This is a genomic window from Kitasatospora sp. NPDC101155, assembly GCF_044768305.1.
In the GTDB taxonomy this organism is placed as follows: Bacteria; Actinomycetota; Actinomycetes; order Streptomycetales; family Streptomycetaceae; genus Kitasatospora.
Genome location: NZ_JBIWPN010000050.1, coordinates 1 through 49,641 on the forward strand (window position 1 = coordinate 1; position 49,641 = coordinate 49,641).

Genomic DNA, 49,641 nt, shown 5'->3' on the forward strand with positions numbered 1-49,641 from the left:
CCTGCGGCCGGCCTGACGCTGACGATGCGGTCCAGCGTCAGACCAGGGCGGGGTGCTATCTCAGGCCAGCAGGACAGCGGCCAGCACCACGGCCAGGCCGGCGAGCCCGATCAAGAAGAAGATGAGGATCTCGTCGCGCATGGTCGACTCCTGTCGGTGGGTGCCGCCCACCTTGGGCGGCACAGATGGCTATGGCTGGCAATCAGCGCGCGGCGATCGCGGCGGCGACGGTCTCGAACAGGTGGTGGTGGCTCTGGCCAGTTGTCTGCACCAAGGGCACTGTCTGCGGCGCTTTCGTGTGCGGCGTCGTGCGGGTTACTGCTGGGCGAGGTGGGCGAGGGCCCGGGCGATCAGGGGCCGGTGGGCGGCGTACAGGGTGCGCCCGGCGGCGGCGATGGCGGTCTCCAGGTCGGCCATCGAGCCCGCCGGATACCAGGTGGCGTCGAGGGCGTCGTCGGCGGCCGTCGCGGTGACGGTGGCGGGCAGGACGTACAGGGCGGAGGTGCTCGCCACCCAGGCGTGGTCGCTCTGGCGCCAGTCGTCCACCAGGTCCCGGCCCAGGATGACGGGCCGGTGGCCGGCCAGGTCGACCCCGGTTTCCTCGCGCAGCTCGCGCACGAGCGCGGCCGGGGCGGTCTCGCCCGAGTCGACCATGCCGCCGGGGATCGCCTCCTGGTGAATGTCGTCCCGGGTGATCAGCAGGATTCGCCAGTCCGAGCCGGTGCCCGCGATCACGATCGGGTCGGCGGCCTGGTTCTCGCCCCACCGGCCCAGGTTCCGGCCCGCGCGGCCGGTCCGGCCGGCCGGGTGCAGCGGCCAGCCATGGTGGTCCAGCCCGAACGGAACCAGCGCGTCCCGCTGGCGCCGGGCCCAGTCGGTCACCTGGGCCGGGGTGGCTGCGCCTTCCGCCCAGGCGGGCACCTCGCGGGCCAGGGCCTGCGGCTCCAGCTCCGGCGGGGTGGCGTCCAGCGGCGCGTACTCCGGCCAGCTCACGGCCCAGTCGCGCAGGTCGGCGGGGACGTTGGTGATCTCGCGCATGGTGGATTTCTCCTGGTCTCGCGATGGGTTCAGAGAGCCGATTTGGTGCAGGGGAGGCTGGATCAGCGGGCGGCGACGGCCGCGGCGACGGTCTCGAAGAGGTGGTGGTAGCTCTGGTCCAGGGCGTACGCGCCGTTCATGCCGCCCGAGTTCACGTTGTAGAACGGGGCCTTCCCGACGAGCTCGGCGAGCTTCTTGAGCGGCCGGCGGCGGTCCGCAACGTAGTGCGTGAGGCCGGAGACGACGAGCGCGGCGGCGACCGCGCCGGGCCGCAGCCGCAGGCCGAGGACCTTGGAGCCGACCGCGAGGGCCAGGCCCTGGGTGGCGGTGTAGGTGGCGACGTGCGCCGCGCAGGCCCAGCGCCCCTCGGCGGAGGTGACGTCGCGCGCCTCCTTCACGGTGGTGCCGTCGGCCAGCGCGCGCGTCTCGGTGACGGTCTCGCCGTCGTGGAAGCCCTTGCAGGCGGCCTGGTGCGTGCTCTGCACCCAGTGGTCCGCGACGGCGGCCGAGGCGCGCAGTAGAGCGTAGGAGGCGGCGAAGCGGGCGGCGGTGGTGTTCGACATGATGGAGCTCTCTCTGCTCGTGGTTGCGGGTTGGGAGCTCCGGGGCGGCCGGTCAGCTTGCCGGCAGGACGGCCGCCCCGGATGTGCTGGTTCGAGAGTGCCGATGGATCGTCAGGCCCGATTGGCCCGACACCTCAAGCATGCCAACTTTTAGTTGCCATGTCTAGAAGTTGGCCAACATTCAGTTGGCGCATTGGGTGGTCTCTTCGCATCCGGTCCGGCTGGTTGCCCCTGTTGGACCCAACGCCCCCAATCAGCCCACGTCCGCCCCACTCCCACCCCACCGCCCCGGTGGTGTCCAGGCAGATGAGACGCCACCGGGCTGAAAGCCCGGCGTCGTCCGGCGCGTACGGCGAGCGGCCGGGAACGTCCTGTCCGCGCCGGATGATGCCGGGCCGGGCCTGGGTCCAGGGCGCGGCAAGCGGCCCTGGTACCACGGGGATTCACCACCCGTTTTCCCTTGACCACGCAGGTGGTCAAGGGAAAACGCCGCACCCTGAGCTGCCCTGGGCAGGCGGCCGCCGGTCAGCGGCCGCGGCTCGGCCCACGGTGGCCCGGCGGTTCCGGGCCCCGGTAGTGCTGCTGCTGCCGGTACTGCTCCTGCAGGCGCTGCTGTTCCTGGCGGTGCCGTTCCTGGACACGGGTGTGGTGCTCGCGGCGGCGGGTGTCCTCGGCGGCCGCCCGCTGCGGTGACATGGCCTTGCGGGTGCGGGCCTCCTCGGCCAGTTCCTGGGCGCGCTGGCGGTGGCCGGAGGCGGTCGCCGTGTGCCGTTCGACGTTGGCGACGGCGCGCTGGTACTCCGAGATGTCCATCCGGTTGGCGTTGCGGGTGATCCGGGCGCGGTGCTGCTCAGGGGTCTCCTCGCGCCCGATCTGGGACTTGCCGCGCAGCTTCCAGCCTTCCCGTTCGGCTTCCCGGGCGGCGTTCTCCAGCGTGGTGCGCTGCTTGTCGAGCTGGTCGATCAGCGCGCGGCGTTGGGTGAGCCGGTCGTCGATGGCGTTGGCGACCTCGCGCAGGCCCGGTGCGCGGAGGGTGAGTTTGGTGAACCGCTTGCTGGCCTTCTCCTCGACCAGTTCCTTGATCCGGTACTCGCGCCGCTGCTCGTTCCACAGCTCGGTGGCCTGGTCGCCGAGTTGCTTGGCCTGCTGCTGGTGGAGCTCGGCGAGCTGCAGCTGGTCCTGGGACTGGCGCAGGTAGCCGGTCAGTTCGGCGACCAGTGCGGCCGCTGGTGCCTGGTCGGTGCCGAGCACCGGGGCGAGCCGGTCGACGGTGCGCTGGGCCTGGGCCGCGAGCTGCTCGGCCTCGCTCGCCTTGGCCAGGGCTCCGTCGTGGGCGCGCTTGAGCCCGATGACGTGGCCGTGGGGGCGCTCGCGCCAGGAGGGGATCTTGGCGTCGGCGGCCAGGCGGGCCGCGCGTTCCTCGGCGACCCGCTGTGCGGCCTCGGCTTCGGCGCGGGCCTTCTCGGCGATGGCGGCCAGGAACGCCGGGTCGATCGTGGGCGCAGTCGGCTGCAGGCGGGCTTCGGTGCGCTCGGCGCCCGGGGCCAGGGCGCCGGCCTCGAGCTGGTCGGCCTGCCGCGTCCGGTCCTGGGCGGCGTGGTCCTGGGCGTGTTGGTGGCGGGTGAGGCGGCGCTCGGCGGCGCGGGCCAGCTGCCCGGCGCGGCCGGAGCGGTGCGGGGTGTCCGGGTCGTCGGGCTCGGCCGTGGCGGCGCGGGCGCGGGCGGTGCCGTGGTGGGTGCCGGTGGTCGCGGTGACCCGCCGGGCGCCGGCCTCGCGGCGCCGCTCGACGGCAGCGTCCTCGGGACGGATGAAACCGGCGGTCTGCTCGGCGCGCTGACGCTCGACCAGGTCGTCGACCGGCGGCAGCGGCCTGCCCAGACCGTCACCGTCGACCGGGGCCTGGCGGTGGCGCCACGGGGCGAGGACGGCGGCCGCGTCCGGGCGGGCGAAGGCCTGCGCCTGGCGGTCGGCCTGCCGGTCGCGGACGGGCTCGGCCTGGTCGTGCTCGACCTCGGCGCTCGTCGCGACCAGCGGTTCGACGAGCGCGACCGCCGCACCGGACGGGCGCCGGCCGAGGCCTCCGGCGGGGCCGTCCGGCTCGGGGCCGCGCGGGTCTCGGCGGCCTGCGCCGAGGCCTGCGGCAGGGTCATCAGGCCCGTTGGGGCTGTTGGGTCCAACAGGCCTTGCCGGGGCGATGTGGCTGGAGATCAGGCCTTCGGCGCGGTCGGCGTCCAGGCTGCGGCCGTACGCGGCGACCGCGCGCAGCAGCAGCTGGCCAGGACTCGCGGGATCGCCGAGGCGGGCGCGGGTGGCCTCGTCCTCGACGGTGTGCAGGGGCAGCCACAGGTCCGAGCGTTCCTTGGCGCGGGTGATCGCCGGGTACAGGGTGAAGGCGTCGGCACCGGTCCCGTTGACCAGGGCGCGGGTGGCGGTCAGGCCCTGGGCGGCGGTGACGGTCATCGCGTAGGCGTGGGTGAGCGCGCCGTCGGCGACCTGCTCGGCGGTCAGCCAGGCCTGCTCGGTGACGAGCTGGTCGGGGCCGGCGGTGCGCCGCCACTCGACCAGCACACCGCTCCGCTCGACGGCCAGGACGACGCCGCGGTAGCCGTTGAGGACGTCCGGCTGCGCGCCGTTCGTGCGGCGGGAGCGGCGGTCGTTGACCTTCGTGCGGACCAGGTCGCCGACGGCGAAGTCGAGCACCCGCCCGTCGACGGTGGCGAAGGCGGTGTCGTCGCCGAGCTCGCCGGCCTGGCGGCGGATCACCCGCGCCCCGGTGTTCAGGGCGTCGACGTCCGCGTTGCGTCCGGCGAGCAGCAGCAGGTGCTTGAGGTTGTCGTGCGGATCCGCCCACCGGTGCCGCTCAGCTTCCCAGGCGGTGAGCATCTCGGCGGTGGTCTGCTCGCCGGTCTCGGTGGCGTGGACGTGCCCGGCGTCGGCGAGCTGGGCCAGCGCGGTGGAGCGGCCGCCGGTGCGCCAGACGGCCAGGGCGTCGCGCTCGACCTGGGTCTGCTGGCGGCGGTTCTCGGTGAGCGCCAGGCCCTGGACGACGCTGTGGATCGCGGCGAAGCCGCCGCCGATGCCGATCGGCTGCAGCTGCTGCTCGTCGCCGACCAGCACGACCTTGGTGCCGGTGGTGGCGGCGTGTGCGAGCAGGCGGGCGAGCGTGCGGTCGTCCGCCATGGCGGCTTCGTCGACGACCAGGACGTCGATGCCGGCGAGGCCTTCGCCGCCGGCGATCCGCAGCAGCCAGGACGCCACGGTGGTGGAGGCGATGCCGGATTCGGCCTGGAGGTTCTGCGCCGCGACAGCCATCATCGCCGCGCCCGCGACCGTCAGTCCGGCCTGCTCCCAGGTGTGCCGGGCGGTGGCGAGCATGGTGGTCTTGCCCGCACCCGCGAGGCCCTGGACGGTGTCGATGCCGTGTCCGGCGGTCAGCAGCCGCAGCACCACGGCGCGCTGCTCGGCGCCGAGCAGCAGGTTCTCCTCGGCCTCGAACGCGGCCACCTGGCGGCCGGCCGCGGCGGGGGCGACGATGGCCGAGTGGTCGGCAATCCGCTCCCGGGGCTGGGTGGTGATGACCTGCTCGGCGGCCAGCACGTCCAGCGTGGTGTACCGGTCGGCGTTGACGTGGTGGGAGGCGTGCAGGTCCACCAGCGCGACCGCGTACCCGGCCTCGGTGAGGACTTGGTCAGTCAGGTTCTCGAGCTCCAGCCGGCCGAGCAGACCGGGCGGCAGCGCCCGCGCGACCTCGGCCAAAGCCTGGGCGCGGCTGAAGTCCTTGCGCTTGGACGTGAGGCCGGTCTCGGGGTCGAAGACTCGCGCGGCGAGCTGCTCGACGCCCGGCAGATCGAGGCCTTCGCCGGGCGCGGCCGGCCCCGGGAACGCGGCCGCCATGACCTCGGCGAGACGCTGCTCACCGCCCCGGCCTTCCCGGTCGGCGAGGACGTCGGCGGCGTTGGTCCGCCACGCGGCGAGGACATCGACCTCGGGCACGTCGCGCTTCGCCTGGCGCTGCTGGGCGGCCAGGACGCGGCGCTGGGCGGTGGTCAGCTCGGCCCCGCCGGCCTGAAGAATCTGCCGGTTACGGCGGGAGAACGTGCCCTTCAGCTCGGTCGGGATCGCCGCGATCTCCCACTCGCGGTTTGCCTCGCTGAAGGACCACTCGACGCCAAGCTTCTCGGTCAGCGCGGTGCGCAGCAGCGCCTTCTGGAGCTCGTTGGCGGCGTGGGAATGGCGGCGAAGGTCGCGCCCGCCGGAGGCCGGGGAGCGCCATGCGCCGTCCTCGCACTTGACCATGCGGGCGAGCACGACGTGGGCGTGCAGGTGCGGATCGCCGACCGAGTCCTTCACCGGGCGGGCGGACTTGTGCGTCATGATCCAGCCGAGGAAGCCGGAGGCGGACACGCGCTCGGCAATCTGTCCGTCGCCCTGGTGGCCGCTGACGCCGTACGCGCACCACGATTCCAGCGCCGTCACGGTCTGGCGGACGGAGGTGAGAAACTCCTCCTCGATGACCTCGCGCACGGCGGGGTCGGCCAGCCCCCACGCGACGGAGAGCGTCTTCGGCAGGGTGAAGGTGATGTCGTCTCCGGCGACGTCGACGCGCTCGCGGTCGCCCGAGTGGCGCCACGCGGAGGCGAGCGCGTCGGGCCGGTAGACGCTCTCCAGGTCGATGCCGGCGGCGGTCGCCAGCTGCGCGAGCGCGGTCACCGGGGCGCGGTGCTCGCCGCCGTCGCGCAGGTTCATCCGCTCCAGCCGGGCGAGCCGCTCGCGCAGTTCCTTCGTCGGCATCAGCGCCGCCGCCGAGGTCGCGCCGGCCTGTTCGGCGGCCGCCGCGAGTGCGGCCAGCAGCGGGGCTGCGCCGAGTTTCGCGCTGTCCGCGACGCGCCATACCGGGTTGGTCAGCTGCTCGCCGGTGGCCGGGTGCTGGCCCGCCATGAGCAGGCGGGCGGCCCTTGGGTCGACCCGCTCGCCAGCCGCCAGGCCGACCTCGGCCAGGCCCTGACCGACCCACTCCAGCGGCCGGGACTTGCCGTCCAGCCAGTACCCGAATTCGGCCTTCGGCGTGTGGTCGTGGCCGTCCTCACCGGGGCCGGGGGCTTTCTGGTGGTCGCGGTCGCAGCCGTCTCCCTCGAGCAGCCGGTATTCGATCTGGGCAGGGGTGCGGATCGCCGTGACGGCCACGCTGCTGTCCCCTCCCCTGCCCCGCTCGCGAACCCGCTGACATGCCGCCAGGTGAAACCGGCTCATCGACCGGCGGTGACGCCGGTCACTTTCCCCGGCCGCAGGCCGTGTATCGACAGATACCCAGGCACATGTTTGAGATTTCGGCTTGATCGTTTGAGTTGTCAGTATGGGTTGCTGATTGATGTCGTTCAAGTTGCTTGTGGTGTGTGTTGATGTGATGTGATGTCGGTTTGGTTGGTATGTCTGAGTTTGTTGTGATGTTGGCTGTGGGGCTTTGTCGGTGCGGCGGAAGTGGCAGTGGGATTTTCGGCGAGGGTGGCAGCGGGGGAGCCGGGGCAATGGGCGGGAATTCGTTCAGGGGGAATGCGGCGAGTGGGCTTGTGATCTAGCTCCCCGTTTCGTCACAGTGCCCTTGTGACGGAACTTGAGGGGACCACGGGAACCTGCGCCCGGCCGACGTGCGGTAAGCCGCTGCCGCCCAGGGCGAAGACCGGACGGGCGAAGCTCTACTGCGGCCAGGCCTGCCGGCAGGCGATGCTGCGCCAGCGCCAGCGCGAGATCGAAGGCCCGGCGCTGCGCGACCAGGCCGCCGTCCTGCTGAAGGAGATCGACCCGCTCGCCACCGCCGAGCAGCTGCACCTGCTCGCCCTCGACGAGCAGCAGCTCGCCACCTTCCTGCGGCACGCTCGCGCGGTGCGCAGCGGTCTGGTCGGGATGTACGCGGTGCTCGGCGTCGAGCTGCGCCAGCCCGACCTGACGACAACCCGCGAGCAGCTGCGCGAGCCCGCCCGGCCGACGCCCGCCGCCACGTCGTCGCGCAAGGCGGCACCGGCACCGGGCCCGGGGCAGCAGGCGGTGCCCGCCGAGATCCTGGAGGCGTTCGAGAAGCCGGCCGCCGCGCAGCGCGCCGCGGCCTCGGTGTGCAAGGTCGGCGGGCTCACCCCGACCGCCGAGCAGGCCGCCATCATCGACGCGTGCGTCGACGGCGGGGACCTGGTCGTCGAGGCCGGTGCCGGCACCGGCAAGACGTCGACGCTGCGGATGGTCGCCTCCGCGATGCCGACCCGGCGCGGCCTGTACGTGGCGTTCAACAAGGTGACCGCCGACGAGGCGAAGCGGAGCTTCCCGGCGTCGATCGACTGCCGCACCGCGCACTCGCTCGCGTACCGGGCGACCAGCGACGGGCTCAAGGCGCGGCTGAACGGCCCGCGCGTGCCGGCCGACCGGTCCGCCGAGGTGCTGCGCATCCTGGAGCCGCTGCGCGTCCACTCCGAGCTGCTGCTCACCCCCGGCACCCAGGCCCGGCTCGCGATCGAGGCGGTCGGCCAGTTCTGCTACTCCGCCGACCAGGAGGTGGGAGCGCACCACGTGAAGGTGCCCAAGGGCCTGAGCGAGCGCGAGGAGCGGCTGCTGCGCGAGGCGGTGCTCCCGTACGCGCGGGCCGCATGGGAGGACGTCTGCTCGCCGCGCGGCCAGCTGCACTTCGCCCACGACCACTACCTCAAGCAGTGGGCGCTGACGAACCCGAAGCTCAAGGCCGACTACGTCCTGCTGGACGAGGCCCAAGACAGCAACCCGGTCGTCGCGCACCTGGTGCAGTCCCAGCAGCACGCGCAGCGCATCGCCGTCGGAGATTCCTGCCAGGCGATCTACTCCTGGCGCGGCGCCGTCGACGCACTGGCCACCTGGCCGGCCAGGCAGCGCCTGCAGCTCACCACCTCGTGGCGGTTCGGGCCGGCGGTCGCGGCCGAGGCGAACAAGTGGCTGGCGCTCCTCGGCGCCCCGATGCGCCTGACCGGCTCCGGCCCGGCCAGCACGGTCGTCGACGGCGGCCTGGAGCGCCCGAAGGCGCTGCTGTGCCGCACCAACGGCGAGGCGATCCGCCGCGCGATGCTCGCGCTCGCCAACAACCAGCGCCCGGCGCTGGCCGGCGGCGGCGCTGCCATCAAGTCGATGGCCGAAGCCGCGATCACCCTGCAGAAGGGCAAGGGCTGCTCCCACCCGGAGCTGCTGGCCTTCACCAGCTGGGACCAGCTGCGCCAGTACGTGAACACCGAGAAGAGCGCGGGCGAGCTGCGCACCTTCGTCCGGCTGATCGACTCGCACGGCCCGCAGGAGATCCTCAAGGCCGTCGGCCAGCTGGTCGGCGAGCGCGGAGCGGACGTCACGATCTCCACCGCGCACAAGGCCAAGGGCCGCGAGTGGGACACCGTCCAGGTCTGCGACGACTTCGACGAGCCGAAGCCGGACGAGCAGACCGGCCAGGTGCCGCCCCCTCGGCGCGAGGACCAGATGCTCGCCTACGTCACCGTCACCCGGGCGAAGAAGGTGCTCGACCGCTCCGGCCTGGCCTGGATCGACAACTACAGCGGCGGCCGGCAGGGCGCTGTCGCCCGCACCCGCTCGCGCGCCGGTCGCAGCCTGGCCGCGATGAACGAGTGGTCGCCGGACCTGGACCTGGACGGCTGACCGCACCCGTGGCCGCCGCGCCCCCGTCGGACCTGTTGGGTCTAACGGGGGCGCGGGCGTGTCACGACTCTCCTCCGGGTCGGCGGCAGGCCGGAACGGCACGATGTTCGGCATGGTGACCTACCCCCGCTGCGCCGGCGCTTGCGTCCCCGGAGACGGGCTCTCCGTGTCCCGGACGCTCTGCAGCCGCTGCTTCAACGAGCTCTGTGCGCGATGCCGCAAGGCCCCGGTGCAGAACCTCGGAGACTTCTGCGCGCAGTGCCCGTCATGGCGCTCGGACGATGACGAGCGGATGGAGTGCGGGCACTTCGAATTCGGGGATTGCGACGGCGACTGCACGGTCTTCTCGTAGTTCCCCGGCACGGACCGCCGGCCGCGCCCGGCAGCGACGGGCCTGTCGGGGGCGCGGTGCGTCCGCACGGTCCGACCGTTGCCGGCGTAGGGGCCGCGGGCGTGGGCAGGGATGTGTCATGACTTTCACCTGGAAGACCCCGCCGTGGCAGCGGTTCGAGGACTGCACCCACATGGCGGTGACGCTCACGCATGTCGGCGGCGGGGAGATCGCCCTCAACAGCACGAGCGTGCGCGGCGACGACGCCACCGAGGCCCTGGCCGATCTGCTCATGGGGCCCGGCGGGGCGAACGGCGCGGCGGTGATGGCGCCCGGCCTGGTGGCCGTGGTGGTCCGGCGCGGCATCGACGTGATGTGGATGGCCCAGCCGCCCATCCAGCTCACGAAGAACGCCGCCGGCGAGATGGAGATCGGTGTCGCGGACGACGACCCCGACGCCGTGACCGCGTTCTCCGCCAACGACGCGCGCGACCTGCTCGCCCGCCTGCAGGTCGCGTACGGCACCAAGTAGCGGCCGGGCGCAGCCCGCGTCCGTGATCGGCCTCGACGCGCTCGGCGACTGGTCGCCCGGCCTCGAGATGGACGGCTGACCGCCCCCGGTAGCCGACACCGAGCCCCCGTTGGACCCAACTCCGACGGGGGCGCCGCCGTATCACGCCCCCCTTGTCCGGCGTCTGATCCACCCCTTGTCCGGTCGTCGGCGGACCCCCTTGTCCCGCAGGTCAGACCAGGTGTGACGGGCAGGCGTCACCGGCCATCACGTCCAGCCGTCACCAGGTCCGGATCCGGTCCGGCCGGCCCCGGTTCGTGACGGCTGGACGTCACGGCGCCGTACATCTTCCGGAGCCGCCACGCCCTGGTCCTGCACCGGCCGCTGCAGAAGAAGGCGTCACGGCGCAGCTTGGAGCCGAGGAACAGAATGTGGCCGCAGACCGGGCAGAACAGGCGCTGCCAGCCGATCTCCTCGCGCTCGCGGGCGATCGTGGCCAGCGAGCCAACGTCGGCCAGCCGGTCCAGGCGACGCCGGTCTCGGTAGGCCTGGGCGCGGCAGGCCGCATCGCAGTAGCGCCGCTGCGGCGAGCAGCCCGCGGGCAGCGGCGCCAAGCACACGGCGCAGTGCCGGCCTCGGCCTGCCATACCTCCAGCATCACGCCGAGCTGCCGCACCGGCGACCCTCACCGCCCGCCCTCACCCGCCGGTAGCCCGCCACCCGGATCACACCGCCGGCCTACCAGCAGGAGCGTTGGGCCTGTTGGACCCAACAGGGTCAGGGCTCGGTGTGGCGATAAACCTACTGTGGCCGTTACGGCACATCCGGCTTCGAGGGCGACCCCCGCCGCCGAGGTCGCCAGCCGACAGCCGGCTCCGTCACGACACGACCGCGTGACGGAACTCGGTTAGGCCCAACAGGCCCGATGCCCCCGACAGGCCTGTCGGGGGCATCGCCTTTCCCGAGCGACGATCAGCGAAGGCCCTGGGCGGCCTTCTGACGGCCCGTGGGCCCTTCCGACGTCGATTGACCTGCCAGAAGGCCCCACAGGCGCGCACAGGGCCGCTGCTGATCGTTTACGGGTGCTGCGCGGCCGGAGAGTGATCAGCGGTTCCGCCTACGGCCCGCAGGGTCGGGCAGGGGCCCGGCACCCGGCAGATCGGGCAGAGACCGTCTTCGGCCTGGTGGAGCGCGGTCACGTCGGCGACGGCCCCGGCCAGCAGGTCCCGCTCGGCGAGCAGCCCGGCGACCACGTTGGTGAGCACGCTCTCCACGGTCCACTGCCGGTCGTGCTGCTCCAGCGGTCGGCAGGTACCGGCGGTGAGCGCCGCCGAGATCGCGGCGCGCAGCTCGTTCGCCTGGCGGGGCTGGACGGCGGGCTCCAGGAGTTCGGCCAGCAGCTCGTTCGCCGCGACGGTGCACGCGCCGGAACTCGCACCGGGGAAGCGGCGGCGCAGCAGCGCCCACAGGTCACGGCGCACCGCAGCCGGTCCGCGAGCGGGAGCGTCCGGATCTACGGCCCACGGCACCTGGTGGCCGGCACGTTCGGGCGGGCTCCATCCGGGGTCGCGCGGGCCGGGGCGCCGGCCAAGACCGGGGTGCGCGGTCTCGAGGTCCTCCAGGCGGTGGATGACGGCCACCAGGTCGTCGCCAAGCCCGAGGCGGCGCCAGCTCCGGTGGGCGATGTGCGCGACATCGGCCCACCGGTCCTCGGCCCAGGCCCGACCGACATCGGTGCGCAGGGCGACCAGGTCGTCGTGCTCGGCGAGCAGCTGCTCCTGGTTCTCGGTCAGGCCAGCGGCCCAGCGGCGCCGGTCGTCCTGCCCAGCCGGGATCGGGCCGAGCGCCTGGCGGAGCTCAGCGAGACGGGTGCCGGTGATGGTGCGCAGCGCCCGGGCGATCCGGTTAGCGTCGTCGAGGGCGGCCTCTTCGTCGAGTCCGGGGCTGGGTGTTTCGGTGGAATGCATCGGTGGAGCTCCCCCGATCGGGAGGGGCTTCTCGGCGCCGTTCGGTGGCGTCGAGAAGCCGTTCCGGAGTACTCTGATATGAGAGGGCGTCAGACCATGAAAGCGGCAAAGCCGCAGGTCAGGCGTCCTTTGTCATGTCAACGAAGCGCGAGTAGTGGCCCTGGAAGGCCACCGTGATCGTGGCGGTGGCGCCGTTGCGATGCTTGGCCACGATGAGGTCCGCCTCGCCCGCTCGAGGCGACTCCTTCTCGTAAGCGTCCTCGCGGTGAACCAGGATCACGATGTCCGAGTCCTGCTCAATCGCGCCGCTTTCACGAAGATCGGACAGACCGGGCTTCTTCTCGGTGCGCAGCTCGGGCCCGCGGTTGAGCTGCGAGAGTGCGATGACCGGGACGTCGAGCTCCTTGGCGAGCAGCTTGAGGCTGCGGGAGAGCTCGGAGACCTCCTGCTGACGGCTCTCGGGGGCACGGCCGCCCATCTTCATCAGCTGCAGGTAGTCCACGACCACCAGGCCCAGGCCCTGCGCGGACATCGCCTGGCGCCTGGCCTTGGTGCGGATCTCCAGCATGTTCAGGCCGGCGGCGTCGTCGATGTACAGCGGGGCCTCGGTGATGCGGGGCGTGACGCGGGCGATGCGTCCCCAGTCGTCGTCGGTGGTGTTGCCAGTGCGCATGTGGTGCAGGGCAACCCGGCCCTCGGCGGAGAGCAGGCGCAGCTGCAGCTCGCGGCGGGACATCTCCAGGCTGAAGAACGCGGACGGCACGCCGTGCTTGATCGCGGCGGTCCGGGCAATGTCCAGGGCTGCGGTGCTTTTGCCCATGCCCGGGCGCCCGCCGATCACGATGAGCTGGCCGCCCTGGAACCCGTCGGTCAGCGCGTCCAGGTCGGCGTACCCGGTGCTGACGCCGCTGATCTCGCCTGCCTTGCGCTTGCCGGCCGCCTCGATCCAGTCGAGGGCGTCCTGCATGTCGCCGCCGACGACCTTGTACGTGTCAGTGGCGCGCTGCTCGGCGACGGCCAGGATCGCCTTCCCGGCCTCGTTGACGATGTCCTCGGTCTCGCCGGCGTGCGCGTCGACCGCGTGGACGATGCGCACGGCCTCCTCGCGCAGGCGGCGCAGGGTGGCCGCCTTGTGCACGATGTCGGCGTAGTACTCGGCGTTGGCAGCGGTCGGGACGGAGTTGACCAGGGTGTGCAGGTAGCTGGGGCCGCCGACCCGGGTGAGCTCGCCGCGCTTGAGGAGCTCGTCGGTGACGGTGATCGGGTCGGCGGGCTCGCCCTTGGCGAACAGGTCGAGGATCGCCTGGTGGATCAGCTCGTGGGCGGGGCGGTAGTAGTGCTCGCCCTTGAGCTTGACCTCCAGGACGTCGGCGATGGCGTCCTTGGACAGCAGCATGCCGCCGAGGACGGCCTGCTCGGCGGGGATGTCCTGCGGCGGGACAATCTCGATCCCGGCAGGGTCCGAGCCGCGACGGCCGGCCTGCTCGTCAAGCTCCGGCCAGTCGATGGCGCTGTCGTCGGCGGGTGACTGGGGCGGTACGGTCATGGTGATCTCCATGCGAGGTCATGCGGCGGCCGGACCCTGGGCAAGGTCATCCGGCCGCCGCTCTTGTGTGTCGGGCGGGGAAGCGTCGGTCAGGCGAAGGCGGGCACGGCGACCGTGGGACACCGGCCGGTGGTCTCCTTGCCGGTCTCGTCCTCGGTGGTGTGCCAGCCGGGGGAGAACGGGTCGCAGGCCGGGCAGCCGACCGGACCGGTCCGCTGCGTGGGCAGCACGCGCCGCTGAGCCGGGGCACCCATCGACTGCGCTGTGGTCGCGTTGGCGAGGTTCGCCCAGGTCGGCTGCTCGGCGGCCATCCACTCGGCCAGCTCGATCAGCCAGTCCTGCTGGAACCGCTCGCTGGTCACCAGGCCGGCGGCAGACTCGCGGAACTGCTGCTCGGCAACCGGACCCCTGGAGTGCCGACCATTGCCGGACGTCATTCGGGCAGTCATCCAGGCCGTGAACAGCTCCTGGACCACCCGACCCTGCTCGGCTGTCAGCTCGAGACCGAGGGCGGGCACCTCCTCCGGCTGTGCCGGGGCAACCGGAGCGGCCGGAGGGGTGGGCTTGTCCTCGGGCGAAGCCTCCGTCTCTCTCTCTTCCGTTCCGGCCTCGGCCGGGGTCTCAGAGGTACCTGTGACCTGGGGGGCGGGAGAGAGAGATTCCTTTACCTGGTTCTCCTGACTGATTTGGGTGACTACAAGACACCCCGTCTCGGACTTGTAGTCACCCCGCTCGGGACTTGTAGTCACCCCGTGGTCTTCGTCGGGGGTCCCGGGACGGGGTGACTCAGAGACACCCCGCTCGGTGCCGGTCCCCTTCTTCGGCCGCTTCACCCCCTTGTCGACGCGGGCCTTCTTGCTGGGAGCCTCGTCCAGGTCCGGGCGGTTCTCCGGGGTGAGCGGGTCACGGCCGAACTGCTCGCGCTCGGCGTTGATCTTGTCGATGTTGGGGAACCAGGAGTACGGGATCAGCAGGTCCCAGACGATCGGCCTCTTGTCGGGGCGGATCTTGGGGTTCTTCTCCACGATGGACTGGTCGCCTTTGGCGATGAGTCCGCGCTCCTCCATCGACTTCCAGGCCCGGGTCACGGTCCGCTCGCTGAGCGTCGTGCGGGCGGCGATCGTCGGGCCCGACTGGTAGGAGGCGCAGCCGTCACGGCCGGCGGTCTCCGCCATGCAGGTCAGCACGGCGTACTCGTTGACGTTGGCGATCGGTGCGTCGCCTGCCGCCCACTCTGAGGCGAGCCAGCTCATCGGGTCACCGCCGGAGCGGCCGGGTGCTGCTGGACGAAGACAGCGGCCTTGGCCGGCTCGTCGGGGATGTCGGGCGCACCGAGTACGGTGCGCGGGTACACGTGCTGAACCACTGCGGGGGCTCCCGGGTAGGTGAGTGCAGTGGTGGGCGGCCATTGGGCCGGAACACACGTGGTCACTTCGGATGAACAGATGGCCGGGTGCTGTGGTCGCACCGGTCCTAGGTCTGGCATCCTTGGCGATGAGGCGCGGGGGACTGCGCTGTTTACGTGTGCACTCGACCCGGATGGCAGCCACCACCAGGTTTCAGTTACACACCGCTCGAACGGGCTGCTAACCCATCGAGCGGGCCAAGCGGTACGAAGGTCGGCCTGTCTCACCAGGTCGGCCTTCTATCGTTTAAGGGCTCATGTTCCTCATCATCCAGGTGACCCCGACAAATGATCGTCTGCGGCGCCTAGTGCGCCCCCACTGCCAACGACCCTAGTCGTGTCTGGCTGTGGACAACTTTTCGCGCCCTCACCTTCAGGAGGGCTGCGCCGCTGAGGCTCGGTCAGTGACCTTGCGCTGCCGAGACGGCGACCTATGGTTCGGGACCGCGTCCGCCCAGCGGCGCGAGGGCTCTAGGGCCGGCAGGGAACTGAGCACTAGCTCTGCAGGTCGCTGGCCGAGCCAACCGCTCAGTCGGTGTGATGGGCTGACGGTCCGGACGTGTGTGAATCCGCGGTTGAGGTAGTACGCCTGCAGCTTGGGTGCATCGCGCCAGACGTCGAGTCGGAGCCAGCGGCGCCCCTGGAGCGCGGCGTTTCGTCCTGCCCAGTCGAGGATGCGATCCCCGAGGGCTAGCCCGCTTTGGTCTCGGCGGACCATCAGCTTGTAGACGTAGAGGCCGCTCTCAGGACTGTCGGACTCATCCCAAAAGTCCGGGTCGGCTGGGCCGAGGCTGACGGTCGCGTCCACCCCACCCTCGTCATCGACCACCACCCAGGTAAGGCCGTCGTCGATGCTCTTCCGCCACTTCGTCATGGCGGCGCTGCCCTTCTCGGGGTCGGACCACTGGCTGCTGCCGATGCTCCGCAGCCAGCTTTCCGCTTCGCTGCGGAGGCTGATGAGCGTGGGGACATCCTGGGGGCCGGCCGGGCGGATGCGGTGGCTCCGGTGCGGGACACTTCCCGGGGTCACTGTCAGACCTCCATTTCGTAGATCATCACGTTGCGGTCGCCAGGGGCGATGGTCACCATGGCGCGGAACGGCAGGCCGTCGGCGCCGAAGCCGATGCGCACGTGCTGCCCAACCGCGGTGCCCAGCGGGAGCTCCAGCAGCGTGGTCTCCTCGGCTGTCGGCATCCGGGGCGTGATCTCGTCGCGCGTTCGGACCTGGGGGTGCCCTATCGCGGCGAGGATGCCGCCCGGCATGGTCACATCCCGTTCCTCCATCAGCGGTGTGCCGAGGGCGAAGCTGGCGCGGAACCAGGAGTCGGCGATCTGGGTTGGCACGCCGTCGACCAGGCGCAGGCGGCGGCGCACGATCACGAGCTCGTCGGCGTCCAACTCGAGCCAGCGAGCGACATCGCGCGAAGGGGCTTGGCCCGGGGCCTGGGTCACGCCGATCAGTCGCTGTTCAGGAGTGCGCCCCTGCGCGACGACGGAGGCCTGCCAGTCGTCCAGGCCTGCGGCGACATCGTCGCGACGCGCCCCTCGCTCGAACTGCGTCAGGTCCCATTGGAGCGGATCGACGCTTCGGACGAAGACGCCGGCTCCCTGCCGTCCGACAACGACGCCCTCAGCCTTGAGGAGCGCCACTACGCGGGCGATGGCCTGTGCGCTGATCTCGTACTGGTCCACCAGCTGGCGCGTCGAGGGCAGTTTGCCGTCCGTGCCGAACTCGCCCGCGTCGATACGTGAGCGCAGCGCGGCTGCGATCTCCGGGATGCGCGGCGTGGTGTCGGGGCGGCTTCGTGAAGTCGTCATGGGAGCAGGTTAGCGCAACCTCTCATGAGAAGTTAGATCGCCAGGCGGGTGGGTTTGATCCAATCGGGCGACCGTCAGAAAACCTCTCATGAGAAGTGGTTGACGCATCGTCATGGCCGGGCCTAACGTCTAACCCGTCGCCACTTCTCATGAGAGGTGGAGGCAAAAGCCCAGGACTCTGTTCCCAGGGCACCGCCATGCCAAAAACGGCACGGCCCCGGGCTTTTCGCCGACGTCTTGCACACGCCGGCACCCGGGGCCGCTCACGGACCACCAACCCTTCAGGAGCTGATCCGCGTGTCCATCCTGCCCTCTTCCGCCCCGAAGCACCGCACCCCCGGCGCCGGCCGCAGCTTCGGCGCGATCATCGCCGCCGAGACGCTCGCCGACGCCCAGGCCTGGATCGACCAGGTCGGTGGTGGCGCCCGCTCCCGCCGCCTGGCCCTGCTCGCCGACATGCTGCTCGCCGCGAACCCCGAGCCGGCCGAGTCCGAGAACACCGACCGGGGCTACGTGCGGATCTCCGCGCCGAGCTTGGAGAAGAACCCCGAGCTGATCGAGTGCGAGGACGTCGACCCGGACGAGGCGGCCGACCTGGCGGTCGAGACCGTGATCCAGCGGCTGAACGACGAGAAGAAGCGCGCCGAGCGCGAGGCCGAGCTGGACGCGTGGACGCCGAAGGTGGCCGCGGCCGTCGCCGCCGCCTCGCCGTGGCGCAACGGCCCCCGCTGGGTCACCCGCTCCGGCCTCACCGGCAAGTCCGCCTCGGCCGAGACGGCGGTGCGGTCGTGAAGACGATCCTGGCCTCCCGCCCGGGCCCGCTCGCGGCCCGCCGCCTCCACTTGCTCCTCGGCCTGGCCGGGATGCTCTGGATGCTCGGCATCACCCTCCCGCTTCCGGCCCGCCTGGTCCTGGTCCCCGCTGTCGCCGCCCTGCTCTACCTGCAGGCCGCCGCCGAGGCGGACACCGCGACCGTCACCGCCGTCCGCACCCCGCGCACCACCGGCCCGACCGGGGGTGCCCGGTGAGCGTCGCCGACCTGACCACCACCATCGGCGTCCTGGCCTGCGTCCGCCCGCTCGCGGCGGTCCTGGAGGCCGGCGCCGAGACCACCACCGAACTGCGCATCACCGCCATCGCCACCGGCATCTACATCGAGGTCCTGCCGAACGTCGGCGACGAGGCTGACCGGCTGCTGCAGGTCGACCGGATCGCCGCCGAGCTCGGCATCACGCCCCAGCTGGTCGAGATCGGCGGCCGGCACTACTGGCAGGCCGAGACCGACCCGGAGACGGACACCGCGATCCAGGTGTTCGCGCTGCTGGCCCGCGTCCCGGACGGGGGCCCGAGGTGACCCGCCGCCAGCGGGCGCTGCTGATCGCCGAGGAGGCGATGGTGCGCCTGCACGGCGAGCCGATGTTCTGGTGCGACGGCGACCTCGCCGACCGGCGGGACCTGATCCGCCGGGTCGACGACGAGCTCGCCCTGATCGAGACCACCACCCGCACCGGCGCGGCCCCGGCCGCGCCCGCCCCGGAGAGGAGGGCCGCCTGATGACGACGATGATGCCGCCCCCGCAGATCAACGGATTCACCCGGACCGACGCCCGCGCGGTGTCGAAGGCCGCCGCCGCCGAGGCGAAGGCCCGCGCCGACGCGATGGCCGCCGACGCCGTCGCGAAGGCTGGCCAGGCCTCACACCAGGCGGTGATCAACGGCCTGGAGGCGGAGGAGGCCCGGCAGAAGCTGCGGCTCGCCCAGGCCAAGGCCGACGCGCAGATCGGCCAGATCCAGGACGGGGTGAAGGAGAAGAAGACGAAGGCGCGCCGGGAGGCGTGGGCGCGGCGCCGCCAGGCGCTGGCCGGGCAGGCCCCCCTGATCGTCGCCTCGGTCCTGGTCGCCGCGCTCGTCGTCATCTCCGTCTACTTCGCGTGGGACGGCCAGGCGGCCGGCTTCCGGGCGAAGATGGGCTCGGCGGCGAACCTGGTGCCGATGGTTACTGAGGGCGTCACCTGGACCATGGCCGCGCTCGCGTTCTTCGCCCACGTCAAGGGGCGGGCCACCGGCAAGTACCGGCTGGTGACCGCGATCGCCGCCATCGTCGCGGCGGCGCTGAACTACCGGCACCACCGGGCCGAGGGCACCGGCGAGGTCTACGCGATCGCCTCACTGTCCGGCGTCTTCGTCTGGGAGCTGTTCCTCGGCCTGCTGATGAAGGCGAAGGAAGGCCGGCCGATGGCGGAGGTCCGCGCGGACCTCGCCCGCACCATCGCCCACCCGGTGATGGCGTTCGTCGCCTGGCGGATCCGGGCCATCGCGCACGGCGCGATGTCGCCCGACGCCGCGTGGGCCGAGGCCTGGGACCAGTACCACGCTCCGACGCTCGGGGTGACGGCCCGCCGGGAGCGCCGGCGCCGCCGCAACCGGGCCCGGCTGCAGGACGCGATGCTCGCCGACACCGGTCTGGTCGAGATCGCCGACGACGCCGACGAAAGCGTCACCGAGTCGGACGTGACGGAACTGGGCGTCTACGCCGACGAGGAGTCCGAGCCGACCCGACGCTCGGCGCTGTGGCTGCCGGGTCTGGACGGCTGGGTGGAGCCGACGGCGAAGCCGACGATCACCCCCGACGTACACGCACCGAAACCGCAGGTCAGCAAGCCGATCCCCCCTGTCGAAAAGACCCCCGAGACGGGGTCTGAGAAGCCTCCTGCCCGTCGGCAGTCGGCCATCGCTCGCGCGGCGGCTCGGCACACCGCGAAGAAGGCGCAGAAGGACGCCGACGCCCTCGCCGCCAAGCGGGACAAGGCGCGCGCCGACATCGCCGCTCTCCTCAACCGCGGCGAGAAGCCGTCCCCGGCCGCCCTCGGCAAGGCCTACGGGCTGAGCCCTGACTGGGGCAGCAAGCAGATCAAGGCCGTCGAGTCGGACCCGACGGCGTACGGGGTGACCCGGTGAGCCGCTCGAAGTTCTGGGACCCGACGGGCGAGCAGTTCGGCATGCCGACCTGGCCGCGCAAGATGGCGCCGGACGGCTACGCGACCCGCCGTCAGCTGAGGGCGATGGGCCTGCGGCCGGGCGGCCAGCCGGTGGCCGGCCAGCTCCTGTGGCGCTCGCGCAAGGCCCGCCGCTCCGGCGGCACCGGCGCCGCCTGGCTCTACCTGGTCGAGCTGGCGCTGCCGGTACGGCCGATGACCCCGGGCAAGCAGGCCGGGCTGGACGCGGCGATGCGCAAGCGCCGCACCTGCCCGCAGTGCGACCAGGTCCGCGACTACTGCATCCCCAAGAGCCTCGGCATCTGCGTCGAGTGCCAATTCGCCGACGAGGACGAGTACGCCTTCGCGGCCTGATCGACCAGCACCGCCACGTACGTCCCCCGCCGACGGCGGGGCCGACCGCCTGCCAGCTAACCCGGCCCCGCCCACTCCCCAAGGAGCACACCAAGCATGACCGAGATCCTGGACCGCGTCGTCCTGCCCTCCACCGACCCCGACCTCATCCGCCACGCGACCGAGCTCGTCGTCTCCACCCAGTTCGGCTCCCCGAGCATGGTCCAGCGCAAGCTGCGCCTGGGCTGGGCGCAGGTCCAGGACCTGTTCGCCCGGCTGGAGGCCGCCGGCGTCGTCGGCCCCGCCGACGGTGGCCGGGCCCGCGAGGTCCTCTTCCGCACCGATCAGATCGCCGACGCCCTGGCCGTCGTTGAGACCGCCGGCGCCGACGCCGATGTGCTGACCTTCCGTCCGCGCGTCGACATGATCAAGCCCGCGCTCGTCCCGGCCGACGACGACCAGGACGACGACGACCTCGAGGACACCGCCGACGAGGAGGAGGACGAGGACGGCGAGGTCCTGGAGGGCGAGGTCTACCTCGCCGACGAGCTGGTGCTGGAGGACGACCCCGAGGGCGACGCCCCGTGGATCAACCCCATGCTCCTCACCAAGGAGGGCCGCCGCGCCCGGGCCCGCTACCTGCAGCGCCGCGGCCGCCGCAAGCTGCGCCGCTGGGTCAAGCGCCAGACCACGGTGCGCGGCATCGCGCCCTCGGCGTGGCGCGGCACTCGGCGCATCCAGGGCTGGGTCGTCGGCACCGAGGGCGCCACCGCCCGCGCTGTCGAGCAGCAGGCCAAGATGCTCGCCGGCGCCGCGTCGAAGGCGACCCGGCAGGCGAAGTTCGCGCTGCGCGACCGGGACGCGAAGCGCAAGGCGGCGGATAAGGCCGGCCAGGACGCGCGGCTCGCCCTCGTGCAGGCCACCGCGATGAAGACGGCCGCGCACAAGAAGATCGGTGTGCGGGCGACGCTGGCCCTCAGCCCGTTCGCCGTCGCTGATCTGGCCGCCTACGGGTACGAGGGAGGGCTCGGCCTGGCCGCCGCGTTGCTGGTCAATGTGGGCGTGCTGGCCTACGGCGGCCGCACCCCGAACCTGGACGCCGAGGGCCTGGAGGCACTGGAGCGCGAGGAGCTCGGCATGCCCGACCGCTTCGAGCTCGGCATGACGGTGCGCCACTTCGAGCAGATGCTTCACCAGGCGCTGACCGAGGACCTCGGCATCGCCATCCAGAGCCTGCGGATCAAGCCGCAGGCCTGGGGCTTCGAGGTCGACGTCACCTTCCACCGCCAGACCCCGGCCAAGCTGTCCGAGGGCCTGGACAAGTTGGAGGCGTGCCTTCCTGGGGTGCGCACCAACTCGATCCTGCTGCAGCAGTCGGCGCGGGCACGCAACGAGGCGGTGCTGCGGATCCCCGGCGAGAACCCGTGGCAGGCCGTGCCGGAGCTGCCGTACCGGGCGCCCGGGTCGGTGACCACCGCCAACCTGCACACCGCGCAGATCGGCGCCGACATGTCCGGCCGGCCGCTGGCCCTGCCGGGCAAGCGGACCTCGGTCGGCGTGATCGGCAAGCCACGCTCGGGGAAGTCGACGCTGATTCGCGCCGCCGTCGACGCGCTGACCGCGTGCGAGGACCGGATTGTCGTCGGTATCGACCTGGGTTCCTACGGCGCCGGTTTCGGGCCGTACGTCAAGGACCTGCACGCGCTGGGCCGCACCGTGGGTGAGGCGCGCCGGATTCTTGAATGGGCGCTGGCGATCGGCGAGAACCGTCCGAAGCTGTTCAACAAGCTCGGAATGGGCCTGAACTGGGAGTCCTCCAAGAAGCGCCCGGGAATCACCGTCATCATCGACGAATTCCCGGCGCTGGTGACCAAGGCCAAGCTGGAGGCGCAGGTCGCCCAGGTGGCGCGCAAGGGACAGGACGCCGAGGACCTGGAGCCGTTCCTGCGGCTGGACGAACTCGCGCAGCAGATCCACCTCACCTCCGCGAAGTCGGACGTGGTCCTGGTGGTCGGCTCGCAGGGGGTCACCAAGGACCGCGTCGGGCCGAACACCTGGCTGAGCGAGCTGCCGGCGCAGCTGATGTGCGCCTGCGACGTGGACGACATCAAGCTGATCGCGGGCGGCGGGGCGATGGCGCAGGGCTGGCGGCCGGACCGGCTGCTGCCCGCGATGGGCGACGCGGTCAACGACGCGAGCGTCACCTACGTGATGGCCGGCGGCGCCTACACCGAGCCGATCCCCTACCGGGCCAGCATCCTCAGCGATGAGGAGGCGGCCCGGCGCGCGGACGAGCGGCTGAAGGCCGGCCTCCCGCAGCTGGACGCCGAGTCGGCCGCGTTCGTCGACGACGACCTCGCCGACCTCGCCGGGCACCTCGCCGACGAGTACGACCAGGACGAGGACGCGGTGCCCGCGTTGATCGCCCTCGCCCGCGAGGCCTTCGAGATGGCGGGCGACCCGACCGGGCTGCGCGCCGAGGAGCTGGCCGAGTACCTGGGCAAGCTCGACCCGGACTGGGAGCTGGAGGCGTTCGCGGACGCCGACGCCCGGGTGGCCGCGCTGCGCGCCGCGATCAAGGCCGTGCTCGACCCTGCCGGTGCGGAGTGGAAGACCGACTCCTTCCGGCCCGCGCCGGGCGCCAAGACGGTCAAGGGCTACAAGCTCGGCGACCTCAAGAAGATCACCGGCGAGGCCTGAGCGGCCCGAATCCGGCCCGGAACAGGGGAGGAACACGCAGGTCAGCGGGGTGCGGACCGCCCGGAACAGGGCGGAACGCCCCCGCTGGACCCGGAACGTGTTCCGCCTCCCAGGGTGCTGTTCCTCCCTGTTCCGCCGCTCTGACCTGCGCTTTTGCGGCTGTTCCCGCCCTGTTCCCGCCCGAAAGATCACGAAAGGTCCGATTGTGAACCGTGAGTGGCCCCACGCCCCCGACCCGCTCAACGCGCTGCACCGGGTGATCACCGAGCGCCGGTTCCGCTACCTGGAGCAGGACCCGGAGTGCGTCCCCTGGGCCTGGTCCGGCCCGCTCGACGGATGGGTCGTGCAGGTGCTCTCCTGCCCGGTCTGCCTGGCCGAGGAGGGCCTCGACCTCTCCCTGATCGAGTCCTCCGACCCTGAGGTGGTCGTCCGCTGCCCCGACCTCCACGAGTGGTCCGAGCCGCGGTTGATCCGCGACCACTTCATCGGCTACAGCCGCTTCCGGTTCCTGCCCCTGCCCGATCCCGACTGGGCCTGGCTTCTGGAGGCCGGCTACGGCGAGGAACCGCCGCCGCCGGTCGACTACTGGGCCGAGGGCCGCGAAGCCGCCGTGGTCCTGAGCAAGTACTTCGCCAAGCGGGCCAAGCGGAAGATCAAGGCCAAGACCACCGGCCGCCTCAAGAAGGCCGTCCGGCAGGGACGCCAAAAGGCTGGCCAGGCCGTCACCGGCGCCGCCCGCGCCGCCGGGCAGAAGGTGCGCGACCGGATCGTCGGAGACGACGTCCTCGAGGACGAGCTCCTGGACGACCGGCTCGACGAGCCCAGCGACGACCAGGAGCACATCGAGGTCCCGTCCTACGCCAAGTACCGCAAGGCGCTCGGCATCCCGGCCGCCAAGCGCGGCCCGCGATGCCTGGTCTGCTCGGACACCGGCCGGATCACCGCCCCGGGCGTCGACATCCCGTGCACGGAGTGCGGCACCCCCCGGCCGAGGAAGCCCCGCGCCGGCCACGGCGACGCCGGCGCCCGCCCGCCCGGCCTCGGGGCCGTCCGGCCCCGCACCGGCTACCGCCCCGGCGCCCGCATCACCGCCGACACCGACACCACCAACCAGGAGTGAGCGTGCACCAGCTGGCCGCCGCCGACACCCAGCTCCACCTGTCCGTGCCGCTCGTCCTGGGCGGCTCCGTCTTCGTCATGGTCTGGAAGGGCGGCCTGCGCTGGTGGCAGGCCGTCATCTGCGTCGCCGCCGGCCTGGCCATGGCCGACTCCTCCATGGGCGGGCCCGGTCGCCACCTGATGTCCGCCGTCTTCGGCTGGGTCAACGGCCTGCCCTTCTGACGTGCCCTTACTCCCCAGGAAGGACCCCCGCCATGATCCGCGCGAACCGCGCCGTCCACTGCCCCGAGCGCCGCCGCTACGTCGACACCGCCCGCGCCACCAGCGCCGACGGCCTGATCGACAACATCGCCGTCGAACGCGCCCTCAACGGGGAGCCGGTCGACGGCCTGACCGAGGCGGAGCAGCGGCTCGCCGCCCGCCTCCTGCACGCCGACAACACCGCGGTCGCGGTCATCGCCCGCCGGATCGGCGCCGGCGAGACCCGGGTGAAGACCTGGCTGGGCCTCAGGAAGTCCGCCGGCACCCGATGCGCGTCCGACCGCGCCCGCACCCCCTGACCGCGAAGGGAGCCGCCGCTTGGGCGTGCGCTACCTGATATCCGAGCCCGACGAACCCACCTGGTGGCAGAGACACAAGCCCACCGTCTACGCGGTCGTCGGCCTCGCCGCCGGCGCCTGGCTGGCCTCCGCCGCAGGCCACGGCGACGGAACCCCGGCCGGTACCGGCTCCTCGCCCACGCCGACCGTCACCGCCTCGGCGTCCGGCCGCTGACCAGCCAGAACACAAAAGGCCAAGTGAATGTTGGCCAACGCTTGACATGCCAACATTGAGTTGGCATTCTGGATGTGTCGGGCCCGCCGGGGACCGACACCCCACTGAGAGAGGAACCCTCGTGGACACCACCGTGCAGAGCCCCGCCGCCCAGATCGACCTCAGCCGCGTCCAGACCACCAAGGCTGGCTGGGCCAACCGGGCCGCCGCCCACTACGCGGCCGCCGTCCAGCAGCACGCCTCGGGCGAGGTGCCCCCCGTCTACACCGAGAACGAGATCCGCCTCGCCGAGCTCTGCCTCTCGATGGTCCCGCACGCCCAGAGCTGACTACGCCCCGGGACGGCCGCCCAGCCGGCAAGCATCGTCGGCCGTCCCGGGCCACCGACCCGCTCCAAGAGGAGCAGGGAGGAGAACCCATCGTCCCTGATCCGAACAGGAGCCCGCACATGGCCACCGACGACACCGACAAGGCCGCCAAGGAAGCGGCCCGCGCCGCCGCCAAGAAGCGCCTGGCCGACGCCCTCGCCCAGCGCGAGACGGACCACGCCGGCATCGAGACCGCCTTCTGGACCAAGGTCCGCGACGAGATCGACTCCGGCGCCCTGCGCCAGGTCGACGCGGTCGACGCGCTCGGCTTCACCCGCGAGTACATCCGCAAGCAGATCAAGAACCTCACCGAATAGAGAGGACAGCAGGTGGACCTCACCCCGTACGAAGGCGAGTCCTGGCTCCACAAGCCCGGCAAGGACATGACCGAAGACGAGCTGATCCGGGCCGCAGTAGCCCACGACGAGGCCGGTGAACACCGGCACGCCGAGATCTACATGAACATCCGGATCCGCCGCTTCATCGACCCGACCTGGGACCCGGACGGCATCTACAGCACCGAGGAACCGCCCGCCTGCTGACAGCCCGCCGTGCCGCACCGACACCCCGCAGCCAGCGGGGGCCCGGTGCGGCGCGGGGGACCGGACAGCCCGGCCCCGCCTGCCACCAGGGGGTTCCGTGAGCACCACCACTCCGCCGGCCCCGGCGGCCGCCAAGAAGACGGCGGCCAAGAAGGCCACCGCGAAGAAGGCCCCGGCGAAGAAGACCACCGCCCCGGCCAAGCACCCCGCCAAGAAGGCCGCCGCATCCACGCGGCCCGCGAAGAAGACGGCGCAGCGCACCGGCGCCAAGCCCGCCGCCAAGAAGTCCCCCGCGAAGAAGAAGTCGAAGAAGGCCCCGGCCAAGAACATCGGCGCCTGGGCGATCCACGCGGCCCGCTTCGCCTGGGAACACCCGTTCCTCGCCCTCGTCGGCACCACCGCCGTTGCGGGGACCGTGCTCTACCGGGGCGTCCTGCGCCCCACCGGCAAGGTGCTCGCCTTCACCGGCCGGGCCGGCCTCGCCGTCGGCTCCTGGGCCTGGGACACCGGCCGGGCCTACGCCATCCGACGCCGTCGCTCGGCCCGCCCGCTCACCACTGGCACGCACGCCAACTGCCTCCGGTGCAAGGGCACCGGCACCCTGGCGCGCCACGACGCCCACGGGCGCTTCATCGGCTCCATCAGCTGCACGGGCTGACGTACCGCCGTGCCGCACCGGACCCCCGCAGCCAACGGGGACTTCGGTGCGGTGCGGGGGACCGGACAGACCGGATCACCCGCCCACCAGATCGGAGACGCCGCATGGCCGACCACTACGTCCCGGTGCCGATGCCCGGCCACCAGGTCCAGCCGGCCGCCTACTACCCCGCACCCAGCCCATACGGCACCCAGCTGCAGGGCGTCGTCCAGCAGCCCGGACAGATGCCGTACTACGCGGCCCCGCCGCAGGTCATCGTCATGCAGCAGCCGCAGCAGACCAGCGAGCTCGGCCCGATCACCCTGCGCCTGGTCCTCGCGGCCGGCGCCGGGGCCGGGGCGGTCGCCGCCCTGGTCCTGCTCGGCCCGATGCTCATCAGCCTGCTGCAGACCCTGGCCATCACCGGCCTGGTCATCGCCGTCCTCGCCGTCGTGGTCCTGCGCAGCTTCAACGAGTACAGGACCGGCCGCGAAGCCGGGCAGGTGGCCAAGGCCCAGGCCGGCGCCGTCCTCGCCCAGCGCAGGGCCCGCCGCAGCCGTCGAGCCTGACGGACCGCCGTGCCGCACCGCCCCCGGGACGCCCGGGGACCGGTGCGGTGCGGGGGCCCGGACAGACCAGATGCTCCCGACACCCTCCACCTCCCTATCGACGTCGTCCGCGTCGGCTGCTGACCAACCGGCGGCCTGCGCCCCGCCCAGGTCCCGGACCGTGCGGTCAGACCCAGCCACCCCTAACACCCCCAACAGGTCCAACAGGACCAGAGTCGGAGTTCGCCATGCCTCACCACGTCTGGACCGCAGCCACCGTCGGCAGCGCCAGCCACGCCCTCCGCGCCCTCGACCTCACCCTGCACACCCACGCCAGCGACGCCCACCCGCAGGGCTGGTACCTCGACTCAAAGCTCAACAACCTCTCCCTGCAGCTGCTCATCGAGCTCACCGCGCCCGCCGGCTCGTTCGGCCAGGGCGACGACGTCCACCACCACTGGGCCCTCACCACCCTCGGCGAGGCCCGCGGCATCAGCGAGGCCGCGCGCGGCATCGTCAAGGGCTACCGCGGCATGGCGGTGGCCGCTGGCGCGAAGCAGGCCGACCTGACCCCGCTGGAGACCCGCATCGTCCTGGCGCTGCCGGAGCCGGTCGCGCCGGTGGTCACCGCCCGGCAGCTGCCCGCCGCGCAGCCCCGCCCCCGTCGCGCCCTGCTCGGCCGCCGAGCCTGACGGACCGCCGCGCCGCACCGGTCCCCGGAGTTCCTGGAGGTCGGTGCGGTGCGGGGGCCCGGACAGTCCGGACCCGCTCCCCTCGAGAGCGAGGACCTCGTGACCAAGCACTCCGTCCGTACGTACCGCGCCGCCGCCGCGTACCTGCTCGACTCCCTCGCCGACGGCGTGTCCATCGCCGCCGCCCTGGCCGCCGGCCTCCTGACCGTCACGCACTACGTCCCGATCGACGGCCAGCACGCCGCCGCCGACCTGACCTTCTCCGCCCTGTCGGTGCTGGTGATGGCCCTGGCCGGCTGCGGCTACGTCCTGCGCGACGTCCTTCGGACGCTGGCCGACCTGGCCGCCCCCACCCACGACCCCGACCCCTACGAGGAGATCCCCACCGCCTTCTTCGCCGAGGAGACCGAGCCCGGCGTCTACACGACCGAACACGAGGGCACCTGGCCCGAGGCCGTCGACTGGGCGATCGAGGCCGCGGTCGCCGTCGGCCAGCTGCGCGTCGACGTCTCCCAGCCCGAAGCCGACCTGGACGACCTGCTCATCAGCCTCCAGGCCTCGCACCTGGTACGCGAGCTCCACGACCTGCTCGCCAAGACCGCCGAGCAGTACACCGCCCGCGGCGAGCAGCACGACCAGGAGGAGGCCGACACGCTGCGCGAGGCCGCCGCCTACGTCGACATGGCGGCCCTGACCCTCGGCGACAAGCCCGAGCAGCCCGTCCTCGTCCGGCCGCAGGTGCCCCCGCCCGCGTACCTCGGCGCTGGCGCCGAGGACGACGAGCTGACGTTCTGACTTCGCCCCGGGGCGGCCGCCACGCTGGCCGGCACACCGGCCGCCCCGGGCCCTCCATCCCGCACGAAGCGACAGGAAGGCCACCATCATGACCGACACCGCCACCGACCAGAAGAGCATCCCGGCCTGGTACGAGGCCGCCGAGGAGGAATACCGCCGGTTCGGCGCCGCCAGCCCCGCCGACCGCGCCCGGATCCGGCGCCAGGCCGACGAGATCAACCAGGTGCTCGCCGACCTCGGCATCACGCCCCTCACCCCCGCCCGCGCCGGCGAGCACACCGTGCTGGACGCCGAGCTCCTGGAGGCCGACGCCGACCGGCGACTGTGGGCGGTCGACGCCACCCACGACGGCCACCAGGTCGTGCTGCAGGTCCAGCACTGGGAGTACCAGGACAGCCCGTTCCTGCGCGGCCCCGCCCTCACCAGCAGGGCCCTCGTGGTCCACGCCCACCGCTACGGGCTCCCCGACCCCACCCCCGCGCGCGACCTGCGCGCCGAGGCGCTGCGCATCGCCGACAGCCTCGCCGGCCTCGACCCGGCGGCGAACCCGGTCGCCCACCAGCTGCGCGCACTGACCCTGGCGCTGCTGCACACCGCCGGCGCCCCGCGCCCGGCCTGACGACTCCTCGTGCTGCCCGGCCCGGACAGCACGAGGGACCGTCAGTCCCATTGCCCCCAACAGGTCCAACAGGTCTGGAGACGACCATGTCCAACCCCTTGACCAGCCGCCTCGTCCTCGCCGCCGCCGGCGGGTCCCTCGCCACCCTCGGCGCCCTCGTGGCCGCCGTGTACAGGATCGGCTCCCGGGCGGCCGGGCAGCCGCAGGCCCCGATCGACCCGGCGATGCTCGCCACCGCGCTGCGCGGCTGGGCCGCCGACCTCGACCAGCGCCACGGCGCCGCCCTCGAGGAGATCTTCGCCTTGGACGACGACGACCTCACCGCCCTGCGCCGCGTGATCACCACGTACACCCCGGCCATCTAGCCAATAAGAAGTTGGCCAACAACTAGACACGCCAACTAAAAGTTGGCATATTGGAGGTGTGGGCGACAGCCCGCACCGACCCGGAGGGGGAAGCCGTGATGGGCACCACGACCACGTCCAGCGAGATCGCCGTCACCACCACCGCTACCCCCTCCTGGCGCACCGGCCTGGTCGCTGACCCGGTCCGCCACCGCCTGCCCCGGATCGCCGCCGCGGTCGAGTGCCTGGCTGGCCCGCTGCCCGAGGTCCGCATCGTCATCACCAGCCGCACCGCTGGCGCCTGGCTCGCCACCGAGGCCGAGGCCGGCGCCGTTGGCGGCCTTCCGCTGGCGACCCGGATCCGGGCGGCCCTGTCCGCCCAGGCCTCCGCCCGGCGCGCCGGGGCCATGGCGACCTGCGTGCTCGCCGCCGATCACGTCCTGGTCGTCCTCTTCGCCCCCGCCCTGCTCGGCGGCAGCGAGGACACGCTGATCGAGACGCTCGGCCACGAGCTGGTCCACGCCGCCCAGCTGAACCGGCCCGGCCGCCGTCAGGCGCGCCTGGAAGACCTGCGCGCCAACCACCGGCTGATCGATCGCCCCGTCGCCGACAGCTACCGCGCCGAGGCGCAGATCTGCCTGGAGGAGGCCGAGGCCCACGAGCTGGAGCCCGCGATCCTCGCCGCCGTCCGCGCCTGACCCACCCTCACCGACCGCCCGCGCACCGCCGTCCGGCCGGGCCGAGAACACCCGACACCCATCGGACCTGTTGCCCCTAACAGGCCTAACCCCTTCTTGGAGCACACCATGACGTTCACCGCCGGCGACAACGTCCTGATCGTCAGCTGCGCGGACGACCCGCGAGCGGCCGGCCGGACCGGCGTGATCGTGGACGAGGTTCCGCCCGGCCCCCTCACCGAGGGCCGCTGGACCGTCTCCCGGGTCGGCTGGCTCATCGGCCCCGTCCTCTGCCACACCCACGAGCTCACCCACGCGGACCGCTGACCACCCCTGCGCCACCCCGCACCACGAGACTGCCTGGAGGCATCCGTGCTCCGCTCCCTGCGCGACCGCCGACGCTGGCGCGCCGCCCGCACCGCCGCCGACCTCGGCGACCTCACCGCCCAGTGGCTCCAGGGCCACCTCTCCTACCACCCGACCGTCGGCCGCACCGGCCCGGACCAGGAGACCCCCGGCCACCCGGAGCTCCTCGCGGCCCTGCTGCTCGCCAACCGCAGCGGATTCGTCACCCACTTCTCCCAGCCCGGCTACAGCGGCGCCGGCGCCGACGACGCCTGGTGGACCCAGAAGGCGGCGGTCTCCGGTTTCGTCACCGACCCGCAGACGGCCCACCGGCTCCACGTCGCGGCCGAGGAATGGGACCTGCAGCTGCGCGAGTACCGCTTCACCTACATCGGCGCACTGCCCGAGCCGATCACCGTCACCGAGCGCGGCGGCCGACCGCACACCCGGGCTGGCCGGGCACTGCCCGCCTCCGACGTCCGGCTGATCTGGCGCGGCGCCGGCCGCGAGGCGGTCCGCGCGATGGAACGGGCCTGGCAGATCACCCTCGCCGAACGCCACGCCAGCCCGAGCGGCGACCTCTGGCGGGCCCTGGCCGAAGCGTTCGGCGAGCCAGCGTCCTGCGAACGGTGCGGCTGCACCCCCTACGAGCCCTGCCGCCTCGTCGGATGCTGGCTCACCACCCACGGCGCCGAGACGCTCTGCTACGCCTGCGCCTACGGCACCCCCGGCGACACCGCGCCGGACGACTACGGCGACGGCGACCAGGACGACTTCGAGGACGTCGACGACGAGCCTGCGGAGTCGGAGTGCGAACTGTGCGGTGCCCCGTTCTACGGCTCCCGCCGGTACTGCACCCAGGCCTGCGAGGACGCCGACGCCCCCGAGCCCGACTCCACCGACGAGGCCGGCGCCGAGACCGAGGTCGAGCACTTCACGGTGCTGTCCGAGGACCCCTGGACCACCGCACCCCGCACCTGATGACCGGTCACTGACCGGCGCCGGGGCGGCCGCACGCCCGACCAAAGGCCGGCCGCCCCGGCATCCCTCGCCCGCAACCCAGCACGGAGAGGAACCCCACCACCATGGCACCCGCACCCGCCGACCTCATAGACCGCGCCCGACGGCACCTGGAAGCCCACGCCCGCACCTGGGCCTCCGAGCTGGACGAGGACGCCGGCCCCCGCGCCGCCTGGTACATCCACCACGACCTGGCCGCGCTGCTTCCGCTCCTGCAGGAGACCCTCGCCGACCGCGACCGCCTTGCCGCCCGGCTGCAGAGCGCCCGCCGCGACCCGCTCACCGGCCTCGTCACCCGCCAGGCCTGGACCGAACGAGCCGAGCAGCTCGTCGCCGCCGGACCCACCGCGGTGCTCCTGGTCGACCTCGACCACTTCAAGCCGGTCAACGACCGGCACGGCCACGCCGCCGGCGACGCCGTGCTCGCCGCCACCGCCCACCGCCTCGCCGACTGGTGCGGCCCGGCCGGGTGCGCCGGACGCCTCGGCGGAGACGAGTTCGTCGCCGCCGTCCCCGACCACGGCGACCTCGCCGAGCGCGTGACGAAACTGCGTGACGCCCTCGCCCGGCCGGTCGACCACCGGGGCCGTCTCCTGCAGGTCGGCGCCTCCATCGGCGCCGCTCAGCTCGCCGACCTCGCGGTGCCGACCGTCTCCGCCGCCTTGGAGGCCGCCGACCACGCGATGTACCGCAGCAAGCGCCGCGGGCGCCGGGGACGGCGCTGGCCCACCCCGCTGACCCTCGCCCACACCCTGCGCCGGGCCGCCTGATGCCCGCCGCACCCGAACGCGACGCCTCGATCCCGACCCGCGCCGTCACCGCCGCCGACCAGCGCGCCGCCGCCCTCGTCTGCGCCGCGAACGCCACCGGGCCGAGCGACCTGCGCCTGCTCCTGGACGTCCTCGGCCTCGCTCCCGGCCAGGCCGACCCCACCGCCACCCCCATTGTCCCCAACAGGACCAACACTCCCAACCCCGTCGCCGTCCGGCGGCCGCACCCCGAGGGAACGCCCATGGCCACCAGCCCGAACGCCTACACCGCCGTCGCGCTGTCGATGCGCAACGACGGCCGCACCGCCGAGGAGATCGCCGCCGAGATCCGCATCCCGCTGGACGAGGTCCAGCAGATGCTCGCGGTGAACCCGCCCCCCGGCGGCCCGGTCGCCACCGTCACCCCGGCGGTCGACCTCATCGACCCGGCCCCCGTCACCGTCCCGGTCGAGCTCATTGAGGACGTCACCGCCGACCCGGTCCTCAACGAGCTCGTCGCCTGGGGACAAGCCCACAGCGACACGGCCGTGCGCCAGCACGCGGCCGCCGTCCGCGCCGGCATCACCGCCCTGCGCAAGCGGCGCGCCACCGACGACGAGCTGCACGCCGCGCAGACCCAGATCCGGCACCTGGAGGAACAGCTGCAGGCCCTGCGCGGCCGAGTGGCCGAGCTCCAGCCCGAGCAGAGCTCCCCGCGGCGCAAGCCCAAGCGCGACTACGACCCCAAGACCGTCCGTGCCTGGGCCGCCGCCAACGGCCACGACGTCGCCCCGGCCGGCATCGTTCCCGGCCACATCGTCGACGCCTGGCGCAAGGCCACCGGCCACGGCCTGGCGGCCTGACCGGCGGCACCCGCCGTGCCGATCCGTCCGGAGAACCGCCACCGGTACCCGGCCGACTGGCCGGACATCTCCCTCGCGATCAAGCAGCGCGGCGGCTGGCAGTGCGAATGCCTGGGCGAATGCGGCCGGGGAACCCACCCCGGCCGCTGTCCCAACCGCCACGGCCTGCCCGCGTACGGCACCGGCTCCACCGTCGTGCTCACCACCGCGCACCTCGACCACACGCCCGAGCACTGCGACCCGCAGAACTTGAAGGCGATGTGCCAGGGCTGCCACCTGCACTACGACCGCGACCACCACCGGGAAACCGCCGCCGCCACCCGCCGGGCCGCCCGCGAGGCGGCCGGCCAACTGACCTTCGACATCTGACCGTCCATCGGTCCATCAGGCCCAACACCCCCATTGGGCCCGATGGACCCAACACCACCCTGCTCCACCTCCCACGCATGGAAGGGAACCCATGGACCTGTACGTCATCACCTGGCCGTTCAAGATCCGCGTCAACTCGCTCGGCGAGCCCGTCGAAGAGCTCTGGCGCCCCGACCCCACCAACCCGCAGGACCTCCTCGACCACGCCTTCGACGTCCCCTACGGCCTGCCCGTCGCCGCCCTCCTCAACGACCACGACGGGGAATACGCCTTCCTCGCGCTCGGCCACGGACTCGACTGGCGCCGCCTGGTCGCCACCGCCAACCGGCACATGCGCCACAAGTACGACTGGGCCAACCTCCTCGACGACACCACCCCCGGCGCGATGCGCAGCCTGCGCCGCCTGACCGAGACCTGGGCCGCCTTCGCCGTCCCGCTCGAGCACAGCCAGGACAACGGCTGGCCGGACGAGGTCGCCTGGAACATCACCTGGACCCAGGCCGACGACCCGAGCGCCGTGCCGGTCACCCTGCTCGACCTCAAGTCCCCCCTCGACGACCCGCACCGCCTCCACGGCCAGGTCGACGACCTCCGCCGCCAGCTGCGGCACGCCCTGGCCGAACTCGACGCGCAGGAAACGCGATGAACCCGACGAAGATCGGCCCGGCCCGCGACCTCCTCACCGCCGGCCTGAGCAACAGCGCGATCGCCCGCCAGCTCCACGTCGACAAGCACGACGTCGCCACGCTGCGCACCGAGATGGGCCTGCCGAATGTCCCCGCCCAGCCCCTGACCGTCGAACAGAAGTGGCGCCAGCGCGTCCGCCCTGCTGTCGGCGGCCACCTGGAATGGACCGGCGAGCGGGCCACCGGCAGCGGCACCCCGGTCATGCGTCACTCCGGCCAGGCCTACACCGCCGCCCGGATCGCCTACCGCATCAAGCACGGCACCGACCCGCAGGGCTACGCCGCCCCCGGCTGCGGCATGCGGCACTGCGTCTCGCCCGACCACATCGACGACCTCCCCCGCAGGCAGCGCGACCGCGCCGCCCTGCGAATCGTCCACGGCAAGCCGGGGCGGCCCGCGACCTGCCGCCACGGACACGACCAGGCAGAGCACGGCCAGTACCTGCCGGACGGAACGGCGTACTGCGCGCGCTGCTCCGCCGATCGCAAGAAGGTCGGCACCGCCCGCTGACCCCTGGCCAAGACCAGACCGAACATCCATTGGGCCTGTTAGACCTAACAGGCCCAACCTGGAAGGACGTGCGCCGATGGCGCCCAACGGCAACACCGACTCCCCGATGCGCGAGCTCCTCGCCCTGGCCGCCGCGGACCTCGCCGTCGCCGAGCACGGCTTCTCCGCCTCGCTGGTCGATCTGCGCCGTGCCGCACGGACCAAGCTCGGCATCGACGTCCCGTACGACCGGGCGCAGGCCGCGCTGGCCACCCGCACGGAAGGCACCTCGACCACCGCCTTCCTCCTCGGCCAGGAGTAGCAGCCTGCGGCCGGCAAGACCGGCGTTTTCGCAGACCAGCCCCATCTGTCAGCCGTGCCCGACAAGATGACCCTGGGGGGCCGCCGTGCTGGCGGCCCCCCGCCGTTTCCGAGAGAGAGTCGAACCCGTGACCGACACCGATACCGTCACCGCGCTCATCCCCGACATCGACGAGGTCCTCACCCTGCTCCACCTCATCGACGACCCACTGGTCGGCTACCTGCAGCCCGCCAGCGACACCGACCCCGACGCCGAGGACTGGCAGATGCCGGACACCCTCAACGTCCAGGCCGTCGACCGGGCGTGGACGCGGATCCTGCACGCGCTGCCCGAGCCGCTGACCTCGCCCCTGCGCGACCGCGCGGGAGAGGAGCCGGTGCCCGGCAGCTACCAGCTGCTGACCGGGGCCGGCTACCAGCGCGCCTCGCTCTACCCCGTCGCGATCCGCCGCGCCGACCTCGCGGTGATGACCAACCTGCTCGACCACCTGCGCCGCGCGCTGCCCACCGCCCGGCCCGCCGACCACGCCGACCTGATCGAGGTCCTGAACGAGATCGCCGACCGCCGCACCGACCTGGACGCCAACGGTGGCGCCCGCCGGCACCACTTCACCGAGGCCGACGTCGTCGAGGAGCTGGCCGTCGCCCTCGACCTGCTCGGCGCCACCGACGAGGACACCGCGCTGCTGCTGGAAGCGATCGGCACGCCGGAGCCCGGCACCACCGTCGAGCTGCGCGGCGAGGCCGTCGAGGCCTACGAGCGGTGGACCGGCCGCTTGATCGACCGGGTCGCCCGCGACCGCGCCGACGCCGCCCTCATCCGCTACACCGTCTGAAAGGCCACCACCAGTGACCACCGCACCCGACCCCCGCTCGCTCGCCACGGACACCCTGCACGCGGCCGTCATGGCCGGCACCCGCTTCTCCGGCGGCGACACCCGCCGCGCCGCGATGCACCTGCTCACGTTCACCGACCTGCTCAGCCGCGCCGACGTCGCCCCGTACATCCACCTGCGCTACGAGACCGACCGCGACGGCCTGGAGGTGCTGGTCGCCCACGTCGACCTCGACGCCCTCGCCGAGGACAAGGGGATCCCCCTGACCGGCGGCGACGAGCGGTTCCTCACCCTCGCCCGCTCCTACGCCTCCGGCGAGCCGGTCGTCCTGGGCGACTTCCTCAACACCCTCGGCCACGCGCACGCCCGCCGTGCGATCGAGGCGTACATCATCAGCCTCGGCATGGAGGGCTGGTACCAGGTGCAGGAAGGGCCCGAGCTGGCCGCGCACCGCCGGTTCGAGGCCACCCTCCTCGGCAACACCACGGAGGCCTGAGATGAACCTCGCCGAGCTTGAGAACAAGCACCCCGAGTACACCGCGAAGTGGCGCGACGCCGGGATCGAGCTGTCCGACGCCGACAACGGCCGCTTCGTGTCGCTGCACCACCAGGGCGAGGCGGTCGCGATCGTCCGCGACTTCGAGCGGCGCCCCGACCTGGTCGAGTTCGCCGCGCTGATCACCGAGGAGTGGCCGGTCGCCTTCCCCGGCGGATTCCTGCCGGACGACCCGATCAAGGCCCGCGACGGAGAGCGGCAGCGGTGGCTGCCGAAGTCGGCCCCCGCCGCTGAGGAGACGATGTGACCTCGCCCTGGTTCACGCTGTACGCGCGCTGCCCGGCCTGCGACCTGGTCGGCCCGCCCGAGTCCGCCGACTACGCCGGCAACCCGGACGGCACGATCAACTGGACCAGTTCCCGGCCCCCGGAGATCCGCTGCGGGGAGTGCGGCCACCTGCACACCGTCACCGAGCACAACCTCCTGGCCCTCGACGCCGAGCACGTCTGCATCCGGTGCGCCGGCGCCACCGCCTGCCCGGCCTCCGCCGCCCGCGTGCAGTGCGCCGACTGCGGCCTGATCGGCTTCGGCCCCGCCAGCAGCGACGACGCGGTCCGCACGCTGACCACCGACACCGAACGGCTGCGCCGACTCCAGGACTACAACCGGGTCCGGGCCGCGAAGGCCGCCGCAGGCCTGGCCGCCACCGAGACCAGGAGGACCGACCGGTGAGCGTCCCGGCTACCGTGGCAGGCAGGAGGTACACCGTCATGAGCGTCCAGCCCGTACACCACCCCGAGCCGCGAGTGCCGCGCACCATCGACGGCATCGCCGCCGCCCTCGCGCCCGCCCGGCGCATGGCCTTCTACCGAGAGGTCGGCCAGGCCGAAGCTGGCGGGGAACTCCAGCAGGTGGTGGCCACCTGGTGGGGCGAGGCGATGCTCGACACCGACCCGGACCGCGAGCGCATCATCGCCGCCGCGAATGCCGGGACGCTGCCGACGACCTCCTGGGAACAGATCTACCGGCGCCGACGCGAGCGAGGCGGAGAGATGCCCGGTGAGTGACGAAGACGAGCTCTGGCCGGTCATCCCATCCGAGACGGTCGAGGACGCCCTCGCTGATCCGGCCCTCCCCTCGGCGCTCTTCTCCAGGATCGTCGCGCTGACGGTCGCCATCGCCGAGAACCCGTGGCTGGAGAACAGCCGACCCGCTGTACAGGGCGAGCCCTGGCGGACCCTGCCGATCCCAGGGGGCGGCGGCATCGTTGAGTACCGCATCGACACCGAACACCACCAGGTCGTCCTGACCCGGATCTTCCCGTTCTGACGCGACGAGGCCCCTGGCAGAGCAAGTGCCAGGGGCCTCGTCGCGTCAGCGTACGGCCAGCAGACCGGGTGTGACCCCACCCCCACCCGCATGACCCACCAGGCACCCCACCCCACCCGTCCCCTCCGCCGCGGTCGCGCGGAGCGAGCTATCCCGTTGGACTGCCCTGTCGGACGGTCCAACGCGGGCCGCGCCCAGCGGTGCGGACGGTCCGGAGCGAGGGCGCTCCGGGGTCAGGTGCGGTCCGTTCCCGGACCGAGCGGGCGCCGTACGGTCCGCTGGTCCGCCGCCGGCTGCCCGGTCGGCTCCTGGTCCGCCAGTGGGTCCGCCGGTAGTCCGCTGAACAGCGGCCCATTCCACGGTCCGCGCGGAGTGGCTCGTTCTTCGGCAGGGCCGGACCGCGGACCGGCCCACAGCACCCGCCTCTTCTGATGTTCTGTCATCCGATTATGGTGCCGGACCGACAATGCGCCCACGGTCAGACGGCCCGGATCGACGAGCTCCAAAGCGACCGGGTGCCGGGCCGGTCAGCGCGGCGTGAAGGCGTACTCGTCCTCGTCAGCCCCCGCCGGCCGGTCATCATCGAGCCCCACCAGCCCCTGGAGCCCGTCCTCGGTCAGCTCGTCATCCATGTCGCCATGATGCCCCGCCAGCCCGGCCCGGGCGCTGCGTGACCTACCACAGGCCGTGACGAAACGCCGGAAAACGTGACCATGCCCCTGTTGGCCCCGTTAGGTCCAATACCGTCATGGGCGTCCGTTCAGCGCCGCCCATGACAAGGAGACCGCCCGTGCCGCCCAACATGTCCGTCCTGGCACCCCTGCCAGCCCAGCGAGAACCACTGGAGATCGTGAGCAGCTGGGACCTGGAGATTCCCTACCAGCAGTTCCGGGCCCAGCACCTGGTCCCGTCGAGCCTGGTCACGCTGCTTCCCGAGTTCCCCGGGATCACCCGGATCTACGTGATCGCCAACCAGAAGGGCGGCGCGGGGAAGACCACGACGGCGATGGAGCTGGCGGCGGCCTGGGTGGCGATGGGCTACACGGTCCGTGTGATCGACAGCGACCCGCAGTTCTCGCTCTCCGGCTGGCTGAAGCCGATCTACCCCGAGGACATGGACCCCCGCGACCGGCGCGAGCTCACCGACGTGTTCTACGGTCGGTGCACGCTGGACGAGGCGACCTACTACACCCGATTCAAGAACCTCTACGTGGTCCCCTGCACCGCCGACCTCGCCCTGGTCGAACTCGACTCCCGGGTCGGCAAGGACAACGCCCTGCGCAAGGCCATCGCCGCCAGCCAAGCGCCGATCGACATCACGATCATCGACTCGCCGCCCGCTCTCGGGAAGCTGAGCGTCAACGGCCTGACCGCAGCCAACCAGGTGTTCGTGCCGCTCAAGGTCGGAGCCCTCGACACCAAGGGACTGACGGACCTGCACACCACGATCCGGGCTGTCCAGGACGACACGAACCCCAGCCTCGTCGTCCGCGCCGCCTTTCTGACGGCCTGGAAGCGCAGCGAGTACGCCCGGACCGTCGCCGAGCGGGTACGCACCGACTACCCCGAGGCCGCCGTCTTCACGATCCGGGAGTCCATCCGGGCCGCAGAGGCGCCCGACCACGGTATGCCGGTGCGCGAGTTCGACCCGGTCGGCACCACCGCCGCCGACTACGACCAGGCCGGCCGCATCCTGCTGGCACCCAAGGAGATCACCGCATGACCGGCATGCCGTTCAGTAGCAACAACAACAGCGGAGGCGTGCTGGGCAAGCTCCTCGGCAACGGCCTCCCCGAGCAGGGCTCAGGGAAGAAGGAGAAGATCCCCGCCTACCTAGACGTCGAGACGCTGGACCGGCTGCGCAACACGGTGGTCGCGCTGCAGCGCACCCCCGCCGTCGACGAGCCGCCGGTGTCGCTGTCGGCGTTCGTCGCGGCCGCGGTGACGGAGGCGATTGAGCAGGCGGAAGCCCGGTACAACAAGGGCCGGCCGTTCCCGGCCCGGCCGAACCAGAAGCTCAAGACCGGCCCGCCGATCCAGAGCTGACCAGCTCAGAGTCTGTTGCCCCCGTTGGGCCCAATGGGGGCAACAGGCATGTTGGGGGCCTCTCAGAACAGCGTCGCGTCGGGCTTCGGCGGTTCCACCTTCGGCGGCTCGACGTCCTCACCGCGCCCGGCACGGTCCACGGCGGCGCGCACCAGGTCGCCGGTCGTCAACAGCCTCGCCCGCAGCCGCTCCCGTTCCTCCAGGGCATCAGCCGGCGCCGCACGGCGCCCCGCCGCGACGAGCAGGGCCAGCTGCGCGGGTGCCCCGCTGCGCTCGGCCTGTCGCAGGGCGACCTCTGGTCCGTCGCCCCACCGCAGCTCCCACGCGAGCAGCTCCTCGTACACCTCGGCCGACGTCCAGTACGCCGCCCGCCGCACCGTGGTCGCCAGCTCTGGGGGGAGCACCACCGCCAGGCGCTCGGGGAACCCGCCGTCGCCGACCTGCCGGCCGTGCCGACGCGGGCTGACCCCGAGCCGCCGGCCGGGCGCGTCGACCTCGCCCCTGGGAGGCTCCGGCCACTCCTGGTCCAGGCCCCGCGCCCGCAGTTCCGCCCGCAGTGCCCGAGCCATCACCAGGTCGCGGGTACCGGCTAGCGTCCCGGCCGCACGCAGCGAGGCGTGCCGCTGGCGGATCCGGCGGCGCTCTTCGGCGGCCTGCCGCTTGGTCAGCCCGACCAGGTCGGCCCGGGCAGCCTTCAGCCACGCCTCGTCCCTGGCGCGCTCCTCGGCGACCCGGACCTCGAGCCGGAGGAGTGGCTCAGTGTCCACGCCCACCACGAACTGTGCCCCATCAGCCATGGGCCAGATCTAACTAGATAACCCGCCGGTCGGCGGGACCGGGGACCACCCGGCCACCGGTTCGGGTGAGTCGCCCGCAGCGGCAGCTCCCGGCCGGACCTGTTGGGTCCAACGGGGGCAACAGGTCCCCGGGTGGTTCCGTGACGCTTTCCTCCCGGTGACGGAACCACCCGCATCGGTCGAGGCGCTACGGTGCCGGGGTGAGCGGGAGCGTGCACCAGCTGAAAGTGACGATGCCGGACATCGAGCCGGTCGTGTGGCGGCGCATCCACGTCTACTCGCACACCCCCTTGTCCGGGCTGCACGCGGTCATCCAGGTCGCCATGGGCTGGGACGACGCCCACCTCTACCAGTTCGGCGCGAAGTGGGAGCAGTACGGCCACCAGGCCTCGGCGTACACCGTCGCCCAGTTGATGCCCGAGGTCGGCGACGGCGCCGGCTACGTCTACGACTTCGGCGACGAGTGGGTGCACCAGCTCCTGGTGGAGAAGATCCACCGGCCTGCGCTGAGGACCCACTACCCGCGCTGCAGCGCCGGCGCCCGGGCCTGCCCGCCCGAGGACTGCGGTGGCCCCCTGGGCTACGAGCGCACCCTGCGGGCCATCCGCAGCCGCAAGGGCCCGCGCTACCGGGAGCTGCGTGAGTGGGGCCTGCACAAGTACAACCCAGCCGTGTTCGACCGCGACGAGGTCAACCGCGCCCTGTCCGACCCAGGGTCCGTCGGCTACCCGGAGCCGGCCCCGTGGCGGCGGGAGGTGCTGGACCTATCCAGCCGGTACCCGGGTGCTCCGGCCGCAGCTGGTCAAGGCGTTGACCACCCGGAGAGCGATCCGGCCGACCAGCCCGAGGCAGAGCCCGCGGTCGTTCAGGTCCACCCGCTGGCCCTCGCCACCGACCAGGCCGCCCAAGCGGTCCGGGACGCGCTGCAGGCCGTGGACGTCGCACGGGCGAACCTCGCCGAAGCCCTGCGCCGGGAGCATGCGGCCAACGAGCTCGCCAAGCGTGTGCACGGGGCGATGTCGCGCCCCCTGGTCCTCAAGGCGCTCGGGGCGACCTCGTAACAGCCGGGCGGGGCAGGCCTCGGACTCGAAAGAAAGATCTACCTAGATAACCCGGGCCACCTTGGTTGAAAGGCGGTCCTGTCGCGAGGTGAGGGCCGTGACGCAAGTGCGGGCTGTCTTCCTTCCGCCCCTCGGGCTGGCCGGACGGCCTTCTACTTCTCTGTCCGGAGGCCGTGGTGCCGGGCCAACGTCTGGTAGGCAGCGAGGAGCCGGTCGATCCGGTCGCTGATCAGGTCGAGGGACGCCTCGGCAAGGTGCGGGTTGGCCGGGCCGAGGCGCAGCTCGATGAGGGCGCCGGCGGCTTCGATGGCAGCCCAGGCTCCCTCCGCGTGGGCCTCGACCTGGTCGATCCCGCCGTCGTCGCCCATGTCGCTGTCCGGGTCGTCCATGCTGACCGCGCGCTGCGCGTGCTGGTCCTCCAGCAGCAGTCCCATCCGGTCGGCGGGGAAGGCGAGTTCGAGGTGGGCAACCGTCCAGTGGTCCTCGTCAACGGGCCAGCCGTGCGGGAAGGCGGCTTCGGCGCGGTGGCCGGCCTCGCCAATCCGGTCGGTGGCGTTGACCAGGTTGTGGGTGGCCCGGGTGGCGGCGCGCAGGAGGTGGGCGGCCAGGGCGGCCTTCCGTTCGCCTTCGTCCGGGTGCTCGATCTGCGGCGGGATCGGCAGAGAAAGAGCGGCGAGGGCGGCGCGCAGCTGGGCCTCGCTGGGGGCGATCTCGTCGTACACGGCAGCATCATCCCGCGCCCGGCAAGGCGGATGCCGGTGCCACGACGCCCGCGTCTTTCCTCTCGGCGCCTACTCCTGTGGCCGCTCAACTGGAGCGGGCGGCGGTGTCACAGGTCGGGCAGATCCAGCCTGCCCAGTGTGGCGGGTACCAGCGGGAACCGGGCCCGGCCGGCTGCCAGTGCTCGACGAGCATCGCGGCGGTGTCGCGCCCGCACGCCGTGGTCGGCCCGGGGTCACCGGGCACGTCCGGGTCGCTCGGCGCCGCGTGGACCTGGCGGACCGCTGAGGCTTCGACGGGCTCCTCGCTCGTCTGGATGATGTGTGCGTCCGCTGGCTCCATCAGTTCCAGCAGCACGATGACCGGCATGGATCCACGGTGCGCGCTCCTGCCAACCGCCGCGACCGCAGGGCCGGCTCCCGTGGGACTCGACGGAGCGGCGGCGACAGGCGGGCAATCGGACGGCCCCTGCGCTACCACACCAAGGCCAAGCCGGCCAGGCGTCCGCAGCCTGATGCAGGCCTCGGGTGGCGGGACTTCAGTCCCGCCACCCGAGGCCTGGAATCCCCAACCGGCAATTCAGAATCATTCGGTTTCCCGAATTTCGACCCTGAAAATGGCATAAAAAAGCCGCCGTGAGCTTTTCGCTCAGGCGGAGTCGGTGGGGATGGCTCCGTCAGTGTGGTGGAACGGTGGGCTGCATGATGGTCACGTTCTGGGTGACGGTCACGTTCTGAGGTGTCGGGGTGGTCGGCGAATGTCCTGCCGTCCACATGATCGCGGCGGTGCCGGCCGTTGCGATCATGACGACGCCTCCGCGCTTCAGGCGCCTGAAGTAGGCCTTTGACCTGCGGTTCAGGGGAAGTTGCTGGCGGCCCTGGCCGCCCTGGGTCTTCCACTCGAACCCGACGTACTGGTTGCTGTTCTGCTTCATCTTCACGTCCTAAGTTTGTTTCGGATAACACTAAAGGCAGGGAGTCCACCCTGCCTGAATTCGTCATAGAAATGCCCTATATAGCCCAGCCGTCTCCTTTCGTTGCGAGAATTCTTCCACCCGCTTCTGAATTCCGTCAAGTGCCCGGAATTTCTCACATTCCATCCGTCATTCGGGCAGGATGAAGCGCCTGTCGGTTTCGGGAATGCGGCCAACCTTATGGATCCACCCCGCCGCTGTCAAGAGGTCGAGCGCCTACCACATCGTCGAACCTCCGTCTACCCAGCGGACGGTGACGCTCGGTCAGCCAACGGCCTTTGGGTGGCTAAGAGACTACTTCAACTCACCGCCCTGATCGACTCGCCAGGCGGACAGCCCCGATGGCGGAACCCGGGCCCGGAGCCCGCCATCGCGTCCGGGACGTCAGCAGCGGGTGCAGGGCTCGAAGAGGCCGCAGGTCTGGCCGTTCAGGTGGAGGCCGTCTGGGGCGTGGCAGTCGGTGCCGAGGCTGCACTCCTGGGTGCCGTCGTCGTGGTCGGTCTCGACGCCGGGGCAGACCTGGAGCCGGTCGTGAGCCTCGTTGCGAAAGTGGGCGCACCAGTTGCAGGTCTGCTCGGGCAGCGCGTCGTCGTACCGGTCGGCGTAGACGCAGAACTGCAGCGCCTCGGGAACATGCAGGACGGCCCGCTCGCCAGGGCAGCCGGCGCGGCACTCGGTGGCACCGTCCTCGTGGATCAGGAGCGGTCCGCCACAGGCTGGCCCGTCCGGGTCGGTGCGGCTGAGCGCGATGAAGTGCGCCATCAGGTCGCGGACGGTGTCCCGGACCGGCTCCGGCAGCTGTGCCCACAGCTCGGGCTGCTTCACGACGTCGCCGACACTGCTGAACCGGTCGCGCTCGGGAAGCCGCGGCCGGGGCCGGGGCCGGGGCCGGGGCATCTCTCCGCGCAGCCGCCTGAGCCTGGCCTGTCCCATGGTGCTGTCCTCCGGTCCCGACGATGTCGTGGTCGGCCAGTGAACGAGCGGGTGGGCTGCTGGTGACTCTGGCGCGCCCGTGTGGGTGAAGGCCCCTCTACCAGCGCATAACGTGAATTATGCGTTAGCTTTGCTGGCATGACCCAGGCTCAGCAGCTGCCCGTTCTCCGCCCCTCCGCGACGCTCTCCCGGCCGACCGCGACGGTCGGCGAGGAGATCCTCAACTTCCTGCGCGCCGAGCTCGGCACGGTGCGGCTCGGCCGCAAGCGCACGGACCCGGTCCACTGGCGGATCGAGCTCATGGCGGAGCTGTGCGACCGCGAGACCTTCCAGGCCGTCATGTCCTGGCTCTCCTCCGGCAAGCGCCAGTCCCAGAACACCCGCCGGGCGTACTGCGACGACATCCGGTTCTGGGCCGCCTTCGCCGCCGAGCTCGGCATCGCCCCCTTCTCCCTGGGCTGCCTGAGCTACGAGGACGTCACCGCCTGGCGCCTGCTACAGGAGGCCCGCGGCGGCTCCGACCGCTCGGTGGCCCGCCGCCTCTCCTCCCTGTCCTCGCTGCACGCCTACGCCGCCCGGCGCGGCATCGCCTGCGTCAACCCGGTCGACTCCGAGGACCACCGGCCCACCATCGACCGGCACGACACCTCCACCGCCACCCCCGTGCTGGAGGTCGACGAGCTCCAGGCCGTGGTGGAGGCCAGCGACGATGAGCGCGACGCCCTGGTCGTCACCCAGCTCTACACCCTGGCCGGCCGGGTCACCGAGATGTGTGCCCTGGACGTCGACAAGCGGATCGTGCGCGGCCGCCGCGCCTTCCTCGACCTCAACCGCAAGGGCTCCAAGGACCGGCTGCTGCCGCTGTCCCCGACCGTCGACGAGCTCCTGGAGCTCCACGTCGGCGAGCGCACCACCGGCCCGCTGCTGCTCGACGCATCCGGTCAACGCCTTGACCGGCACGACGTCGACCGGATGCTCACCCGGCTCGGCAAGCGCGCCGGCGTCCTGCCCGGCCGTGACCTCACCCCGCACGTCCTGCGCGCGAGCCGGATCACGCACATGATCGACGCGAAGGAGCCGCTCGCGGAGATCCAGGCCTTCGCCGACCACTCCGACCCGGCCACCACGATCGGCTACTTCACCCGCCGCAAGGCCGGCGAGCGCAACGCCCGCCTGGTCGACGACACCGAGGCCCTGTTCACCCAGATCACCGCCCGCTGGGTCCAGCACCAATGAGCGAGGTCCCTGCCCCGGGACAGACGTAGGCCCGTTGGACCTGTTAGGTCCAACGGGCCTACGTCGTTATTGGGCTGCTCAAGGTGGTGGCCATCACCTTGGCCCAGAAGCCACCTTGGAATCAGGCTGAGGCGGCCTCGCCAGCCGCCGCTTCCAGGGTCCGTACGGCCGACCCGAGCGAGGCGAACGCTTCTCCGAGCTGGAAGCTTGCGGTGGGCGTCAGCCCGTCCAACCCGGCGAGGGCATCGTGTAGCCGCTGCTGAAGTGCCTCGGCATCGGCGGCAAAGGTGCGCAGGTGGCCGGCGGAAGCTTCAGACATGACTCTCCCCAGAATGCAGCGGATGGGGAGACCAGGTTACGACCCCGGCCCCGCCCAGGAGTTCAGACAGGCACTCAGCCTTCGAGCCACGCCTTGCCGGGCGCCGTGCGTGAGCCGCGCCAGTTCGGGAGGCTGTAGCGGTTGACCAGGGTCCACGCGGTGCGGGTAGCGTCCTCGACCCAGGCGTAGCCGGCGGCCGGAACCTGGCCGACGCCGGTCAGGTTCTTGGTGATCTGCTCCTCAGTGATGTGGCCGTTGCCGCGGCCGAGGTACTTCAGGACGTACACCGCCAGGTAGTCCACGTCCTTCGCGTAGGCCCGGCCGTTGAGGACCGCGCGGAGCCGGTGCCCGATCTTCCCGCTGATGCTGCTGGAGTCCTGGCCCCAGAAGCTCGTCTCGTCCGGATCCGGGAGCATGTCGATCAGGTCGACCAGGTGCGCCAGGTCGGGGTCGTCGGCCAGGGTGATGATGTCGTGCACGGGAGTCCCCCCAGGTGGGTGTTGTTGGGCCCAACAGGTCCAGCGGGCCTGTGTGTTCCGGGTCAGCGGTCGTTGTGGAAGGCGACGAAGCCGGCGGCGACCAGGCCCTGACCGCGGGCGGTACGGATCTCGGCGAGCCGGTCGGCGGCCGTGTACTGGTCAGGGCGTCGGTCGGGCGGCAGCCGCACGCCCAGCTGCGGGCCGTACAGGCACAGCGCGAAGCGGTGGTGCAGGGCGGAGGAGATCCAGGCCGGGTCGAGCGGCACGGTGATCCGCGAGTACACCCCGCCGTCGGGGGAACGCAGCTCCAGGCGCTCGTCGCCGAGACGGTGCAGCTGCCATCCGGGGCTCTCGCGAAGGTCCGCGATCCCGCGCGGCAGGCGCCGCAGGCCGGCCGCGATCGCGCCTTCGACTTGGATCTCGCGCGGGGCCTGGCCCGGCAGTTGGGACATCATCGCCCGGGCCGGCTCGAACAGGGCCGCCGGGAACGGCTCCTCCTCGTCGGAGGTCTCGATCGTGCCGTCCGGCGCGACGCCGGTGGCGACCTTACCGAAGCCGAGCGCCGGGTCGTCCATGAACAGCAGCAGTCCGTGGTCGTCCACGGTGTTGCTCAGCTCGGTGGCGTGCGCCATCATCTCGGCTTCGTCCACCGGCCGGTCGTCGATCTGGAACCGCGACCGGCGCGGTTTCTTCGCCTTGAACCTGCCCACGTCTTTCTTCCCCTCCCGTGTGGTGGCCGGCCGGGCTGCCGGCCGTGGTCCAGTTCCTTTCCACCCACGAGGCGCGGAACCTCGCACACCAGTACTCCCGGGCTGTTCCGGGACAGACGCATTGACGACGGCTCCGGCCGCGAAACGTAACGCGAGCTGGGCGTGACGATAGCGGTCAGCGGGAGGCGGAGGCGGCCTCGCCGATGGCGGGGTACTCCTCCGTCAGCTGGTCGTACAGCGGCGATTCCTTGATCTGTCGCTGGACGAAGGCGGCGACCGGCTTCGCCGCCCGGTAGGCGCTGGGCCCCTTCTCCCTCTTGTCGAACGGCATGCCGCCCATGCTGCCGACGCCGCGTCCCAGCCGCATCATGGCCTGCACCGCGCGGCGGGCGCGGGCCAGGCGCCACCGCTCGTCCCCGCCAGGGGCGATGAACTGGGCGAGTTCGGGGATCGTGATGTAGATGCCGGGCTTGCGGCAGACCAGCCAGGCGGCGGCGAGCAGCTCCGTCTCCTGCAGCCCGTCCATCCAGGTCCGGAGCATCGGGGCGTTCCACTGCTGGATGAACCAGCCGCCGTTGTGGCTCCAGACGGTGCGGCCCGGCACCTGATAGTTCCGGACGCCTTGGGACTGTCCGATCTCGCGGCCGTAGGCCGTACGGACCGCCGCCATGGCCTCCTCGAAGGTGCTCTCGGTGGTGTCGATGACGAGCTTCACGAGCGGCCTCCCCGCGCCTGGACGACGTCTTCCGTCACGGTAGCGAGCGCGGCGCGCCGGGACGGCTCAACCGGGGAAGTCCGCCATCGCTGACACGAGCCACACCACTACGGTCAGAAGCTGATCCCCAGATCGCTGGGACCGCGGAGGACAAGGTTCAGGCCTTCGAGGAACCGCGGGCCCCAGCGCCTGGTGATGTCCATGTGGACCTCGTCGGGGGCGTCCGGCGGAGGGGTGTTGTCGAGCCGCAGTTCCTGCCAGCAGGCCGAGACCGGGTCCGCGGAGTCCTCCGGGTCGTGGCCAAGGCGCCGCATGGAGTTCTCCCAACGGCCGGGAATGTTGCCCCAGTTCAGCCCCGGACCGTGGATCAGGGCGACCACCTCGGAGATGTCGACGGCGTCGACCGGCCGGTTGTCCTCGCGGGCGATCAGGTAGAAGGCCATTGCGAGGCCAGCGCACCCGTCGGCCCTGACGATGTTGTCCCAGTACCAGGTCGCCCCGTACGGCATGCCACGCCGCCAGCCGGGGGACAGCAGCGCCACCGAGCGGTCCCACGCCTCATACCAACCGTGAGGGCCCTCTGCCGCGGCGTCCCGCCGGGCTGCCATGTCGTCGAGCAGTAGCGTCATGACCCCATCCTGACGGACGTTCACTCACCTCGGCCCAGGAAACGGCCCACCCCGGAGCCCGCCGCGTTCCGGGCCGGACGGCCGCGCGGCCGGTGGTCAGGGCAGGGTGCGCAGCAGCTCGCTGACCACGCCCAGCAGGGCGTCGGTGTCCTCGCTGTCGACCGGGCCGACGGGGACGCGGTCCGGGCTCGGGTCGCTGAAGGTGCCGTCCGGGGCGATCCGGCCGGCCACCAGCGTCGCCCGGCGGTACGGGGCGTCGATGCCGATCCACCGGCCCGACGGCGCATGCACGATCCGCCGCTGGTAAGGCAGGTGCCCGAGCAGCACAGTCGCTTCGTCCTGCCATCCGAGGCCCTGGACGATCCGCTCGGCGATCTCCTCCGCCCGCGACACATGCATGCCGGACACCCCCTCCGTAGACGTGCCGCTGAGCGTAGTCCAGGGCGCAACGCTCGGCCCCTCGGACCCTGACCAGGTGGCCGGGGGCCCGGTGGTGCCTGTAAGGGCGTCAGCCAGCCATCTTGGTTCGCAGCGCATCCAGACTTCGGATGACGATTTGCCGTCGCTCGGTGGTCACGACACCCGCCTCGCGCAGCAGGCGCAGAGTCCTCACGATCGCCTCACGGGATGCCCCTACCCATCCGGCCAAGTCTTGCTGGGTGAGGGGAAGACGCACGGCTCCCGTTTCCTCTTCGGCTACCCCGATCCACGGCGTCAGGGCCACCAACCGCGCGGCGACCCGCTGGGTGACGGTGTGGGTCGCCAGGTCCACTCGGCCACGGTCGGCTTCGCAGAGCCGCTCGGCGATCACCGCGAAGACGGCGGTGGCCACCTTGGGGTGCTCCGTGACCAGGGTGAGGAAGTCTTCGGCCGGGACGGCGAGCGCGGCAACGTCGGTCAACGCGACCACCGAGGCCGACCTCGGTGTTCCGTCGAGGACGGCCCGCTCGCCGAGGATCTCCGGCGCCGCTCGCAGGCCCAGGACGATCTCGGCGCTGGCGGTTTGGAGTACCACCTTGGCGGCGCCGTCGCGCAGCAGCACCACGTGGGTACTGGCATCGCCCTGCTGAATGATCGTCTGGCCCGCGCGGAACCGAACCTTGCAGCCCGCTGCAGCCTCGGTGATCAGGTCCGCCAGGACCGGCGTCGGCGCGGTCGCAGGTGCCAGGACTTCGGAGTTGAGGGTGGGTGCGGTGTCGCTCACGGGCGTGGTCTCCCTGGGGAAAGAGCCGGGGGCCGTGCGGCGCAGGCCCCCGGGTTCATCGTGTCGTACGCGGGTCGGACGGCTGGGGCGTCGAAGCCACTGGTTGCTGGAGAGGCGGTCACCACGACGGTGCTCAGCGGCGTTCCGCTACACCAGCCACACGTCACGGAACCCCGGAAACACACTCCGGTTTATCTAGGTAGATGTGACAGCCCCGGACTGTCTCACAGAGACGGCCCGGGGCCTGCGGCCGGCCTGACGCTGACGATGCGGTCCAGCGTCAGACCAGGGCGGGGTGCTATCTCAGGCCAGCAGGACAGCGGCCAGCACCACGGCCA

General features: G+C 72.0%; 62 protein-coding genes. 41 read left to right on the forward strand and 21 right to left on the reverse strand.

Translation table 11 applies throughout. The annotated features are described in order from the left end of the window. Window positions 1-60 precede the first annotated feature (60 nt). From ACIRYZ_RS38765 to mobF, 4 genes are all read right to left on the reverse strand, one after another. Window positions 61-183: a hypothetical protein gene (locus ACIRYZ_RS38765; protein ID WP_402953292.1), complete on the reverse strand. Its 123-nt coding sequence runs from the start codon at window positions 181-183 to the stop codon at window positions 61-63. Window positions 184-315: 132 nt separating this feature from the next. After that, window positions 316-1,038 carry an NUDIX domain-containing protein gene (locus ACIRYZ_RS38770; RefSeq protein WP_402953294.1) on the reverse strand — a complete coding sequence of 241 codons (723 nt, stop codon included), beginning with the start codon at window positions 1,036-1,038 and terminating at the stop codon, window positions 316-318. Between the two features lie 62 nt (window positions 1,039-1,100). Further along, window positions 1,101-1,601 carry a hypothetical protein gene (locus ACIRYZ_RS38775; protein ID WP_402953296.1) on the reverse strand — a complete coding sequence of 167 codons (501 nt, stop codon included), beginning with the start codon at window positions 1,599-1,601 and terminating at the stop codon, window positions 1,101-1,103. Between the two features lie 525 nt (window positions 1,602-2,126). Further along, window positions 2,127-6,785, reverse strand: a complete 4,659-nt coding sequence (gene mobF, locus ACIRYZ_RS38780; protein ID WP_402953298.1) for a MobF family relaxase — start codon at window positions 6,783-6,785, stop codon at window positions 2,127-2,129. 417 nt (window positions 6,786-7,202) lie between these two features. Here mobF and ACIRYZ_RS38785 point away from each other — a divergent pair, with 417 nt between their 5' ends. Together ACIRYZ_RS38785 and ACIRYZ_RS38790 are read left to right on the forward strand one after the other, a co-directional pair. After that, a complete protein-coding gene (locus tag ACIRYZ_RS38785) occupies window positions 7,203-9,257 on the forward strand; it encodes a UvrD-helicase domain-containing protein (RefSeq protein ID WP_402953300.1) in 2,055 nt (684 codons plus the stop codon). A gap of 470 nt (window positions 9,258-9,727) precedes the next feature. After that, the gene (locus ACIRYZ_RS38790; protein ID WP_402953302.1) at window positions 9,728-10,120 is read left to right on the forward strand and encodes a hypothetical protein; all 393 of its coding nucleotides are present in this window, start codon (window positions 9,728-9,730) and stop codon (window positions 10,118-10,120) included. A 236-nt stretch (window positions 10,121-10,356) separates the two neighbouring features. Here ACIRYZ_RS38790 and ACIRYZ_RS38795 read toward each other — a convergent pair whose 3' ends face one another. The 5 genes from ACIRYZ_RS38795 to ACIRYZ_RS38815 all read right to left on the reverse strand — a co-directional run bounded on the left by ACIRYZ_RS38795 (window position 10,357) and on the right by ACIRYZ_RS38815 (window position 16,835). Next, the gene (locus tag ACIRYZ_RS38795) at window positions 10,357-10,746 is read right to left on the reverse strand and encodes a hypothetical protein (RefSeq protein WP_402953304.1); all 390 of its coding nucleotides are present in this window, start codon (window positions 10,744-10,746) and stop codon (window positions 10,357-10,359) included. Between the two features lie 429 nt (window positions 10,747-11,175). Beyond that, on the reverse strand, window positions 11,176-12,066 hold the full coding sequence (locus tag ACIRYZ_RS38800) for a hypothetical protein (RefSeq protein WP_402953305.1): 891 nt from the start codon (window positions 12,064-12,066) through the stop codon (window positions 11,176-11,178). 118 nt (window positions 12,067-12,184) lie between these two features. Further along, window positions 12,185-13,612: a replicative DNA helicase gene (gene dnaB / locus ACIRYZ_RS38805; protein ID WP_402953307.1), complete on the reverse strand. Its 1,428-nt coding sequence runs from the start codon at window positions 13,610-13,612 to the stop codon at window positions 12,185-12,187. Between the two features lie 89 nt (window positions 13,613-13,701). After that, the gene (locus ACIRYZ_RS38810; protein ID WP_402953309.1) at window positions 13,702-14,865 is read right to left on the reverse strand and encodes a hypothetical protein; all 1,164 of its coding nucleotides are present in this window, start codon (window positions 14,863-14,865) and stop codon (window positions 13,702-13,704) included. 1,184 nt (window positions 14,866-16,049) lie between these two features. Further along, complete coding sequence (locus tag ACIRYZ_RS38815; protein WP_402953310.1) at window positions 16,050-16,835, reverse strand: GntR family transcriptional regulator; 786 nt, start codon at window positions 16,833-16,835, stop codon at window positions 16,050-16,052. A gap of 297 nt (window positions 16,836-17,132) precedes the next feature. On the opposite strand from ACIRYZ_RS38815, the gene ACIRYZ_RS38820 reads away from it, so the two are divergent. From ACIRYZ_RS38820 to ACIRYZ_RS39000, 37 genes are all read left to right on the forward strand, one after another. After that, window positions 17,133-17,627 (forward strand): hypothetical protein, encoded by a 495-nt coding sequence (locus tag ACIRYZ_RS38820; protein WP_402953312.1) that lies wholly within the window; start codon window positions 17,133-17,135, stop codon window positions 17,625-17,627. Further along, window positions 17,624-17,863: a hypothetical protein gene (locus tag ACIRYZ_RS38825; RefSeq protein ID WP_402953314.1), complete on the forward strand. Its 240-nt coding sequence runs from the start codon at window positions 17,624-17,626 to the stop codon at window positions 17,861-17,863. The genes ACIRYZ_RS38820 and ACIRYZ_RS38825 overlap by 4 nt, the downstream gene beginning before the upstream one ends. Then, window positions 17,860-18,189, forward strand: a complete 330-nt coding sequence (locus ACIRYZ_RS38830; protein ID WP_402953316.1) for a hypothetical protein — start codon at window positions 17,860-17,862, stop codon at window positions 18,187-18,189. The genes ACIRYZ_RS38825 and ACIRYZ_RS38830 overlap by 4 nt, the downstream gene beginning before the upstream one ends. Then, window positions 18,186-18,389: a hypothetical protein gene (locus tag ACIRYZ_RS38835; protein WP_402953318.1), complete on the forward strand. Its 204-nt coding sequence runs from the start codon at window positions 18,186-18,188 to the stop codon at window positions 18,387-18,389. The genes ACIRYZ_RS38830 and ACIRYZ_RS38835 overlap by 4 nt, the downstream gene beginning before the upstream one ends. Beyond that, window positions 18,389-19,792, forward strand: coding sequence for a hypothetical protein (locus ACIRYZ_RS38840; RefSeq protein ID WP_402953320.1), 1,404 nt, complete (start codon window positions 18,389-18,391; stop codon window positions 19,790-19,792). The genes ACIRYZ_RS38835 and ACIRYZ_RS38840 overlap by 1 nt, the downstream gene beginning before the upstream one ends. Then, window positions 19,789-20,184 carry an RRQRL motif-containing zinc-binding protein gene (locus tag ACIRYZ_RS38845; RefSeq protein WP_402953322.1) on the forward strand — a complete coding sequence of 132 codons (396 nt, stop codon included), beginning with the start codon at window positions 19,789-19,791 and terminating at the stop codon, window positions 20,182-20,184. Before ACIRYZ_RS38840 ends, ACIRYZ_RS38845 begins: the two co-directional genes overlap by 4 nt. Window positions 20,185-20,280: 96 nt before the next feature. Next, window positions 20,281-22,863, forward strand: coding sequence for a DNA translocase FtsK (locus ACIRYZ_RS38850; RefSeq protein ID WP_402953323.1), 2,583 nt, complete (start codon window positions 20,281-20,283; stop codon window positions 22,861-22,863). A 205-nt stretch (window positions 22,864-23,068) separates the two neighbouring features. After that, window positions 23,069-23,983: a hypothetical protein gene (locus tag ACIRYZ_RS38855; protein WP_402953325.1), complete on the forward strand. Its 915-nt coding sequence runs from the start codon at window positions 23,069-23,071 to the stop codon at window positions 23,981-23,983. Continuing rightward, window positions 23,980-24,204: a hypothetical protein gene (locus ACIRYZ_RS38860; RefSeq protein WP_402953327.1), complete on the forward strand. Its 225-nt coding sequence runs from the start codon at window positions 23,980-23,982 to the stop codon at window positions 24,202-24,204. Before ACIRYZ_RS38855 ends, ACIRYZ_RS38860 begins: the two co-directional genes overlap by 4 nt. 32 nt (window positions 24,205-24,236) lie before the next feature. Beyond that, window positions 24,237-24,542, forward strand: a complete 306-nt coding sequence (locus tag ACIRYZ_RS38865) for a hypothetical protein (RefSeq protein WP_402953329.1) — start codon at window positions 24,237-24,239, stop codon at window positions 24,540-24,542. 19 nt (window positions 24,543-24,561) lie between these two features. Then, on the forward strand, window positions 24,562-24,756 hold the full coding sequence (locus ACIRYZ_RS38870; RefSeq protein WP_402953331.1) for a hypothetical protein: 195 nt from the start codon (window positions 24,562-24,564) through the stop codon (window positions 24,754-24,756). 121 nt (window positions 24,757-24,877) lie between these two features. Beyond that, the gene (locus tag ACIRYZ_RS38875) at window positions 24,878-25,084 is read left to right on the forward strand and encodes a hypothetical protein (RefSeq protein ID WP_402953333.1); all 207 of its coding nucleotides are present in this window, start codon (window positions 24,878-24,880) and stop codon (window positions 25,082-25,084) included. A gap of 119 nt (window positions 25,085-25,203) precedes the next feature. Beyond that, window positions 25,204-25,440 (forward strand): hypothetical protein, encoded by a 237-nt coding sequence (locus ACIRYZ_RS38880; protein ID WP_402953334.1) that lies wholly within the window; start codon window positions 25,204-25,206, stop codon window positions 25,438-25,440. Window positions 25,441-25,452: 12 nt separating this feature from the next. Then, entirely contained in the window at window positions 25,453-25,665 is a 213-nt protein-coding gene (locus ACIRYZ_RS38885; protein WP_402953336.1) for a hypothetical protein, read from the forward strand. Window positions 25,666-25,762: 97 nt separating this feature from the next. Then, on the forward strand, window positions 25,763-26,323 hold the full coding sequence (locus ACIRYZ_RS38890) for a hypothetical protein (RefSeq protein ID WP_402953338.1): 561 nt from the start codon (window positions 25,763-25,765) through the stop codon (window positions 26,321-26,323). A 104-nt stretch (window positions 26,324-26,427) separates the two neighbouring features. Next, the gene (locus tag ACIRYZ_RS38895) at window positions 26,428-26,871 is read left to right on the forward strand and encodes a DUF6251 family protein (protein WP_402953340.1); all 444 of its coding nucleotides are present in this window, start codon (window positions 26,428-26,430) and stop codon (window positions 26,869-26,871) included. A gap of 227 nt (window positions 26,872-27,098) precedes the next feature. Then, window positions 27,099-27,542 (forward strand): hypothetical protein, encoded by a 444-nt coding sequence (locus tag ACIRYZ_RS38900; protein ID WP_402953342.1) that lies wholly within the window; start codon window positions 27,099-27,101, stop codon window positions 27,540-27,542. Between the two features lie 99 nt (window positions 27,543-27,641). Further along, window positions 27,642-28,337, forward strand: a complete 696-nt coding sequence (locus ACIRYZ_RS38905) for a hypothetical protein (RefSeq protein WP_402953344.1) — start codon at window positions 27,642-27,644, stop codon at window positions 28,335-28,337. 88 nt (window positions 28,338-28,425) lie between these two features. Continuing rightward, entirely contained in the window at window positions 28,426-28,956 is a 531-nt protein-coding gene (locus tag ACIRYZ_RS38910) for a hypothetical protein (protein WP_402953346.1), read from the forward strand. Window positions 28,957-29,042: 86 nt separating this feature from the next. Then, a complete protein-coding gene (locus ACIRYZ_RS38915) occupies window positions 29,043-29,321 on the forward strand; it encodes a hypothetical protein (RefSeq protein WP_402953347.1) in 279 nt (92 codons plus the stop codon). Between the two features lie 98 nt (window positions 29,322-29,419). Then, window positions 29,420-29,998, forward strand: a complete 579-nt coding sequence (locus tag ACIRYZ_RS38920) for a hypothetical protein (RefSeq protein WP_402953348.1) — start codon at window positions 29,420-29,422, stop codon at window positions 29,996-29,998. Window positions 29,999-30,106: 108 nt separating this feature from the next. Then, entirely contained in the window at window positions 30,107-30,304 is a 198-nt protein-coding gene (locus ACIRYZ_RS38925; RefSeq protein WP_402953350.1) for a hypothetical protein, read from the forward strand. A 45-nt stretch (window positions 30,305-30,349) separates the two neighbouring features. Continuing rightward, window positions 30,350-31,303, forward strand: coding sequence for a DUF6919 domain-containing protein (locus ACIRYZ_RS38930; protein WP_402953351.1), 954 nt, complete (start codon window positions 30,350-30,352; stop codon window positions 31,301-31,303). A 104-nt stretch (window positions 31,304-31,407) separates the two neighbouring features. Beyond that, window positions 31,408-32,112, forward strand: coding sequence for a GGDEF domain-containing protein (locus ACIRYZ_RS38935; protein ID WP_402953353.1), 705 nt, complete (start codon window positions 31,408-31,410; stop codon window positions 32,110-32,112). Beyond that, window positions 32,112-32,954 (forward strand): hypothetical protein, encoded by an 843-nt coding sequence (locus ACIRYZ_RS38940; protein ID WP_402953355.1) that lies wholly within the window; start codon window positions 32,112-32,114, stop codon window positions 32,952-32,954. Before ACIRYZ_RS38935 ends, ACIRYZ_RS38940 begins: the two co-directional genes overlap by 1 nt. Before the next feature lie 15 nt (window positions 32,955-32,969). Beyond that, a complete protein-coding gene (locus ACIRYZ_RS38945) occupies window positions 32,970-33,323 on the forward strand; it encodes a hypothetical protein (RefSeq protein WP_402953357.1) in 354 nt (117 codons plus the stop codon). A 91-nt stretch (window positions 33,324-33,414) separates the two neighbouring features. After that, window positions 33,415-33,969 carry a hypothetical protein gene (locus tag ACIRYZ_RS38950; protein WP_402953359.1) on the forward strand — a complete coding sequence of 185 codons (555 nt, stop codon included), beginning with the start codon at window positions 33,415-33,417 and terminating at the stop codon, window positions 33,967-33,969. Next, entirely contained in the window at window positions 33,966-34,520 is a 555-nt protein-coding gene (locus tag ACIRYZ_RS38955; protein ID WP_402953360.1) for a hypothetical protein, read from the forward strand. Before ACIRYZ_RS38950 ends, ACIRYZ_RS38955 begins: the two co-directional genes overlap by 4 nt. 76 nt (window positions 34,521-34,596) lie before the next feature. Further along, window positions 34,597-34,821, forward strand: a complete 225-nt coding sequence (locus ACIRYZ_RS38960; protein WP_402953362.1) for a hypothetical protein — start codon at window positions 34,597-34,599, stop codon at window positions 34,819-34,821. A 127-nt stretch (window positions 34,822-34,948) separates the two neighbouring features. Continuing rightward, window positions 34,949-35,656, forward strand: coding sequence for a hypothetical protein (locus ACIRYZ_RS38965; RefSeq protein ID WP_402953364.1), 708 nt, complete (start codon window positions 34,949-34,951; stop codon window positions 35,654-35,656). Between the two features lie 13 nt (window positions 35,657-35,669). Then, window positions 35,670-36,152, forward strand: coding sequence for a hypothetical protein (locus tag ACIRYZ_RS38970; protein ID WP_402953365.1), 483 nt, complete (start codon window positions 35,670-35,672; stop codon window positions 36,150-36,152). Window position 36,153: 1 nt separating this feature from the next. Continuing rightward, window positions 36,154-36,459 carry a hypothetical protein gene (locus ACIRYZ_RS38975; RefSeq protein ID WP_402953366.1) on the forward strand — a complete coding sequence of 102 codons (306 nt, stop codon included), beginning with the start codon at window positions 36,154-36,156 and terminating at the stop codon, window positions 36,457-36,459. Beyond that, window positions 36,456-36,884: a hypothetical protein gene (locus ACIRYZ_RS38980; RefSeq protein WP_402953368.1), complete on the forward strand. Its 429-nt coding sequence runs from the start codon at window positions 36,456-36,458 to the stop codon at window positions 36,882-36,884. The genes ACIRYZ_RS38975 and ACIRYZ_RS38980 overlap by 4 nt, the downstream gene beginning before the upstream one ends. 38 nt (window positions 36,885-36,922) lie before the next feature. Beyond that, the gene (locus ACIRYZ_RS38985; RefSeq protein WP_402953370.1) at window positions 36,923-37,219 is read left to right on the forward strand and encodes a hypothetical protein; all 297 of its coding nucleotides are present in this window, start codon (window positions 36,923-36,925) and stop codon (window positions 37,217-37,219) included. Next, entirely contained in the window at window positions 37,212-37,481 is a 270-nt protein-coding gene (locus ACIRYZ_RS38990) for a hypothetical protein (RefSeq protein ID WP_402953372.1), read from the forward strand. Before ACIRYZ_RS38985 ends, ACIRYZ_RS38990 begins: the two co-directional genes overlap by 8 nt. Before the next feature lie 790 nt (window positions 37,482-38,271). Continuing rightward, the gene (locus ACIRYZ_RS38995) at window positions 38,272-39,204 is read left to right on the forward strand and encodes an AAA family ATPase (RefSeq protein WP_402953374.1); all 933 of its coding nucleotides are present in this window, start codon (window positions 38,272-38,274) and stop codon (window positions 39,202-39,204) included. Then, window positions 39,201-39,527, forward strand: coding sequence for a hypothetical protein (locus ACIRYZ_RS39000; RefSeq protein ID WP_402953376.1), 327 nt, complete (start codon window positions 39,201-39,203; stop codon window positions 39,525-39,527). Before ACIRYZ_RS38995 ends, ACIRYZ_RS39000 begins: the two co-directional genes overlap by 4 nt. Window positions 39,528-39,589: 62 nt before the next feature. Here the strand turns inward: ACIRYZ_RS39000 and ACIRYZ_RS39005 are convergent, their stop codons facing one another. Continuing rightward, entirely contained in the window at window positions 39,590-40,324 is a 735-nt protein-coding gene (locus ACIRYZ_RS39005) for a hypothetical protein (RefSeq protein ID WP_402953377.1), read from the reverse strand. Between the two features lie 200 nt (window positions 40,325-40,524). Here ACIRYZ_RS39005 and ACIRYZ_RS39010 point away from each other — a divergent pair, with 200 nt between their 5' ends. Next, window positions 40,525-41,385, forward strand: a complete 861-nt coding sequence (locus ACIRYZ_RS39010; RefSeq protein ID WP_402953379.1) for a plasmid pRiA4b ORF-3 family protein — start codon at window positions 40,525-40,527, stop codon at window positions 41,383-41,385. A 152-nt stretch (window positions 41,386-41,537) separates the two neighbouring features. On the opposite strand, the gene ACIRYZ_RS39015 is transcribed toward ACIRYZ_RS39010, so the two are convergent. The 4 genes from ACIRYZ_RS39015 to ACIRYZ_RS39030 all read right to left on the reverse strand — a co-directional run bounded on the left by ACIRYZ_RS39015 (window position 41,538) and on the right by ACIRYZ_RS39030 (window position 44,011). Beyond that, window positions 41,538-42,107, reverse strand: coding sequence for a hypothetical protein (locus ACIRYZ_RS39015; protein ID WP_402953380.1), 570 nt, complete (start codon window positions 42,105-42,107; stop codon window positions 41,538-41,540). An 85-nt stretch (window positions 42,108-42,192) separates the two neighbouring features. Beyond that, the gene (locus tag ACIRYZ_RS39020; RefSeq protein WP_402953382.1) at window positions 42,193-42,474 is read right to left on the reverse strand and encodes a hypothetical protein; all 282 of its coding nucleotides are present in this window, start codon (window positions 42,472-42,474) and stop codon (window positions 42,193-42,195) included. A 307-nt stretch (window positions 42,475-42,781) separates the two neighbouring features. Beyond that, window positions 42,782-43,045, reverse strand: coding sequence for a hypothetical protein (locus ACIRYZ_RS39025; RefSeq protein WP_402953383.1), 264 nt, complete (start codon window positions 43,043-43,045; stop codon window positions 42,782-42,784). Between the two features lie 417 nt (window positions 43,046-43,462). Beyond that, window positions 43,463-44,011 carry a hypothetical protein gene (locus ACIRYZ_RS39030; protein WP_402953385.1) on the reverse strand — a complete coding sequence of 183 codons (549 nt, stop codon included), beginning with the start codon at window positions 44,009-44,011 and terminating at the stop codon, window positions 43,463-43,465. Window positions 44,012-44,149: 138 nt separating this feature from the next. Here ACIRYZ_RS39030 and ACIRYZ_RS39035 point away from each other — a divergent pair, with 138 nt between their 5' ends. Continuing rightward, window positions 44,150-45,247, forward strand: a complete 1,098-nt coding sequence (locus ACIRYZ_RS39035; protein WP_402953386.1) for a tyrosine-type recombinase/integrase — start codon at window positions 44,150-44,152, stop codon at window positions 45,245-45,247. A 121-nt stretch (window positions 45,248-45,368) separates the two neighbouring features. Here ACIRYZ_RS39035 and ACIRYZ_RS39040 read toward each other — a convergent pair whose 3' ends face one another. The 7 genes from ACIRYZ_RS39040 to ACIRYZ_RS39070 form a co-directional block, all read right to left on the reverse strand. Then, a complete protein-coding gene (locus tag ACIRYZ_RS39040; RefSeq protein ID WP_402953388.1) occupies window positions 45,369-45,566 on the reverse strand; it encodes a hypothetical protein in 198 nt (65 codons plus the stop codon). Window positions 45,567-45,640: 74 nt separating this feature from the next. Then, the gene (locus ACIRYZ_RS39045; protein WP_402953390.1) at window positions 45,641-46,045 is read right to left on the reverse strand and encodes a hypothetical protein; all 405 of its coding nucleotides are present in this window, start codon (window positions 46,043-46,045) and stop codon (window positions 45,641-45,643) included. A gap of 62 nt (window positions 46,046-46,107) precedes the next feature. Next, complete coding sequence (locus tag ACIRYZ_RS39050) at window positions 46,108-46,755, reverse strand: hypothetical protein (protein WP_402953391.1); 648 nt, start codon at window positions 46,753-46,755, stop codon at window positions 46,108-46,110. A gap of 175 nt (window positions 46,756-46,930) precedes the next feature. Next, window positions 46,931-47,470 carry a hypothetical protein gene (locus ACIRYZ_RS39055; RefSeq protein WP_402953392.1) on the reverse strand — a complete coding sequence of 180 codons (540 nt, stop codon included), beginning with the start codon at window positions 47,468-47,470 and terminating at the stop codon, window positions 46,931-46,933. A gap of 113 nt (window positions 47,471-47,583) precedes the next feature. Beyond that, a complete protein-coding gene (locus ACIRYZ_RS39060; protein WP_402953393.1) occupies window positions 47,584-48,099 on the reverse strand; it encodes a hypothetical protein in 516 nt (171 codons plus the stop codon). Between the two features lie 96 nt (window positions 48,100-48,195). After that, window positions 48,196-48,498: a hypothetical protein gene (locus tag ACIRYZ_RS39065; protein WP_402953394.1), complete on the reverse strand. Its 303-nt coding sequence runs from the start codon at window positions 48,496-48,498 to the stop codon at window positions 48,196-48,198. Window positions 48,499-48,607: 109 nt separating this feature from the next. Beyond that, window positions 48,608-49,303, reverse strand: a complete 696-nt coding sequence (locus ACIRYZ_RS39070; RefSeq protein ID WP_402953395.1) for a Crp/Fnr family transcriptional regulator — start codon at window positions 49,301-49,303, stop codon at window positions 48,608-48,610. Window positions 49,304-49,641 lie beyond the last annotated feature (338 nt).

Coding starts and splice junctions, on each gene's coding strand:
- ACIRYZ_RS38770 (WP_402953294.1), bottom strand. CDS start 1,038: ATGCGCGAGATCACCAACGTCCCCGCCGACCTGCGCGACTGGGCCGTG.
- ACIRYZ_RS38775 (WP_402953296.1), bottom strand. CDS start 1,601: ATGTCGAACACCACCGCCGCCCGCTTCGCCGCCTCCTACGCTCTACTG.
- ACIRYZ_RS38790 (WP_402953302.1), top strand. CDS start 9,728: ATGACTTTCACCTGGAAGACCCCGCCGTGGCAGCGGTTCGAGGACTGC.
- ACIRYZ_RS38795 (WP_402953304.1), bottom strand. CDS start 10,746: ATGGCAGGCCGAGGCCGGCACTGCGCCGTGTGCTTGGCGCCGCTGCCC.
- ACIRYZ_RS38800 (WP_402953305.1), bottom strand. CDS start 12,066: ATGCATTCCACCGAAACACCCAGCCCCGGACTCGACGAAGAGGCCGCC.
- dnaB (WP_402953307.1), bottom strand. CDS start 13,612: ATGACCGTACCGCCCCAGTCACCCGCCGACGACAGCGCCATCGACTGG.
- ACIRYZ_RS38810 (WP_402953309.1), bottom strand. CDS start 14,865: ATGAGCTGGCTCGCCTCAGAGTGGGCGGCAGGCGACGCACCGATCGCC.
- ACIRYZ_RS38815 (WP_402953310.1), bottom strand. CDS start 16,835: ATGACGACTTCACGAAGCCGCCCCGACACCACGCCGCGCATCCCGGAG.
- ACIRYZ_RS38840 (WP_402953320.1), top strand. CDS start 18,389: ATGACGACGATGATGCCGCCCCCGCAGATCAACGGATTCACCCGGACC.
- ACIRYZ_RS38850 (WP_402953323.1), top strand. CDS start 20,281: ATGACCGAGATCCTGGACCGCGTCGTCCTGCCCTCCACCGACCCCGAC.
- ACIRYZ_RS38865 (WP_402953329.1), top strand. CDS start 24,237: ATGATCCGCGCGAACCGCGCCGTCCACTGCCCCGAGCGCCGCCGCTAC.
- ACIRYZ_RS38880 (WP_402953334.1), top strand. CDS start 25,204: ATGGCCACCGACGACACCGACAAGGCCGCCAAGGAAGCGGCCCGCGCC.
- ACIRYZ_RS38895 (WP_402953340.1), top strand. CDS start 26,428: ATGGCCGACCACTACGTCCCGGTGCCGATGCCCGGCCACCAGGTCCAG.
- ACIRYZ_RS38900 (WP_402953342.1), top strand. CDS start 27,099: ATGCCTCACCACGTCTGGACCGCAGCCACCGTCGGCAGCGCCAGCCAC.
- ACIRYZ_RS38910 (WP_402953346.1), top strand. CDS start 28,426: ATGACCGACACCGCCACCGACCAGAAGAGCATCCCGGCCTGGTACGAG.
- ACIRYZ_RS38915 (WP_402953347.1), top strand. CDS start 29,043: ATGTCCAACCCCTTGACCAGCCGCCTCGTCCTCGCCGCCGCCGGCGGG.
- ACIRYZ_RS38920 (WP_402953348.1), top strand. CDS start 29,420: ATGGGCACCACGACCACGTCCAGCGAGATCGCCGTCACCACCACCGCT.
- ACIRYZ_RS38925 (WP_402953350.1), top strand. CDS start 30,107: ATGACGTTCACCGCCGGCGACAACGTCCTGATCGTCAGCTGCGCGGAC.
- ACIRYZ_RS38935 (WP_402953353.1), top strand. CDS start 31,408: ATGGCACCCGCACCCGCCGACCTCATAGACCGCGCCCGACGGCACCTG.
- ACIRYZ_RS38940 (WP_402953355.1), top strand. CDS start 32,112: ATGCCCGCCGCACCCGAACGCGACGCCTCGATCCCGACCCGCGCCGTC.
- ACIRYZ_RS38950 (WP_402953359.1), top strand. CDS start 33,415: ATGGACCTGTACGTCATCACCTGGCCGTTCAAGATCCGCGTCAACTCG.
- ACIRYZ_RS38955 (WP_402953360.1), top strand. CDS start 33,966: ATGAACCCGACGAAGATCGGCCCGGCCCGCGACCTCCTCACCGCCGGC.
- ACIRYZ_RS38960 (WP_402953362.1), top strand. CDS start 34,597: ATGGCGCCCAACGGCAACACCGACTCCCCGATGCGCGAGCTCCTCGCC.
- ACIRYZ_RS38975 (WP_402953366.1), top strand. CDS start 36,154: ATGAACCTCGCCGAGCTTGAGAACAAGCACCCCGAGTACACCGCGAAG.
- ACIRYZ_RS38985 (WP_402953370.1), top strand. CDS start 36,923: ATGAGCGTCCAGCCCGTACACCACCCCGAGCCGCGAGTGCCGCGCACC.
- ACIRYZ_RS39000 (WP_402953376.1), top strand. CDS start 39,201: ATGACCGGCATGCCGTTCAGTAGCAACAACAACAGCGGAGGCGTGCTG.
- ACIRYZ_RS39005 (WP_402953377.1), bottom strand. CDS start 40,324: ATGGCTGATGGGGCACAGTTCGTGGTGGGCGTGGACACTGAGCCACTC.
- ACIRYZ_RS39020 (WP_402953382.1), bottom strand. CDS start 42,474: ATGCCGGTCATCGTGCTGCTGGAACTGATGGAGCCAGCGGACGCACAC.
- ACIRYZ_RS39030 (WP_402953385.1), bottom strand. CDS start 44,011: ATGGGACAGGCCAGGCTCAGGCGGCTGCGCGGAGAGATGCCCCGGCCC.
- ACIRYZ_RS39035 (WP_402953386.1), top strand. CDS start 44,150: ATGACCCAGGCTCAGCAGCTGCCCGTTCTCCGCCCCTCCGCGACGCTC.
- ACIRYZ_RS39040 (WP_402953388.1), bottom strand. CDS start 45,566: ATGTCTGAAGCTTCCGCCGGCCACCTGCGCACCTTTGCCGCCGATGCC.
- ACIRYZ_RS39060 (WP_402953393.1), bottom strand. CDS start 48,099: ATGACGCTACTGCTCGACGACATGGCAGCCCGGCGGGACGCCGCGGCA.
- ACIRYZ_RS39065 (WP_402953394.1), bottom strand. CDS start 48,498: ATGCATGTGTCGCGGGCGGAGGAGATCGCCGAGCGGATCGTCCAGGGC.